This window comes from Lacrimispora sp. YZC11, from assembly GCF_057543815.1.
Genome location: NZ_BAAJYQ010000016.1, coordinates 576,716 through 634,386 on the forward strand (window position 1 = coordinate 576,716; position 57,671 = coordinate 634,386).

Below are 57,671 nucleotides of genomic sequence, written 5' to 3' on the forward strand. Positions count from 1 at the left end.
ACTCCTTCTCCTTACGCGTCAATCTCAGCTTCATCCGCATGCTCATAGATAAACTGCCGCCTTGGAGGCACATCGCTTCCCATGAGCATTTCGGTAATTTCCGAAGCCATACGGGCATCTTCGATTTCCACCTGTTTCAGCACCCGCCTTTCAGGGTCCAGAGTGGTTTCCCACAGCTGTTCTGCATCCATTTCTCCAAGTCCCTTATACCGCTGCAGGGTAAATTCTCCCGTATGGGTCCTGCGGTAGCGCTCCAGCTCCTTTTCATCATAAAGGTACTGTTCTTCTCCCCGCTTTGGCACTACCTTAAACAGGGGCGGCATGGCTATAAACACATGGCCGTTATAAATAAGCTCCGGCATAAACCGGTACAAAAAGGTGAGAAGAAGGGTGTCGATATGGCTTCCATCCACATCGGCATCGGTCATAAGAATGATTTTATGATACCGCAGCTTTGAAATATCAAAATCATTGCCGTATCCTTCTGAAAAACCGCAGCCAAAGGTATTGATCATGGTCTTGATCTCTGCATTCGCCAGTACCTTGTCCATAGAGGCCTTCTCCACGTTTAATATCTTACCGCGGATAGGAAGGATGGCCTGATACTGCCTGTTACGGGCCGTTTTTGCGGAACCGCCCGCGGAATCTCCCTCAACGATAAAAATTTCACATTCTTTTGCATCACGGCTTTCGCAGTTTGCCAGCTTTCCATTGCTGTCAAAGGAAAACCTTGACCTGGAAAGCATGTTAGTCTTTGCCTTCTCTTCTGCTTTACGGATCTTTGCAGATTTTTCCGCACAGCCGATCACTGCCTTTAAAACTTCCAGATTCCGGTCAAAATACCGCTGCAGTTCATCTCCTGCCACGGTAAATACCGCCTTTGTGGCATCGGCGCTTGCAAGTTTTGTCTTTGTCTGACCTTCAAAAATAGGATCCGGATGCTTTACTGCCACCACGGCCGTTAAACCGTTTCTCGTATCTGCTCCTGTAAAGTTGGCATCCTTTTCTTTTAAAATCCCCAGCTCTCTTGCATAGTTATTGATCATCTGAGTGAAACGGGTCTTAAATCCAGCCAGGTGGGTTCCCCCTTCCTGGGTGAAAATATTGTTGCAAAAACCCAGGATATTCTCCTCAAAGGTATCCACAAACTGCAGGGAAGCTTCCACTTCAACCTTATCCAGGGTCCCCTTAAAATAAATCGGATCGTGAATTGCATCCTTTCCGGCATTTAACTCCTTTACATAAGCGATGATTCCTTCCGGTTCATGATAAATGACGGTTTCCTCTTCTCCCTGCCTTTTGTTGGCATAGGTGATATGAAGCTCCGGATTCAAATACGCAGTTTCATGAAGGCGGCTTTTTAACCATTCCGCTTTAAAACGGATCCTTTCAAAAATCTCCCCGTCAGGAAGGAAGTTGATCTCCGTTCCTGTCCCTTTTGTCTTTCCTAACGTGGGAAGCAGGCCATCCACCAGTTCTACCGTTGGTATGCCCCGCTCATATTCGTCGTAATGAATCAGACCATTCTTATATACTTTAATTTTCATGTGGGCGGACAGGGCGTTCACAACCGAGGAACCGACTCCATGAAGACCGCCGCTGGTCTTGTAGGCATCATTATCAAATTTACCGCCTGCATGAAGGGTAGACAGCACCACGCGCTCTGCCGATATTCCCTTTTTGTGCATCTCCACCGGAATTCCACGTCCTGCATCCTTTACGGTACAGGACCCATCCGCTTCCAGGGTGACCCATATCTGGCTGCAGTAACCGGCAAGATGCTCGTCCACCGCGTTATCTACAATCTCATAAATCAAATGGTTCAGTCCCTTTGTCCCAACACTTCCTATATACATGCCCGGACGTTTTCGAACCGCCTCAAGGCCTTCCAATACGGTAATACTGTCCGCATTATACTGTGCTTTTGCCATGATACTCCTCCACATCTGGTATTGTCATCTCCCATTATACAATGCCTCTTCCATTTTTGGCAAGTTTCTGGCAGTTTTTTTACTAAATTTATAAAAAAGTATTGAACTTTTCCTACACCCTATGCTATAATATAAAACGTGTCAAATAAGATTAAGCAGATATAGTTCATTGGTAGAACATCAGCTTCCCAAGCTGAGGAGGCGGGTCCGATTCCCGTTATCTGCTTTTTTTCTTTATATTTACGTATAAAAAGGACTTCCAAAAATTTGGAGAGTCCTCTTTTTACGTCTTAACACCACTTATTTTTTTACAGCATTGCTGTAAATATATGGCGTGATGTATAGTTTTGGGGCAAATTCTATATCTTCTTTTTTCGCTTGACTTCTTCGCACTTCCGTGCTATGATTTATTAGTATTTTTAATAAAGTTTTGATTTCGCATATATTTGTAAGTCATTATTCTATTGATGATTTACACATATATGCGATATTTTTGTTTTATGAAAATACAATAACTTTAAGGAGGTATCTTTCATGTATAAAGGTACAGTGAAATGGTTTAATGCACAAAAAGGATTCGGTTTTATTTGCGATGAAGAGGGTAATGATATATTCGTACACTTCTCAGGTCTTGCTATGGACGGCTACAAGTCTTTAGAAGATGGTCAGTCTGTCGTTTTCGAAACAATCAATGGCAATCGTGGTTTACAAGCTGTTAACGTACACATCGCATAATCTTCTGCCGATTTATTAATCACATCTAACTTATCCATTTTCTTCAAAATACCAAATTGATAAAATGTATATGTACCAAAAATCTGTATATTAAAAAAGCCAGAGCTATGTTTAATAATTGCAGCTAAGTCAGCAGGGTTTATTATTATATTCCTTGCTGGCTCAACCTAAAATAACATTTAAACATATTTTTTTTCTTCAAATATTTGGTTAATAAAGCACACTTATAACGCTATTTTTCTAATTCTCCATATTACTCCCGTATTTGACAAATACATATTTGGCCTTTCTATATCGGCTATTGCCATATCTGATATATACATTGCGCCATCAGGTCCGAAAACAACATCAGTGGGCCTGCTCAAACCGCTTTCTTCAGGAAATCCCGATTTATTTATCGCAAATGTTGATATCTCCCCACTAACAATATTAACTCTCATGATCCTATGGCCTACGCCTGAATGTATATATTCATTAGACTCTTCATATTGGACTCTGCCAAAACATGCAATATAAATATCTCCTATAGGACCAAAATCCGGCGTTTCATTAAAATCAAATCCCATGATAGTAGAACCTGTTGGAAAAACGGCAGTTGGGGCAGGCGGGGCAGATGGAATTGTTTCAAGCAATAATTCTGGTTTTCTACCCCTAATTGGTGTAAATCTAGGCATTGTCACTGGTTCCCCTCCTGAGTAATCTGGCCAGCCATACCACGCGCCTGTTTTAAATAAAAACAATTCATCCAATGCATTGGCAATCGGTCTGCTTCCTCTGGTATCCATACCTTGATTTGATATAATCAGCCGGTCTGAGTTATCAAATTTCATACAAAATGGATTGCGAAGCCCCCATGCAACCAGTTCTATATTAGAGCCATCCAAATTTGCTCTTAAAACACTACCTGAAGCTAAACGTGTGCCCCTTCTAACTTCGTATTGTTGTATATTAGGAACTCCAAAAGGAGAAAAAGATCCGGTAATAGCCGACTCCATAGCTGGTATCATTACATTTTTTGTTTCAAAATTAGCTTGGTTAAGAATTATATAAGAACCTGGATAATCGTGAAAATACGGATGATCAAAAATCCAGTTATTATCTAGTCCTACTACACCAGAATTTGTTGCTGTTCCCTGCCCAAAATAAATTTTCTCATTATTACTAACCTCGACCCGGTTATTACTAAAGTCCCCAAAACTTGGCAATCCCTTTATAATATCTTGTCTCGTTCCATTGGGATTAATTACTGTTACTACTCCTTTATGCGACACATAAATGTATCCATTTTTATAATTTATCCCCGTCAGAGGAACGTTAAAGCCTTCAGCAACCACTTCCATGCCTTCATTACTTATACGTATTACTTGAGGATTCATGGTGACCAGTCCGGAATCAGCAATTAACATATCCCCCTTTTCCGTGAAAACCATACCAATAGGTGCATTTAATCCTTGAGCAAAAATTTCTATTTGATAACCGATAGGTACACTTATTCGATTGGGATCAAGTTTTCTCTGTATATAAGGGACTTGTTGCGCGTATAACTTCTGCAGATAATTATTGGTAGCGAAATTCACCTTTGATCTCCGCTTTTATATTATTTATAATATATGATAAGTTTTTTAACACGGTGACCACTAAGTCTCGGGTTTGATTCGGATTATCACCGAAAGGACAACCCGCTTTTCTTTTGCCTCTTTCAATACTTCATCTGAAATCCTTTATCTTCCAACAGCGGAATTCGTACTGCCTGGAAGCTGTCAATCCTAATGTAACGGTCCTGTCTTAAACTGTCAATCAGGCGGTCTATTTCATCTTCCCGCCCCTGCAGTTCCATTTCCACCCTCCCATCATCTAAGTTTTTCACCCAGCCTGTGAGGCCAAGGCCCCGGGCAAGCTGCTGGGTCCGGAAGCGGAATCCCACCCCTTGTACCCGCCCGCTGACATAAACGTGCTTTCGGATTTTATCCCATTTTTCCATCACGGTCACATACCCCCCTGACATCTTCCGGCGACAGGGTCTCTCCTTTATTTAATAATAACATCTCATCAAAGGCCTTAACCGTCCATGGACAGTTCATGATAGAAAATTAACCCTTAAGAGATAAGATTTCTCTCTTGTAACTTTTCACTAATTATAGCTTTTTATGTAAGCTTTGGCAATCCTTCCATAATTTAAGTTTTTTTTCATGAAGGGGTTGATTTTTTACAGCTTAACTGTTATACTATCAAAGGTTTAGGCCTTATAATAAAAAACCGGATTGCTTCCGTAGCGCAGTTGGTAGCGCAACGCATTCGTAATGCGTGGGTCGGGGGTTCGAGTCCCCCCGGGAGCTTAGCAAAAAGCCTTGATAATTCAAGGCTTTTTTTCTTTCTATAAAACTTTTTTCTTTCTTAAAATCCTATTTTTTCTCAATCCCACCACTTTCCCACTATCTTAATTTTCTTACTTGCCCCAGCTAAATCAGCTTGTGTCCATCTCCTATCACCTAGCCTTGAAGAGAGTAATAACCTTTATATCGAAATAAATCCTAAAATGAGTATACTGCGCTTGCTCTTTTTGCAGTTAGCAGGCTTTATATCTTTTTTACACATAATAAGCATTAATAGGAAGGTTTTTACCAGCTATCCCCGATTTTATGAATCAGTTTGAGTATGCCAAATTATCTATACCCGATGGCAGTTTTAATCTGGCTGATGATTTACCCTATGATAATGAAAGTAGATTTTCAAAGTATTATAAATGTTGGCAAAAATCCAAAAGGGTGTTTGTTACATGGATTACTAACTGGTTTATAAAACCATTTACCATGTATGCAATCGCCTCACTGTTTATCTTTGTAATTTTAAAAGTGTTCATCTCGCCAGATTTGGCAACGGAATATCTGGCAGGCGCGGTACTTTTGGGAACTGCCCCATGTACTGCGATGGTTTTTGTGTGGAGCAGCTTAACGAAAGATAGATGCCCTACCTCTTTTTTATAGAGTGGCAAATATGAATTACACCATTATCTTGAGATAAGGCTGGTACTATTACTATCATATCCTCGTATATTGCTACTTCTAAAACTTGACCTTTTTGGAATACTGTGTGAGACATACACACATCATTTAGATTAATGGACATGCCATTATAATTGATTAGATTGATTGCTTTTAGAGTATTATCTTTATTCATGTGGCTTCCCTTTCTGCCACCCTGCGTAAATATCATAATATGATACAAGCAGATTGCAAAGTACTTTATTAGGCGGGCCCGGAATACCGAAGCCCGCTCTTATCATTAACTATCTTTAATACTCGTTATACTCTTCGTAATCTTCATACTCATCATACTTTTCACGTTCGTCACATTCATTTTCTTTACGTCTGCATTTTCTGCAGCCGTCTTTAAAGCCTCTCCAGTAAGCTTCTTTTAATGCTTTTCCGAACCATTCGCAGTCCTTATCATGATCACGTTTCTTTTCGCATTCGCATTCACGTTTCTTTTCGCATTCACATTCGCGTTTCTTTTCGCATTCACATTCGCGTTTCTTTTCGCATTCACATTCGCGTTTCTTTTCGCATTCACATTCGCGTTTCTTTTCGCATTCACATTCGCGTTTCTTTTCGCATTCACATTCGCGTTTAGGTTCGCACTTTTCAAAACATTTGCATCTACATTTTAAAGTTTCACTACTCATATACTTAGACTCCTTTCATGCTGAACTCACAATATTATATGGGACAGGTAGACAAGGTGTGAATTACGAGAATGGCTATAGATACTCCAAATAGAAAGGCGGGCCGGAGTTCCGGATACCCGCCAAAATTATATCGCCTGCTATTAAAGTTTTTACAGTCTTTTTTTATTAGCAGTCACACCGGTCTCTGTCACACCGGTCTCTGTCACACCGGTCTCTATCACACCTGTCTCTGTCACACCTGTCTCTGTCACACCGATTATCGCAGTCGTTATCAAAATTACATCTGCATCCGAAATTACAACATCTATTAAATCCGCATCCGAAACATCTATTAAACCCGCATCCGAAACATCTATTAAACCCGCATCCAAAATTGCATCCACAACATCTATTAAAGCAGCACATATATTATATACCTCCCTTAGCTAAGATTGTACTATAATGTATGAGCTAAATAGACAAGGCGTGAAATTGAGGATTGCCCTTCTATCATCCAACCAATCCCGGATACTACATCACCCCGTCCTGATTTGTCAATCGAACACATAAACAGAATGTACATAACAGAAAAAGCGAGCCCCAAATACAGGTACCCGCCTTTTACTAATTTATTACATTGGTGTGAGCGTTATGGGTTAAAAATTGACTCCGTCCCTGCGCTCCATTCTGATTGATACCTACAACTCATGCTCCAACTTAAGCCCTGCTACGGGTTAAAGCAATCGTGCATTACACCTCACTGCATTGCGCTAATAGCAATCATGATTTTTACTAATTGATCTTATAGCGCCTCTTTACCCCCTGAAAAAAATTAATCGATATGTGCCACAGCACGAATTTCAATCAGCTGGTCGGGAAACGACATACTTGATACACCCACGAGAGTGCCAGCTGGTCGGTGATCACCCACATACTCCTTAAAAATTTTAATGCATTTTTCAAAATGTTCTTGCGGGTCTATTAGAAAAATCTCAATCTCAGCAATATTTGATTTTGTAGCACCAAATTCTGCAAGCACTCGATCAAGATTCTCTAATGTTTGTTTCGTCTGTACCTCTATATCTCCCTCTCCAACAAATGTGCCTTGCATATCATGGGAGAATTGCCCCGAAATGTATAAGATGCCGTTAACGCAGTAACCTTGGGCAATACCGTGTTCGCCTTCCCATGGAAGGCCGTGATTATAGGTTTTAATACCAGTCATAATTATCGCTCCTTTACTTTAATGTGAGCTTAGTATATACTAAGTTCAAATATAAAAAAAGTACGTACTTTATTGAAAGGTACTATTTGAAAGGATAGTGTAAGTATGGGTATGGCTGATTTTAATGGCATAGTTAAAAATATTCAAGATACCCCTTTTGGTTATACAATGTCAGTGATTGGTGGAAAATGGAAAATGGTTATTATATACCTTTTAGCTGAAAACCAACCAGTTCGTTTTAATGAAATGCATAGACAAATAGGAACTATTACCTTTAAAATATTGAGTTCTCAATTAAAAGAATTGGAAGCGGATGGACTGGTGAAACGGAAAGAGTATCCCCAGATTCCTCCTAAAGTTGAGTATAGTCTAACAGATAGAGCACAAACTTTATTACCCATTTTAGAAGAATTGTGTGATTGGGGAGCGAAAAATCGAAATAGTTGAAATCCAAAAAATAATTTATTTTGCTAATCCCGGATACTGCAGCGCCACATCCTGATCCGGCGTGAGCGTCACCGGCTCCGTGATTACTAATGAATATAAAAATAGGATACAATACTAATCTTAGCAATATTGTATAATAATCATTTACCCCAATGGTATCACAGGCGTTTTTCCGTTCCGCCCATAGTTTAAATTCAGCTTCCGTCTTTTTTTGCCATGCGTCTGCGGCCTCCCCTGACAGCCCCAGGCGTCCTGCATCTATACTGCTTTTCAACTTCAGCCTGCAGCCTATTACGTTGGTACGGTTTATTTTAATGCCGGAGGTTGCAACAGGGGCAGCCGGCGTTCATAACCTCGGTTAAGTACGGCGTTCTGGTATTTCTCTACGGTCTAGCCTCTGCGGAGCTTTCAGGAGATAAAAGGCGGTACTTTTCAGCCCATACAGAAACCGTAAGCCGTTCCGGAGGTTTGAACCGTATTTGGCTGCGTATGAATCCATATCTAATGCAATCAGATTCACAAACTTTTCACCAAAACATACATATCACCTATCTTATTCCCAAATAAATTTCAGTTTTCTTGTTTTAAATTATTGCATTAAAAAACTACCAGCTTAATACTGATAGTTAGTAGTCTTCTTTATATATTTGATTTTGCCGGCTTCGTATTATGCTCATAACAGTGAGCTATGAATATTTGTGTAATAAATCTTTAGGAATATGACAATAGTCATTAGGGCATCTATCTAATCTATCTTGATGTTCATCTGCACTTTTAACGTAATTCATCAGCGGAAGAACTTCCACTACAATTTTGTCCCTATCTGCTCTTTCTGTTATATAATTCTTGGCATCTTCCAAATGTCGAGGCACTTTACTATATACGCCTGTGCGGTATTTTATTCCCACATCATTACCTTGTTTATTCACACTGTAAGGATCTATAATCTCAAAGAAATAATCCATTAGTTGAGGAACAGTTACAATTTCAGGGTCAAATTCTGTTTTTACGCATTCAGCATAACCATCATACTCACCTTCGAGAGTATTTGAATAACCATTTGCTCGTCCTGCTTGAGTATTAATAACACCTTTTAGTGTTTTGATAAATGCTTGTACACCCCATAGACAGCCACCTGCAAAATATATTGTTTCAACCATAGTATTCACCTGTTTTCTTTCGTCAAATATAAATTACGTTCATGAGTAGAATACCACCATACTTACTAACTATCAATATTAATTTTCCAATGTGCAGCAATACTTTAAATACTAATTTGTCTATTTTTTATCTATCTACGATTTCCTTTGCTATATATTTACGATTTTGTATTCTCCCCTTCTGCCACAATGGAAAACTTTTGTTTTCAATAACTGTAAAAATGTGCTATTATAAAACCAAACTATATAAGGAGGCACTATGACACACTATATCATTGTAAAATTTATAGATACAGTTTCTAATAAAGAAGAATTAATCAGCCAAATTAATGATCTGTTTTCACATGCAACTGAGATACCTGGAATCCAACAGATTCAGACATTTTCATCTTGTATTGACAGAGCAAACCGCCATGATTTAATGATAAAAATGGTTTTTGAACCGAACATTCTGAATGTATGGGATTCATCGAAGATTCACCAAAAATGGAAGGATGATTTCGGGAAATATCTTGCAGCCAAGACTATTTTTGATTGCAATTAAAAAGTGTTACGTGATATCATACTCACCGCTGCTGCCATTCTGATTTCAAATAATATGGATGTACAGTCTGTCGCCGGGGTTCTTGGTCATGCCGATCCAACTACAACCCTAAATATCTATTCCTACTTCTTCAAAAGATTAAAAATCGAAAAAGCATTGTAAATTCGAGGTTTTTCCCACTTTTCTACAAATCACAATGCGGAAAAACAATTTTCGTATGCGTGGGTCGGGGGTTCGAGTTCCCCCGGGAGCTTATGAAAAACCTCGTATTTACGAGGTTTTTTCTTCATATAAAGAATTTCCCAGTACCATGCATCTGTAACACTTTAAGATTGAAAGGAGAAATTATGTTACAAATTATTTTACCGTTCGCTTTGGTTTTTTTAGCGGTGATCATATTACTTGGAATCTTAGCAAGCGGATATGTAAAGGCTCCGCCTGACAGGGCTTTCATTATTTCAGGATTGAAGAAAGAGCCAAAGATTTTAATTGGATGCGCCGGAATCAAAATCCCATTTCTTGAAAGATTGGATAAACTTTATCTCGGCCAGATGACGGTGGATATTAAGACAGAACAATCAGTGCCAACAAATGATTTCATCAACGTAAATGTTGACGCTGTTGCAAAAGTAAGGATCGAACCAACGGAAGAAGGAATCAAATTAGCGGCAAAGAACTTCTTAAACAAAAACCAGGATCAGATTACACTTGACTTACAGGATTCCCTTCAGGGTAATATGCGAGAGATTATCGGTACTCTCACTTTAAAGGAAATCAATACTGACAGAGATTCCTTCTCAGATCAGGTTATGGAAAAAGCATCAAAAGATATGAGGAAGCTGGGTATCGAAATTGTATCATGCAATATCCAGAATATAAGCGATGAAAATGGCCTTATTAAGGATCTTGGTGCCGACAATACGGCAAGAATCAAGAAAGATGCTTCTATCGCAAAAGCCCAGGCAGAAAGAGACATTGCAATTGCCCAGGCAGAAGCCGATAAAGCTTCCAATGATGCAAGAGTGCTTGCACAAACAGAAATCTCCCAGAAGAACAATGAACTTGAGATTAGGAAGGCTGAGCTAAAGAAAGAATCTGACACAAAACGTGCAGAAGCTGATGCAGCCTATGAAATTCAGAACCAGGAACAGCAAAAAACAGTTCAGACAGCTACGGTAAATGCCCAGATTGCAAAAACCGAACGAGAGGCGGAACTGAAGAACAAAGAAGTTGCAGTAATGCAGCAGACTTTGGAAGCCGAAATTAATAAGAAAGCCGATGCCGAGCGTTACGCAGTGGAACAGAAAGCTTCCGCTGACTTAGCGAGAAGACAGCGTGAAGCGGAAGCGAAGAAGTATGAGCAGGAAAAAGAGGCAGAAGCAAGGAAAGCCCTGGCTGAAGCAGAAAAATATGCTATGCTCCAGGAAGCCGAAGGTATAATAGCCAAAGGAGAAGCAGAAGCCTCTGCAATCCAGGCGAAAGGTATTGCTGAAGCAGAAGCAATGGAAAAGAAAGCGGATGCAATGACGAAATACGGGCAGGCCGCAATGATGGAAATGATTGTGCAGGCATTGCCTGAGATGGCAAAAGCAATTGCAGAACCATTGGCTGCCATCGATAAGGTTACCATCATTGACAGCGGGAATGGTGATGCAGGCGTAACTTCCATGGGGGGCTATGTACCAGCTGTCTTAGCCAAGACGATTGAAGCTGTAAAAGAAACAACCGGCTTAGATATCACAGAAATCATGAAGGCAAATACATATGATGCCAAGGTAACAAGAAATGTAAATATTACTGGAATTCCTGACAATACAGATATAAATGATCCGGCAAAAGCAGTAACTATTGCAAACATAACTAAGGAAATTGCAAAAAGCAACGAAAACGAGTAAAAACAGGAATTAAAAAACCACTCTTGTACTTCAATTTGTACAGACCCCCAAAAGTCAGATTTTCAGGTCTAACTTTTAGGGGTCACCACATTTTGACAGTTACAGGGTGGTTCTTTTCTATCTTCTAATCTTATTTTCATTATATATCCGAACTTTTTTCTTTTTTTGACTTGTACATCTTTTCATCCGCCCTGCGTATAAGCTCCTCCGCAGTCACAGGAATGTCTCTCATGGTTTCTATGCCAAAAGAAATAGAAAGAGGTCCCCCTTTTACAACCTGTTTTACCGTCATTTTTTCAATTTCCTTTTGTATACGGTCAACAGTTGTACGTGCACAGTCTTCATCGGCACCGTTTAAGCAAAGAAGGAACTCATCTCCTCCGTATCTTGCCGCCCAGACATCCTCAGGATAAATATTTTGGGAAATGACTTCTCCGGCCGCCTTGATCGCCATATCACCTGCCTCATGCCCATAAAGGTCATTAATTGATTTGAAGTTATCAAGATCGATAAAGCATACGGACAAAGGCCTATGCTTTAACAAGGCATCAATAATATCAACCGGAAGGCGCTCATCCACAAAACGCCTGTTATAAAGGGAAGTAAGCGGATCTCTCACTGCCGCATCATTAAGCTCTTTTATAAAGCGGGAAAAAATTTCACCCTCATTATAATCTCCGTTTCCGACAAGCATTGTATCTGTTGCGTTTTTTAACAGTTCCAGCACCGCAGGACTGGCGGCGTTTTCAATGGGAACAGCTGTCACAAGAAGAACGTCATCCTTGCTCTTTTCCATTTTTACAAAGCTTTTGTTTTCGTTATAAGCTCTTATAGAAATACAGTTGTCACATATTCTGTTGTTCTCCCAATAATGATAGCATACATCCGGTGTTTCAATCAAAGATGACTGCCGGTAGTCCAGTACCCTTTTGTGAAGGGGATCCACCAAACGTACTACGTCATACATCTTATAAAAAAAATCCAATTTGTCCTTTATCTCATCCAGCGAAATATAATCCATATTAACCCCGTCATACTTATAAATTCCGTATGTAATTTATAAGTGGCAATATTGTTTCTATATTTATAAAGTCAACGTTTTTTCCGTAACTTGCAAGCATCTCTTCATCTTCATCGGTCAAAGAATCCCGATCCTTTTTTGCTGTCATCTTGCAGACAAGAGCCATCATTGTCCGATGTAATGGGCTGAGTTTTGAATAATCCATGGCCCCGCGTAAATGGAATACTTTAATTTTTTCCTGCATTTCTTCCGTAAGCACCTTATTCAGGCCCTTTTTTATATTTTCCGTATTAACCGTATTGGAAGGATCAGCCAGTCCGCAGGTAAAAAGTACCAGATTCTTATGGGAGAAACTGGAGAAGTTCTTTGTCAATAACTTAATTCCGTTGACACCTCCGGCATACAGGCCGCCGCCCAAAATGATGGTATCATATGGTTCTAAATTGCTTGCTTTTATGTCCTTTCCATTAAACAGATCACAGGATAATTCCTTTGCGATCCATTTCGCATATTTTCTGGTCGCTCCATATTTTGATTGATATACTACAACAATTTTCTTCATACCAGGTTCCTCCTATATTATCTATCTATAACAGACCTACGTGTTCCAAACCGTTTTATACAATCAATCAAAAAATAACAGCGTCCATTCTCCATAACTGTTCCACTTAACGCAAAAAACCCCAGGCTGCTCCTGAAGGTTTTTATTATGACCTATCCGAGAATCGAACTCGGGTTTCCGCCGTGAGAGGGCGGCGTCTTGACCGCTTGACCAATAGGCCATATGCAAATATTATTGATACAGAATCGAGGCGACAAGATTCGAACTTGCGACCTCTGCGTCCCGAACGCAGCGCTCTACCAAACTGAGCCACGCCTCGATTACGTTAGGTAGTATAATACATATTTCGGCGTATGTCAACCTTATTTTCAAAATTTTTTTATTTTTTTTAAATTCTGGAAAAATTACCAAAAAATTCTGTTACTGACTCGTCCGGAAAAGCCCGGGCCGCAAGGGATTGTCATTCCCCCCTTGTCAGCCCAGATCAAACAAGGACAGCTGGTTGGATTCCGGAAGCTCAAAAAGAAGTCCCAAGTCCCCCATTAAGTCACACACGGTTTTGCTGACCTTTGTCCTGTTTCTGAAATCTTCTCTTGACAGGTAGGCTCCATCTTTCACCGAATCCACGACGGCATCAGCCGCCTTTTCACCCAGACCGTCAATGCTGCTTAAGGACGGCATCAGCTTGCCGTCAATGATCTGGAAATGCCTTGCCTTTGCCCGGTAAATATCTATGGGCATAAAGTCATACCCTCTGGCATACATCTCCTGTACGATCCTCATATCCCTTAAGGTGTCCTGCTCTTTTTTGGAAAGAGTGTCGAACCGCTTCTTATAGTCATTTAAATAATGCTCCAACTTATCCCGCCCCTGGCACATCAGCTCATAGCTGAAGCCATTGGCCCGAATGCTGAAAAAGGAGGCATAATAAGCCAAAGGATAAAACACCTTGCAATAGGCAATACGCCAGGCCATCATAACATAGGCGGCAGCATGGGCCTTCGGGAACATGTACTTGATTTTTTTACAGGACCAGATATACCAGTCCGGAACTCCGTGGGCAATCATCTCCTCCTCCCACTCCGTCTTTAACCCCTTTCCCTTTCGTACGCTCTCCATAATGGAAAAGGAAAGGCCCTCTTCCATTCCCATTGATATTAAATAGACCATGATATCGTCACGGGTACAGATTGCCGTCTGAATGGTGGCTTTCCCTTCCTGGATCAGGGCCTGGGCATTACCAAGCCATACATCCGTACCATGGGCAAGACCGGCAATACGCACCAGATCAGAGAAATACTTAGGCTGTGTATCAATTAACATCTGCATGGCAAAGTCCGTACCAAACTCAGGAACGCCGAGAGCTCCAAGCTTGCAGCCTCCGATATCCTCAGGGGTAATCCCTAAGGCCGAGGTATTCTGGAACAAAGACATGACCTCCTTGCTGTCCAGGGGAATATCCTTTACCGGATCAAATCCAATCAGATCCTGAAGCATACGGATCATGGTAGGATCGTCGTGCCCCAGAATATCAAGCTTCAGCAGGTTGTGGTCAATGGAATGGTAGTCAAAATGGGTGGTTACCGTCATGGTATTCATATCGTTAGCAGGCCGCTGTACCGGAGTAAAGGAATAGATCTCCTCTCCATGAGGAAGTACGATGATTCCTCCAGGGTGCTGCCCGGTGGTTCTTCTGACCCCAACACAGCCCTGTACGATCCGGCTGATCTCACAATTTCGTTTTCTTACCCCATGCTCTTCATAATAATTTTTCACATAACCAAAGGCAGTCTTCTCTGCCATGGTACCAATGGTTCCTGCCCGGAACGTCTGGCCCTTGCCGAAGATGACTTCTGTATAGTCATGAGCCTTACTCTGATATTCACCGGAGAAGTTTAAGTCAATATCCGGTTCCTTATCACCCTTAAAGCCCAGGAAGGTCTCAAAAGGAATATCAAATCCGTCTTTTGCCAAGGGGCGCCCGCACACCGGGCAAACCTTGTCCGGCATATCACATCCCGCCATACCGGAAAACTTTTTCACTTCTTCTGAATCAAAATCATAATAGTGACAGGAGGTACAATAATAATGAGGGCTCAAGGAGTTTACCTCTGTAATACCTGACAGATATGCTACAAAGGAAGAACCGACAGAGCCTCGGGATCCCACCAGATACCCATCCTCATTGGATTTCCAAACCAGCTTCTGAGCGATGATATACATAACTGCAAATCCATTGGATATGATGGAATGAAGCTCTCTCTCCAACCGCTCCGTAACGATTGACGGAAGGTTTTCTCCATAGATGGAATAAGCCCTGTCATAACAGATTTTTCTTAAATCTTCATCGGAATTCTCAATGACAGGAGCACATTTATCCGGGCGCACCGGAGAAATCATTTCGCACATGTCGGCAATTTTTCTTGTGTTTTTTATTACCACTTCTTCCGCCTTATTGGGCCCCAGGTATTCAAATTCTTTTAACATTTCCTCTGTGGTCCGCAAATACAAAGGCGCCTGTTCGTCGGAATCCTTAAAGCCCTGGCCAGTCATAATGATCCTTCGGTAAACCTCATCCTCCGGGTCCAGGAAATGAACATCACAGGTGGCGCAGACCGGTTTGCCGAACTGTTCTCCAAGCGTTACGATCTTTTTGTTGATATCAATCAGATCCTGTTCCGATTTTACCGTACTTTTCTCATCCCTGAGCATAAATGCATTGTTTCCCAAAGGCTGTATTTCCAGATAGTCATAAAAACTGACCAGCTTTGCCACCTCCGCATCGGAAACGCCGCGAAGGAGGGCCTGATACAGTTCCCCGGCTTCGCAGGCAGAGCCTACGATCAGTCCCTCTCTGTACTTGTTCAGCACGCTTTTGGGGATCCTGGGCCTTCTGGCATAATAATCTATGTGGGAGTAAGAGATCAAACGATATAGATTAACCCTGCCCACATCATTGGCAGCCAGTATGATCACATGATAGGTAGGAAGCTTTTTAATCATATCCGCCGTCATGGTGCTTAATCCGTTTAGCTCATTAAGGGTCTCCACCCCCCGCTCCCGGATCATTTTCACAAATGCCACGAATATTTCAGCCGTACATCCGGCATCGTCTACCGCTCTGTGATGGTTCTCTAAGGAAATATTCAGTGCCTTTGCAACCGTATCCAGCTTATAGCGGTTAAGGTTGGGAAGGAGAAGCCTTGCAAGCGCCACCGTGTCTAAGACTGTAGGATCAAAGGCCAGATCAAGCCTTGCCGCATTATGGGCGATAAAACCCACGTCAAAGGAAGCATTATGCGCTACCAGGACTGAATCCCCGCAAAACTCCAGAAACTGAGGCAGTATTTCATTGATTTTGGGATAAGGAAGAACCATATTGTCATTGATGCCTGTAAGCTGCTCGATCTCAAAGGGAATGGGTACGTCCGGATTTACAAAGGTACTGAACTTATCCGTAAAAACCCCGTTTATTACCTTTACCGCTCCGATTTCAATGATCCGGTTCTTAGAAGAGCTGAAGCCTGTTGTCTCAATGTCAAATACAACATAGGAATCCGACAAGCCCTGGTTTCTGGAATTTTCCACAAGCTGCTTTAAATCATCTACCAGATACCCTTCCACGCCATAGATCATCTTAAAGTTATCTCCCTTTTCCAGGGCATGATTGGCATCTGGGAAGGACTGGACACATCCGTGGTCTGTTATGGCAATGGCAGGCATTCCCCACCGCTTTGCCCGTTTCACGATATCCTTTACCTCTGATACGCCATCCATATCGCTCATTTTCGTATGGCAATGAAGCTCCACCCGCTTTTCAAGGCTGTTATCCACCCGCTTCCCGGTAAAATCCTCGGATTTCTTGATTCCAACCACTGACCCAAGAGTCAGCTCTCCATCAAATTTATCAATGGTGGTAACACCCTTGATCCGTATAAAGCTTCCCTGAACCACTGCTGCTTTTAAATCCTCAATCTGCTCTTCCCTGGCGAACATCTTCACTGTGATCGTATCTGTAAAATCCGTCACATCAAAGATCATAATGGTCTTCTGGCTTCTCAGTTCTCTGCTGTCCACAGTTAAAATCTTACCTCTGACAACCACTTCACCGATTTCGCCGTCAATTTTTTCTATCTCAATGGTCTCCCCGTCAAAGTCACGGCCATATAATACATCCGGATTATCCGATCGGCGCCCGTAGGAGCCGCCGCCCTTTTTATAATCCTTCCACTCCTTTTTCCCGGTATCTGAATCGCCTGTCTTTACAGCTTCCTTCTTCCCTCCCATACGCAGCGAGGGCGCAGACGTCTGGGGAGCCTGGTCCGATGGGGCTAAAGCCGAATATCCTGCCGTCAGGGCATCTAAGGATATGCCGTCTGCCATGGAGGGACCGGCAGTTCCCTCGCTGTTTCCGGTACCATACTCATCCCGGTCTTCACCGCTCCTTGCGGCAAAGGAGGTCCGGCTTACAATTTCCGCTACCTCACGCTGCATCTGAAGCTCTTTTTGCTTTGCCAGCTCATTTTCTTTGGGTGCCACATACTCATACTGGATCTCTACCGGCATACCGCATCGTTCATGGAAAATCTTTTCCAGAACTCTTTTTAAGTCCCCGGCTTTTTCGTGGGTAACAATGGTATCCTCTACCGTCATCTTAAGGAGATCTGGTTCAGGAAACTGGAATTCGGCTTTACGGAACATGTTGTATTCTATAATGCTGTAATTTTTAAGTTCCACTAAAAGACTCTCCCTGTAGGCCTTTAACAGCTTCCCTGGCGTGTACTGGCCTGATAAGCGGAACCGCTCTATAATTTTTATGGTAATCCGCTTGGAAGGAAACAGCTGGTCTTTAATTCCCTTCTCAAGACCGTAAATATTATGTTTATGTATGAGTCTCGGACTCATTAAGTAAATACGAATAGAGCTTCTATCCCTGCCCAAAGTGACTTTCTCCACTTCCACCAGATTTAAAAGCTCCCGTAATTCCTCTGTAATATGTAAACTTGGAAAAACCTCCAAAAATTTTTTTGACATACTATCACCTATTGCATTTTCATTAGCTCTTCTTTTAGGGCATGAAGCAGCTCATCTTCCGGAACCTTGCGGATAATCTCTCCTTTTTTCATCAAGAGGCCTTCGCCAATTCCTCCCGCAATACCTAAATCCGCTTCCCTGGCTTCTCCCGGTCCATTTACCACGCAGCCCATAACAGCTACCTTAATATCAAGATGGTCAAATTCTGATACCATTTTCTCCACCTGGTTTGCCAAAGAGATCAGATCAATTCTGGTCCTTCCGCAGGTCGGGCAGGATACTACTTCAACACCGCCTTTTCTCAAACCCAGTGTCTTTAAAATCAGCTTTGCGGTCTTCACTTCCTCTACCGGATCACCTGTGAGGGAAACGCGGACGGTATCCCCGATTCCTTCATGCAGAATGATTCCAAGGCCCACGGAGGATTTGACTGTCCCGGAAGCAAGAGTACCTGCTTCGGTTATTCCCACATGAAGGGGATAATCCGACTGCCTGGCAATCAGTTCATGAGCTTTGATGCACATGAGCACATTGGAAGATTTAATGCTGATGACAAGATTTTCATATCCCAGTTCTTCAATCATCCGGACCTTATCAAGAGCGCTTTCCACAATACCTTCTGCAGTTACCCCACCGTATCTTTCAATCAGATTCTTTTCAAGGGAACCGCTGTTTACGCCAACCCGGATGGGAATATCAAATTCCCTGGCCTTTTCCACCACTGCCCTGACCCGTTCCGCTGATCCGATATTCCCCGGATTAATCCGGATTTTATCTGCTCCGGATTCTATGGAAGCGATGGCCAGCCGGTAATCAAAGTGAATGTCAGCTACCAGAGGAATTGCAATCTGTTTTTTTATCTGCTTTAAGGCTGCCGCAGCCTCCATGTCCGGCACCGCAACCCGGATAATATCGCAGCCAGCCTCTGTCAGGGCTTTGATCTGACCCACCGTTGATTCCACATCCTGTGTTTTCGTATTACACATGGACTGGATCAGGACAGGATTTCCGCCGCCGATTACCCGGTCTCCGATGCGGATTACTCTTGTTTTCTCTCTGCTCATACGTTCCTCCATTCTGTGCATGCCTTTTCCCATACTGCCAATCCCAGGCACGCCCAAAACCGGAAGCAACCCGCCTCGTGAGTTTCATCCGGTTATTATGGCAGCCGCCAGATGAACATAGAAGTATGTTCGTCTGGCTCGTTACTTGATTAAATATGGCTTACTCACGTAAACCTGCTGATATCGTTAAACACTACAAAAATCATTAGGGCCATAAGAGCCGCCATGCTGATCAAATTTACCAGGCCCTCCTTCTCCGGATCCATGCGCTTGCCTCTGATGGCTTCAATGATCAGAAACAAAAGCCTCCCTCCGTCAAGGGCTGGGATGGGAAGAAGATTCATAACACCTAAGTTTGCACTCAGCAGGATACACATGCTGATCACATTCATTAGCGCCGCTACAACGCTGACCGTAAGACCGGCCTTAACAGAATCATCAATCATGACAACAATGCCCACCGGACCGCTTAAATCATTGACGCTTGCCTTCCCGGTAAAGAGCATGCCAAGGCTTTTTACTGTCAGCTTTACATCGTATTCCATTTCCATGTATCCATATTTTACAAGTTCGCCAAAAGAGACCGCCTTCTTATTTTCAGGTGCGATGATAATGCCGATTAAATATTTTCCGCTTGCCTCCGAAAGCTGGGGAGTAACGGAAGCGGATTGGATACTTACATTGCCGGTAGAGGGATCCATCCTGGAAAATTCCACAAGATTCATCTTCTCCTCAGGTTTTAAAAGCTTATAAAGAATGTAATCCCGATACATGGATACATTTTCCCCATTGATCCGGAGAAGCTTATCTCCCGGACGGATTCCTGCCTCATAAGCAGGTGAATTTTCGGTTACCTCTTTTATATAGGTAGTATCATATCCGTTCATCCCTACAAGAAGCACCGCTAAGAAAAAGGCTAAAATAAAATTAAATATGGGGCCAGCCGCAATCACTGACATCCGGGCCGGAATGGATTTGTTCTGGAACGCCCGCTCATCGGGATCTTCCTCATCTTCCCCAAGCATCATACAGGAACCGCCCAAAGGCAGCGCCTTAATGGAATAAATGGTCTCACCTCTTTTAAAACGGACCAGCCTTGGCCCCATGCCGATCGAAAACTCAACCACCGCGATTCCGTTCATTTTTGCGAATAAAAAATGCCCTAATTCATGAATTAAAACGATCAGTCCAAAAACCAGTATCGCTACGATAACGCTGGACAATTTACCACCTGCTTTCTATATATTCATAAGCTGCAGCCTCTGCTTCAAGAATTTCCTCTATTGTGGGATTCTCTTTTACAGTATGCCCGTTCATAGCTCCCTCTATCATATCAGTTATAGCTGGATATGTAATTTCTCTATTTAAAAATTTGGCAACTGCCCGTTCATTGGCAGCATTGAAAACCGTTGGAAGTGTTCCACCTTTTTTTCCGGCAAAATATGCCAATTTTAAACCGGGAAAATTTACCATATCAGGTTTTTCAAACGTTATTTGACCAATGGTCCAGAAATCCAGACGGTCGCCAGAAAGAAATCTCCTCTCCGGATAGAAAAGCGCATACTGTATCGGGAGCTTCATATCCGGAGTACCAAGCTGTGCCATAACTCCCCCATCCTCAAACTCAACCATGGAATGAATCACGCTCTTAGGCTGGATCACCACTTCTACCTGATCCATTTCCACGCCAAAGAGCCACTTTGCTTCCATCACTTCAAGGCCCTTATTTACCATGGTGGAGGAATCAATGGTAATCTTCCTGCCCATAGACCAGTTGGGATGATTCAAAGCATCCTCCACCTGCACAGACTCCATCTCTTTTCTGGTTTTTCCCCGGAAAGGACCGCCGGACGCCGTTAGAAGGATCTTATGGATCGCCTTTTTATCTTCTCCATTTAAGCACTGAAAAATGGCACTGTGCTCGCTGTCCACAGGAAGAATCCGTACTCCCCGTTCCTTTGCCAAAGGTATAATGATGTGCCCGGCAGTTACAAGGGTTTCCTTGTTGGCAAGAGCAATGTCCTTTCCAGCCTCAATGGCTGCAATGGTAGGACGGATTCCTATCATTCCCACAATGGCAGTGACCACAATGTCTGCAGAGCATTCTGTTGCAGCTTCAATAAGGCCCTCCATTCCGGAAACTATTCGGACCGGCAGATCCTTTACCGATGCCGCCAGCTCCCTGGCCTTATCTTCTCTCCACACGCACGCCATCTTTGGATGAAATTTTCTGATCTGCTCCTCTAACAGGCGGATATTGCTGCCTGCCGCCAAAGCAGTCACTTCTATGTCCTTTTGATTTTCAGCCACCTCCAGAGTTTGTTTTCCGATGGATCCCGTTGAACCCAGGATTGCTATCTTCCTCATCTTATGCCGCTTACTCCTTTTCTTTTCCAATTTACTGTCATTCTTTCCAGGTAAAAATCACACCTTGTAAGGTGTTTCCAAAATTTAAACCAAATGATCCTTTAACGTAAAAATGTCACCGCAAAATAAATGGCAGGTGCCGTAAAGAGCATGCTGTCAAAACGGTCCAGAATTCCCCCATGGCCTGGAATCAATTTTCCATAATCCTTTACCTGATGATTGCGTTTTATTGCAGATGCAGCCAGATCCCCAATCTGGGAGATTACCGCCCCAATGGCACAGGCCAGTCCGCAGGCCGCCTGGGGATTGCGTATCTCCGTCATGGACCCTCCAAAAACAGATGCATAAAGAAATCCCAAAAGAGCTGCACCGGCTACTCCGCCGATTGCCCCTTCTATGGATTTCTTAGGGCTGAGTACAGGCGCCAGCCTGTGCTTTCCCATAAGCATTCCCACGCAATAAGCACAGGTATCACACCCCCAGGAGCTTAAAAATACCAGCCACACCAGATATTTCCCATCTGCCATGGTCCGGACCTGATAAAGATAGGACAGCATGACAGCAACATAAAACACTCCAAAAAAGGCCACCGTTACCTCATCCATCTGATACTTTGGAAAGGCAAACACATAAATACTCATAAGGATCATCAAAAAAGCAATAAACATGAGCATCTTAAACTGCTCTCCATGAAACCACAGCAACCCATAATAGGACAGGGCCGTTAAATATCCCATAAATCCCAATGGATTTTTCTGTATCTTCATCACACGATACAACTCAAACAAACCAATCATGGAAATGGAAATGGTTGTGGCAAAAAGCAAGACTCCCCCGCTTCCAACTGTAAAAAGAGCAATTATAACGAGAATGACTCCACTTATCAGCCTGGTTGTAAACATGGCGTTTCCTCCCTCCGAATCACTTCACTCCCCCAAATCTTCGTTCCCTACTATTGTACGCTGCAATTGCCCGTTTCATTTCTTCCATATTAAAATCAGGCCAATAGCAATCCGTGACATAGAGTTCCGTATAGGCCAGCTGCCACAGCAGGTAGTTGGAAAGCCTCAGCTCCCCGCTGGTGCGAATGAGAAGGTCCGGGTCAGGAATTTCCTCTGTGTCCAGGTAAGAAGAAAAAACTTCTTCCGTCATATCCTCCGGCAAAAGCTTTCCATCTGCCGAATCCTTCATGATCTTCCTGACAGCCCGGACAATTTCATCACGGCCGCCGTAATTAACCGCAATGATAAAGGTCAGACCTGTATTGTCTTTCGTTTCTTCCACCAGCTTACCAATTCCCGCTACAATATCCTGGTCAAACCGTCCCCTGTCACCGATCATCTTTACACGCACATTATTGGCTTTGGCGACCTTTAAAAGCCTGACCATATAAAAGCGGAACAGCTGCATTAAGGCACCCACTTCATCTGAGGTACGTTTCCAGTTTTCCGTTGAAAAGCCGTAAACCGTCAGATACTTAATTCCAAGCCTTGCTGCATCCTCTACCGTTCTTTCTACCGTCACGCATCCTTCCTTGTGGCCCACGCTTCTTGGAAGCCCCCGCTTTTTTGCCCATCTGCCATTGCCATCCAATATTATAGCCACATGCTCCGGAATCACCATATTCCCATTCATCTTGTCCATATAATGCCGCTCCTTTTAAAACACAAAACAGGACAGGCAAAATGCCTGCCCCTGTTCAAAATTTTTATACAGTAAGAAGATCCTTTGACTTTTCTTCAATCATTTTGTCTACTTGGGCGATCATCTTGTCTGTCAGCTTCTGAATCTTGTCTTCAGCCTCTGCCTGTTCATCCTCAGATATTTCCTCTGCCTTTAACTGCTTTTTAAATAAGTCATTGGCATCCCGGCGGATGTTACGGATAGCAACCTTTGCTGCCTCTCCCTTTTTCTTTACATCCTTAACCAGATCCTTTCTGCGTTCTTCAGTGAGCTCCGGAAATACAAGGCGGATCACATTGCCGTCATTGGTCGGATTAATTCCCAGATCAGAGGTGAGAATTGCCTTTTCAATTGCCTTTAACAGGCTCTTCTCCCATGGCTGGATCACAATCATGCGGGCTTCCGGAATGGAAATGTTGCCGACCTGCTGGATGGGGGTAGGCGTTCCATAATAATCCACTTTGATTTTATCCAGTACATGCGGATTGGCACGTCCTGCGCGGATTGTCATATAGTCATTCTCCAGCGCTTTTAATGTCTTGTTCATCTTGTCTTCGTAAACCTTTAAACTCTCCTGCATATCGTCCTCCTGGTTTATGCGGTCACTATGGTACCGTTTATTTTTCCTTGCATTGCATTGGCAATGCCATTTTTTTCATTTAAGCTGAATACCGCAAGGGGCATCTTATTTTCCATACACATGATGGAAGCTGTTAAATCAATGACACCAAGCTGCTTCTCGATGACCTCCTGAATGGAAATCTCATCATATTTAACAGCATTGGGATTTGTCTTCGGATCGCTGTCATATACACCGTCAATGGACTTTGCCAGTAAAATACAATCCGCATCCATTTCAATGGCGCGAAGCGCAATCCCTGTATCGGTTGAAAAATAAGGATGGCCTGTTCCTCCGGCAAAAAATACAACTTTGCCTTCTGCAAAATACCGGTTAGCCCTATCCTTGGAAAAAAGCTCTGTCATGGAACCGCATTCAAATGGGGTCAGCATCTGAGTACTCATCCCGGCATTACGGAAAATCTCGGAAACATAAATGCAGTTCATTATTGTAGCAAGCATGCCGATCTGATCCGCCTTGGGACGGTCAATGGCATCGCTGGTTCTGCCTCTCCAGAAGTTACCTCCGCCAATGACAATGCCTAACTGGACACCTGCCTCCACGGATATTTTAACCTGCCGTGCAACCTCCTTAACAGTAGCTTCGTCAAAGCCCGTCTTATTCGCACCGGCAAGAGCTTCGCCACTGAGTTTTAATAATACACGTCTTGGGTTCATAGCATTAACTCTCCTGTACTTTTGTATTGTCTTAGGAGATTATAGCATACTTTCGGATGGTTGGAAAGAGGAAGTTTGCAGGCAGGGAACAAAGACCGGGCAAAAACAAAACACCCGGGAAATAATTCCCGGGTGTTTTATAAAAAATTCAGACGATCCTTACTGTTCCATGGTAGCGTACTGGAAGAACCAGTATCCGTATGGAGAATACCATGAGCCTTTTAACTTAGGATCCTGTAACCATGGCTGGTTGTAATAAGCAACCGGAGCTATGGCGGAATCCTCTAAAATCATGTTCTCTGCTTCGTGCAGCAATGCATAGTGCTTTGCAACATCAGGAGTGGAGTTTGCTTCATCAAGTTTCTTATCAACTTCAGGATTGTTGTACTTACCATCGTTATTACCGCTGGTGGACTTAAACAAGTTCAGCATATTGGAGGGGTCGTCATAGTCATATAACCAGCCATTACGTGCGATCTGGAAATCTCCTGCACGGCGGGTAGGTGTAAAGGTAGACCATTCAACGATCTTAATGTCCATATTAATTCCCAGTGCTTCCTTCCAGCAGCTCTGTAAATACTCAGCTATTGGTTTATGGAACAACTGGTCATTGGTCATGTATTCAATGGTTGGGAATCCCTGACCATCCGGATATCCTGCTTTAGCAAGAAGCTCTTTTGCCTTTGTAATATCAGCGTCATGATCGGCAACATTAAAGAAATCGCCGCCATTATTCTTACGAGTCACTTCTTCAAAGGAAGAACCATTTTCTACATCAGAGATGCCAGGGCCTACGAAATTCGTTGCCGGGGTGTAAATTCCCTGCATAACCGTATTGGCAACATAGTCACGGTCAATCGCAAGACTAAGAGCCTTACGTACATCCGGGTTGTTAAACGGTTCCTTCTGGGTCTGGAAGCTTATATAATATGTACCCATGGTAGATCCAATCTGGAAATCCTCGGTATTTCTCAGACTTGGGATTTCTTCCGTAGGAAGGGTTTTGATCATGGAAACTTCACCTGCCTGGTATGCACTGTAAGCTGCGTTGGCATCTTCCATCAGGACAAATTTCAAGGTATTTAAAGTAACTTTGCTTGCATTCCAGTAATTTTCATTCTTACCAAAGGTAATGTGAGAACCTGGTACCCATTCAATCATCTTTAAAGGACCATTGCTTACATAGGTTTCCGGCTTTAAGGTCCACTGGTCACCATTTGCTTCAATCGTAGCCTTCTGTACCGGAACCATGGAGGCATGAGTAATCAGCTTTGAAAAATATACGCAGGGAACTGCCAGCTCAACCACAAAGGTCTTATCATCAGGAGCCGAAACTGCCAATGCATCCAGATTGCCTGCTGCTGCTTCTTCATATCCCTTTACATAGCCCAGCATATCTCCTGCATACGGAGCTGCCGTATTGGGATCAGCTAGCCTTTTCCAGGAATATACAAAATCCTCGCCTGTCAGGGGTGTGCCATCACTCCACTTCAATCCATCGCGAAGATGGAAGGTATAGGTAAGGCCATCCTCAGATACATCAAAAGATTCAGCCTGACCGCCCACTATCTTGTTCTCTGGATCAACGATCATCAGAGGCTCAAACGCATGAACAATTATATTCGCACCATCTGCGGCGCTGTTCATTGCCGGATCAACGGTTTCGGGATTTGGACCAACCTGTACAGCAAGATCAAGTGCTGTGGAAGTTCCATTCGCGGGAGCTGCAGTTTCGCCGCCGGCTGCCGCAGTTGTAGTTGTGTCAGAGCCTGCTTTTGTGCCAGCAGTATTATTTCCGCCGCATGCGGAAAGAATCATACCGGAGGCCATAACAGCAGCCAACACAAGTGACATTTTTTTCATAGATCGTCCTCCTAATAAAAATCATATTCTATCAACGCAATAACGCTTTAACCAGCTACTGCGGCGACTTATTCTTTAGCATAACATAAAAACAGAAAAATAGCAATGGGAAAATGGTTTATCAAATAATATTACACAAAAATAAAAATACCCAGGAATATTTCCTGGGTATTTTTAATAAACAATCTTTCTTATTCCATAGTAGCAAACTGGAAGAACCAGTATCCATATGGGGAATACCATGTTCCCTTTAACTTTGTATCCTGTAACCAGAATTCATTCCGATAATTAAGGGGTGCAATGGCAGCATCGTTAAGGATCATGTTTTCCGCCTCATGAAGCTTTGCATAATGTTCTGTAACATCAGCTGTAGAGTTGGCTTCATTGAGCAGCTTGTCAAGATCCGGATTATTGTACATAGCATTGTTATTTCCGCTTGTAGACATCATTAAGTTCAGCAGATTGGAAGGATCATCATAATCAAGGCTCCATGCATCACGCGCAATCTGATAATCACCTGCGCGGCGGGTAGGTGTAAAGGTAGCCCACTCGACGATCTTAATGTCCACTTTAATGCCAAGGGCTTCTTTCCAGCAGCTCTGTAAATATTCTGCAACCGGTTTGTTATAACCTGCATCATTGGTCATATACTCAACGATCGGGAATCCCTTTCCGTCAGGATATCCGGCTTTTGCAAGAAGCTCTTTTGCCTTTGCAACATCTGATTCATAATTTTCAACGTTAAAGAAGTCGCCGCCGTTATTCTTCCGTGTTACATCTTCAAAGAAGGTTCCGCCTTCCGCATCAGAAACACCGCGGGGAACAAAGTTTGCCGCAGGAGCACCAATACCCTGCATAACCGTATTGGCCAGATAATCACGGTCAATCGCAAGGCTTAAGGCTTTACGAACATCCGGATTGTTAAATGGCTCTTTCTGGTTTTGGAAATCTATATAGGAAATACCCATGCCTGGTTCTACATGGAACTCTTCTTTGCCCTTAAGCGCCGGAATCTCCTCTGTAGGCACATCCTTAATCATGGACACTTCGCCTGTCTGATAAGCGCTGTAAGCCGCATTGGCGTCTTCCATCAGGACGAATTTCAAAGTATTTAAAGTAATCTTATCTGCATTCCAGTAATTTTCATTTTTAGCGAAAGTAATATGAGAGCCTGGAACCCAATCGATCATCTTTAAAGGTCCATTGGAAATATAAGTCTCAGGCTTTAAACTCCACTGTTCCCCATTTGCCTCTACGGATGCCTGCTGTACAGGAACCATGGATGCATGGGTAACAAGCTTTGAAAAATATACGCAGGGAGCGGATAATTCCACTACAAGGGTCTTGTCATCGGAAGCAGAAACACCAAGTGCATCCAGGTTTCCGGCTGCAGCCTCTTCATAGCCCTTTACAAAGCCAAGCATATCTGCTGCATAAGGAGCTGCTGTATTAGGATCTGCCAGTCTCTTCCAGGAGTACACAAAATCATTGGCTGTCAAAGGAGTTCCGTCACTCCATTTGAGACCATCACGAAGGTGGAACGTATAGGTCATACCATCCTCGGATACATCATAAGACTCCGCCTGACCAGGCACAATTTTGTTTTCTGAATCCACAATCATCAAAGTTTCAAAAGCATGTACGATTACGTTAGCACCATCAGCCGCACTATTTAAAGCGGGATCAATGGTTTCCGGATCCGGGCCAACCTGAACTGCAAGGTCAAGGCCTCCTGATGTTCCTCCTGGGGCAGTTGTCTCCCCGTTTGCCGAGGCAGTGGTGCCGCCTGCAGATGGACCAGCCGATTTATTCCCGCCGCAAGCAGTAAGAATCATGCCGGTTGCCATAACAGCAGCCAATACAAGTGACATTTTTTTCATAAATTCCCTCCTATAGAATATATTTATCGGCACAGCAACACGTTATCCGCTTGTTGTGCCGATTTGTTTTCAGCATAGCATAAAAACCATAAAATGGCAATGAAAATCAGTTCACCTTGTCCAAATGGTGGCATGCAGCATAATGACCGGTAGAAACCTCTCTCCACTCCGGCTCCTGGACAGCGCAAAGCTCATCTGCATAAGGGCACCGAGTGCGGAAACGGCAGCCGGATGGCGGATTTACCGGGCTTGGCACATCCCCTTCCAAGACAATTCTCTTGGATTTACGGCTGGTTTCCGGGTCTGCAATAGGAATAGCAGAAATCAGGCTCTTGGTATATGGGTGCACACTGTGGAAGGTCAGTTCATAGCTGTCTGCAAGCTCTACCATTTTTCCTAAGTACATAACGCCGATCCGGTTGGAAATATGCTTTACAATCGAAAGGTCATGGGCAATAAAGAGGTAGGTCAGTCCCATTTCTTCCTGAAGCTGTTCAAACATATTGACAACCTGTGCCTGAATGGAAACATCCAGCGCCGATACCGGCTCGTCACAGACGATAAACTGAGGGTTCACAGCCAGAGCACGGGCGATGCCCACACGCTGACGCTGGCCGCCGGAAAATTCATGAGGATAACGGTTTGCATGCTCTGAATTAAGACCTACGGTAGACAGTACGGAAATAATCTGTTCAGAACGATCCTTTTTATTGGAAGCCAGATGATGGATGTCAATCGCTTCGCCGATAATATCCCCAACAGTCATACGGGGATCCAGGCTTGCATAGGGATCCTGGAACACGATCTGCATTTTCTGGCGGTAAGGGAGCATATTTACCTTGGTAATATCTTCTCCGTCAAAGTATATCTTTCCGGCGGTAGGCTCATAAAGCCGGAGCAGAGTACGGCCTGTGGTAGTTTTTCCGCAGCCGGATTCTCCAACCAGTCCCAGAGTTTCACCCTTTTTAATTCCAAAGGAAACGTCATCTACTGCCTTTACGACTTTTTTCTCAAATAACTTGCCTCCGGCAACAGGGAAATACTGCTGTAAATTTTTCACTTCTACAAGATATTTATCTTCCATCATGCATCTCCCTTCTGCGTCTGCTCATACTCCTGTTTCTGAAGCAGCCAGCAGGCACTATAATGAATATCAGATATATCCGTATATGGCGGCATTTCACGCAGACAAATCTTCATGCAGGCTCTGCATCTGGGCGCAAAAGGACAGCCAGCCGGCGGATTCAGCATATCAACAGGGCTTCCTTCAATGGGAACCAGCTTGTTGTGTTCTTTTTCCGTAAGCTTTGGAATGCTTCGGATCAAACCTTTGGTATATTCATGGCTTGGATTATAGAAAATATCATTTGTATTACCATATTCCACTACTTTTCCTGCATACATAACTGCTATGCGGTCGCACATGTTAGCAACAACACCCAAGTCATGAGTGATCATGATGATCGCCATTCCAAGCTTTTCTTTCAATTCCATCATCAATTCCAGAATCTGTGCCTGAATGGTTACATCCAGAGCAGTAGTCGGCTCATCTGCGATCAGAAGCTTTGGCTCGCATGCAAGGGCAATGGCAATCATGACACGCTGACGCATACCACCAGACAGCTCGTGAGGATACTGCTTTAAACGCTTATCCGGCTCATTGATCCCCACCAGGGTCAAAAGCTCTCTTGCTCTTTCATTTGCCTGCTGATTATTCTTATTTGTATGAAGCATGACCACTTCAGTGATCTGGTTTCCAATGGTGTAAACCGGATTTAAGCTGGTCATGGGATCCTGGAAAATAATAGAAATTTCATTTCCGCGAATCTTTCTCATTTCCTTCTCTGTCATCTTCTCAATCTGGTGGCCGTTAAACTGAAGGGATCCGCCAATCAAGCGTCCAGGATAAGCGGTAAGGCCCATAAGGCTATAGGCTGTTACAGACTTACCGGAACCGGACTCGCCAACAATGCCCAAAACCTCTCCCTCACGGAGATGAAGGGATACATCATTAAGAGCCTTAACTTCTCCTGCGGGGGTAAAGAAGGACAGACGTTCATTTTCAATATTAACCAAATATTCACTCATCACATCTCTCCTCCTTAATCTTTCAGTTTTGGATCGAATGCGTCACGCAGACCATCGCCCAACAAATTGAAACTTAAAATAATAATAGAAATCGCAAAAGCCGGTGCAAACAAACGGTGAGGATAGCTTTGCAGACCATTTAATGCAGCACTTGCAAGGCTTCCCAATGAAGGCATGGGCGCAGCAACGCCAAGGCCAAGGAAGCTTAGAAAGCTTTCCGTAAAAATTGAGGACGGAATCTGCAGCGTAGTCGTAACAATCAAAGTACCAATACAGTTTGTAAGCAGATGCTTCTTAATGATATGGCCGCTGGAGGCGCCAAGTGCCCTTGCAGCAGTTACATATTCCTGTTCCTTTAATATCAGGATCTGGCTTCGCACGATACGCGCCATCCCCACCCAATAAAGCAGAGCAAATACAACGAAAATACTGATCAGGTTAACGCCGATGACCTGTATCCACTGAAAACCGGCCTTTTGAGACAAGGCTTTTAGAGGTTGGTCAAAAGCAACCGAGAGCAATACGATAATCAGAATATCCGGCACTGTATAAATCATGTCCACAATACGCATCATGATCATATCCACCCAGCCTCCGAAGAAGCCTGCGATGGAACCATAAATGGATCCGATGAGCAAAATGATACAGGAAGCAATCAGGCCGACCATCAGGGATACACGGCTTCCCATCATGACACGGACCGCATAATCACGTCCCAGGTTATCTGTTCCTAGAATATGGGGAAATACATTCTCTCCTGCATCCATGGCAGTCAGTTCCTTTTGGGAATACTGCATGGGAGCAAGATTTTCGCTTCCGCGGATCTGTTGCTCATAGCTATATGGGTAGAACTGCGGAACAATAAAGGACAATACAAACACAATAATGATCACAGCAATGCTGATCATCGAAATCTTGTTCTTTTTAAGGCGCCTGATTCCATCCTTCCAAAATCCAACGCTCTTGCGCATGACAGTAAGGCTTTCTTTTTCTGCATCACTTGCCGGGAGAAAGTCTTCTACATTAAGCTGTAATGATAATTTATTCTTTGGCATTTCTTTCTCCTTTCCCTTACTTCAGATTAATTCGTGGATCGATGAATTTATAAGCAACGTCGACCAGCACATTCATGATAACCATTAAAGTAGCGAGGAAAATCGTAGTACCCATGATAAGAGGATAATCACGTCCTGTAATGGAACCAATGAATTCAGATCCCAGGCCCGGAATCGTAAATATCTTTTCAACAATAAAGCTTCCTGTTACGGTGTAGGCTAAAAGCGGACCTAAATATGTAACAACCGGAAGTATGGCATTACGAAGTGCATGCTTAAAGATGCTGACCGTCTGGGAAAGCCCTTTCGCACGTGCTGTTCTCATGTAATCCTGTCCCATAACATCCAACATGGAAGAACGCATCAGACGTGCGATATAAGAGGACGGATAAAATGACAGAGCAATTACGGGCATGATGTAGTTTTTCCACGATGCCAGTCCAAACGTGGGAAGAAGCCCCAGCTTCAAGCTCAAAACATACATTAAAATAGTACATACCACAAAGCTTGGTACCGCGATACCGCAAGTACTGAAGATAATAATAATATTATCAACAGTGGTTCCGCGCTTGAATGCAGCAATACTGCCTAATGGAACACCAACAATAACAGCAGTCAGTATAGCCATCCCGCCGATTCTTGCAGATACAGGAAACTTAGTTTCAATGATCATATTTACCGTACGGCCACGCTGTTTTACGCTCAATCCCAAATTGCCGTGAAGTAAATCCTTCATATAGGTCGCATACTGTTCGCTTAATGGTTTATCCAGGCCGTACTTTTCATTAAGGGCCGCCTGGGCCTGTGGACTGATAGCCTTCTCCGACATGAAGGGGCCGCCTGGCACCATATTCATGACAAAGAAAGTAACCGATGCAACAGCAAAGATGGTTACAATCGCCATAGCGATACGCTTTAAAATATATTTAGCCACTTTCCTCAACTCCTTTGGTATAGTGATGTTCGTTAATATGGAAACATCTGTCAATGGTAAACGGACACTGTCTTAATAGAAAAATCCCATGGATACCCATGGGATTCCCCCCAGAATCCTGTTACAAGATTACTGCATCTGCTTTGCAACCTCTTCTGCAAAGTTATCTTCCTTTTTTTCAAGGCCTTCACCAGTCTCAAAGCGTACGAACTTCTTCACATCTACCTTACCGCCGACTTCCTTAGAAACCTGCTCCAAGTACTTGCCAACTGTTAAATCTCCATCTTTTACATAAGCCTGGTCAACAAGACAGAATTCTTTTAATTCTTTGTTTAAACGGCCTGCGATCATCTTCTCAAGAATGTTATCCGGTTTATCCGGGTTCTCATTCTTAGCCTGTACCTTTAAGATTTCTGTCTCATGATCAATGAATTCCTGAGGAATCTCATCTCTCTTCACATATTTTGGTGTTAATGCAGCGATCTGCATAGCAATATTCTTTAAAGCTTCCTTTACAGTATCATTAACCACTTCTGCATCAGCTTCAATCAAAACACCGATTCTTCCGCCGCCATGGATGTAATCAACAACCGCACCGTCAGTAGCGATCTTTTCAAATCTTCTGATGTTCATGTTTTCCCCGATCACTGCGATCTGGCTGGACAGTGCCTGAGCAACTGTTAAGGAATTGTCATTTATCCAAGCCTCTGCAAGGAATGTATCAACATCTTTTGCCTGGGAAGCAAGTGCCTGAGCTGCAACATCAGCAACATACCCCTGGAACTGAGCGTTTTTTGCAACAAAGTCTGTCTCGCTGTTTACTTCAACGATTGCTGCAGACTTTCCGTCTTCGGCCACAACAGTGGTAACGATACCCTCTGCCGCAATTCTTCCTGCCTTCTTAGAAGCAGCTGCAAGTCCTTTTTCTCTTAAGAACTCCACTGCTTTTTCCATATCACCATCTGTTTCTGCAAGTGCCTTCTTGCAATCCATCATGCCCGCGCCGGTCATCTCTCTTAATTCTTTTACCATTCCAGCTGTAACTGCTGCCATTTGTTTTCCCTCCATCAATTGATTCATTTCTTCTTCGATAATATCAAAGGTCGTTTTATTCACAGGAACCATTTTCCAGTATAAAAAAAGCTTCGACCCGCTTCTCAAAGCAGGTCGAAGCATCTAATCGCCTGAATAATTAAGCTTCTACAGTCTCTTCTGTTTCCTGAGCTGCTTCTGCTTCCTCCGCTACTGCTTCGCCCTGGTTTGCCTCGATCACTGCGTCTGCCATTTTGGATACAATCAACTTAACGGCTCTTATCGCATCATCATTACCTGGAATCACGAAATCAAGTTCTTCAGGATCACAGTTTGTATCAGCGATACCAATTAACGGAATTCTCAATGTATGAGCTTCCTGAACGCAGATTCTTTCTTTCTTAGGATCTACAACAAAAATCGCATCCGGAATCTTCTTCATGTCCTTGATTCCGCCCAAATTCTTCTCTAACTTCTCCCACTCTTTCTTAAGAGCAATAACTTCTTTCTTTGGAAGAACATCAAATGTACCGTCCTGGGACATAGTCTCGATCTGCTTTAATCTTGCAACTCTGGACTGGATTGTCTTAAAGTTTGTAAGCATACCGCCAAGCCATCTCTCATTAACAAAATACATTCCGCAACGCTCTGCCTCAGATTTGATGGCATCCTGAGCCTGCTTCTTTGTTCCTACGAAAAGGATCTTGCCGCCTTCTGCAGCAATATCGGATACTGCCTTGTAAGCATCATCTACCTTTACAACAGACTTCTGCAGATCAATAATGTAGATGCCGTTTCTCTCTGTGTAAATGTATGGAGCCATCTTAGGGTTCCATCTTCTTGTCTGATGACCGAAGTGTACGCCAGCTTCTAAAAGCTGCTTCATTGAAATAACACTCATATTACTACCTCCATTTGGTTTTACTTCCGCCCGCTTCTTATGCTTCCGGGGAGACCGGTATCCGGCACCTTCCTCTGGAATCCGCAGACGTGTTTTTTTATCAGCTTAGCCAGTATAGCATATCTTGCTACGCGATGCAAGTATTTTTTTATATTTAGTGTTCAATTCAAACACGTGATGCCATATTTTGTGTTTTTATGAATCAACTGGATGTGCAGGCATATCCGGCTGATTCACAAATTTAAGATTGAACGTTTTTTCATTCAACTAATATAAAAAAAGAGCAGTTTCTCTCCGCTCCTTTTTCATACTATATAGGGTTTTACATATCTTTTATTTCCCGGCGCTCCGCCGCACTTTTAATGGTTCCGGCTTTAATGGTTTTCAGTTCATCAAACACCACATCATTCAATACCTTGATATAAGTTCCCTTCATGCCGGAAGATCTGGATTCAATCACTCCAGCACTTTCAAATTTACGAAGGGCGTTAACAATGACGGAACGGGTGATCCCTACACGGTCAGCAATCTTGCTGGCCACCAGGATTCCCTCATTGCCATCCAGTTCCTCAAAAATATGGGTAATGGCCTCTAATTCAGAAAAAGATAAGGTACTGATTGCGGATTTGACAATCTGCACTTTTCTGGTTTCCTCTGCATTCTCCTCATTAACGGAACGCATCATTTCCAGCCCTACCACCGTAGTGCCGTATTCACTTAAAATGATGTCGTCTATATCATATTGGGAATCGGATTTATAAATAAACAGGGTTCCAAGCCTTTCCCCTGCAATGTCAATAGGTGTGATAATTGCCTGGTATTTTCTGATATCGTCACCAGTGAAACCCAGCGTTTCCAGATTAACGTTCTCCTTCGTTGATAAAATGCTTAGCAAACGCTCATTTAACATGGTATCAACATAACCGCCAACCTGGTCCGCGATCAGCTCCTGAATTTCCTCGATGTCCGGTGTCAGGCCTATGCCCAGCACCTTTCCCTTCTTGCTGATCACAAGAATATTCGAATTCAGGATCTCGGTCAGCACTTCACAGATATCGTTAAATACTACCTTATGCGAATTATTGTTATGCAATAATTTGTTAATTTTTCTAGTTTTGTCCAACAACTGTACGCTCATAGCCGAAAACCTCCTTAAGAATTTATGTGAAAAACTAAAATACACCTCTAATGATTAAATATTAACATTATTATTTTCAAATAACAATAGTTTTTTGAAGATTTTCGATTTTCTTAATAATTATTCTTTTTCCTGTTTGTCAGTGCTATATCCGCATTGCTCGTTTGAGCAAAGTAATTTGTTTCCTTTTTCAACCATGTAAGCGCCGCACTTGGGACAAGACTGGGTGGAAGGCTTCTGCCATGACATGAAATCACATTCAGGATTTGCCTCACAACCGTAATATATTCTACCCTTTTTGGTTTTCTTTATTACTACTTCTTTTCCGCATTTCGGACAAGGTACGCCAACCTTTTCCAGATAAGGCTTTGTATTCTTGCATTCCGGAAATCCGGGGCAAGCCAGGAATTTACCATGAGGGCCGTACTTTATGACCATATTCCGGCCGCATAGCTCGCAGATCTCATCTGTTACTTCATCGGCGATGGTCACGGATTCTAATTCCACAAGGGCTTTGTCTACCGCTTCTTTTAAATCCGGATAGAAGTTTTTCACAACGGTCTTCCACTGGACGGAACCATCTCCCACTTTATCAAGAAGGTATTCTAAGTTGGCAGTGAAAGTAATATCCACGATGCTTGGAAAGCTTTGCTTCATCATTCTGTTGACCACTTCGCCCAGCTCCGTCACATAGAGATTTTTATTTTCTTTTGCCACATAACGTCTGGCGATGATCGTTGTAATGGTAGGGGCATAAGTACTTGGGCGCCCGATGCCCTGTTCTTCCATGCCTTTTACAAGGGAGGCCTCCGTAAAGTGAGCCGGCGGCTGGGTGAAATGCTGTCCGCTCTCAAGTTTATCCAGTTTAAGAATGCTGCCTTTTACCAGATTACCCAGCAATACATTGTTGCCTTCCTTTTCATCTTCCTGCACATATACGGACATAAAACCGTCAAAGGACAGTTTGGAAGCGGAAAGTGTGAAAATATAGTTTCCGGCTCCTACTCTGACTGAAGTGGTCTCATAAATGGCTGGCTGCATTCTGCTGGCTGTAAAACGTTTCCATATCAGCTGGTAAAGCCTGAATAAATCCCGCTGCAGGGATTCCTTTACTATAACCGGAGTCAGTGTGATATCAGTAGGACGGATTGCCTCGTGGGCATCCTGGATCTTTGCATTGCTTTTTTTCGCCTGTTCCCCAATTGCCACATACTGACTGCCGTACTGCTTTCCAATATATTCTCTTGCAGCAATATCTGCTTCCTCCGCGATTCTGGTGGAATCGGTTCGCAGATAGGTGATAAGTCCCACGGTCCCATGTCCTGTGACCTCCACACCTTCATATAGCTGCTGAGCCAGACGCATGGTTTTCTGGGTTGAAAAATTAAGTACCTTAGATGCTTCCTGCTGAAGGGTACTGGTAGTAAATGGTATAGGGGCTTTCTTAACTCTTTCCCCATTTTTTACTTCCTCTACCTGATAAGTCTGCTTTTCAAGACCTTTCAGTATCTCATCCAGTTCTTCCTTTTTTCCAATGGCAATTTTGCCGCCTTTATTACCGTAAAATTTCGCCGTCAGAGGCTTTTTGCTTCCTTCCTGCTTTAAAACGGCTTCTAAGTTCCAGTATTCTTCCGGAATAAATGCATTGATCTCTTCCTCCCGGTCGCAGATCAGACGCAATGCCACTGACTGGACCCTTCCGGCGCTTAAGCCTCTCTTTACCTTTGCCCAAAGAAGGGGACTGATCATATATCCAACCATACGGTCCAAAACCCTTCTGGCCTGCTGGGCATCCACCAGATCCATATCAATTGCTCTTGGGGACTTTAAGGAAGCCTTTATCGCATTCTTCGTAATCTCATTAAAGCTGATACGGAACACCTGCTTATCCTTCAGTTCATCCAGCTTTAAAGCCTTCATCAGATGCCAGGATATCGCTTCTCCCTCCCGGTCAGGGTCAGTCGCAAGATAAATCTTGTCAGCCTTCTTCACTTCTTTCCTAAGTTTGGCCAGGATATCGCCTTTTCCTCTGATTGTTATATATTTAGGATCAAATTCATGCTCCACATCAATTCCCATTTGGCTTTTCGGGAGATCCCTCACATGTCCGTTAGAGGCATCCACTTCATAATTCGCTCCCAGGAATTTTTTTATCGTTTTTACCTTTGCGGGTGATTCCACAATTACTAAACAGTTCGCCATACCAAACTCCTCGCCTATAGTTTCTTACCATAATATTGATGAGATGTCTGCACTACACAGCCTTTCAGCTCTAATTCTAATAGTACGCTCATACAATCGCCGGCAGACAATCCACTTAAAGATATAATCTTATCCAGATTCATCGGATGCAAATCTAGGCAACTATACACCATTTTTTCTTTTTTGACAAGTCCGTTCTTATCTTTTTCATGAACTCTTAATATATTACCACTCTGTAAATTAAAATATTCCAGCACAGAATCAGGACCTAACAAAATTCCGGCACCTTCGGAAATAAGCCGGTTACACCCCGTGCTTAAGGGATCTGTCACCCTTCCGGGAAGGGCAAATATTTCTTTTCCCTGATCAAGTCCCAGGTTTGCAGTGATCAGGGAACCGCTTTTTTCCCGGGCCTCAATCACTAGAATCCCATCCGACAACCCGCTGATGATCCGGTTTCTCATGGGGAAATTACAGGGCTTCGGCGCTTCGTCCGGCATAAACTCCGTAAGGATTCCTCCCTGAACCGCCATCCTTTCATATAATCCATAATTTTCCCTGGGATAGCAGATATTGATCCCGCAGCCTAAAACACCATACGTATCCCCGCCGGCATCCAGCGCACCCTGATGCCCTGCTCCGTCAATTCCCCATGCCAGTCCGCTTATGATCTGGATTCCTGCACCTGAAAGCTCCCTGGCCAGGTAAGAGGCCATTTGTTTTCCGTAATTGGTACAGTTTCTGGCTCCGATTATGGAAACTGCCGGCCTCACATCTTCAGGCAGCTTTCCCTTATAAAAAATACCCATAGGGCAGCCATAAATTGCAAGAAGCCGTTTCGGATATTCTTTGTCATAAGGTGTAACAAAATGAATTCCTCTATTTTCCAATTGCGCCAGTTCTGATCTGCAGGCGTCTTTTTTTCTTTTCATCTCCTCAAAAAGGAAAGCTTCTGTCTGTTTTAAATGCCCTGACTGTTCCAATTCTTTTCCTTCTATATTATATATTCCTTTATAGCTTCCAATGTAATCATAAAGCTTTTTTATTTTTACCGCTCCCAGCGCCGGAACATGGCAAAGCCAGTATAAATACTCCCGTTCCTCATGACCGTCCATAAATTCCTCCCCAATATTTTCCTTCCATGCTGCGCAGCCCCACCGCCTCCGCCAGATGATTTTTTCTTATCCGTTCAGAACCTTCTAAATCTGCTATCGTCCTGGATACCTTTAGTATCTTTTCATAACCTCTCACACTAAGTCCCAGATTTTCGTAAACCTTTCTTAAAAACTCCTGCTCCTCTTTTCCAAGACCGCAGGACACCTCAATCAGGGCCTTATTCATGGAACTGTTAAAGTATATCCCGCGGCCTTCAAACCGCTTTTTTTGAATCTTTCTCGCTTTCTCAACCCGTTTCCGTATGGATGCAGAGGATTCACCGCCTCTTCTTTCCTGCAGTTCTTCGTATGTGACCGCTCCGGATTCCGTGCAGATATCGATCCGGTCCAGCAGCGGTTTTGATATCCTGCTTAAATATTTGTGAACCTGCAGTTCAGAACATCGGCACCTTTTACGGTCCGGGAAAAAACCACAGGGACAGGGATTCATAGCTGCCGCCATCATAAATTCCGCTGGAAATTCATATGCGCCGAACATTCTGGAAACAGTTATTTTCCTCTCCTCAAGAGGCTGTCTTAGAAGCTCTATGGTATTTCTTTGAAATTCGGGTAATTCATCCAGAAACAGAACGCCTCCGGATGCCAGGGAGATCTCGCCAGGTTTTGGTATCCGTCCTCCACCGGCCAGAGCCGTTGGACTAATGGTATGATGAGGGCTTCGAAAGGGCCGTTTTGCCACCAAGGGCTCTTCCTGAGAGAGCAGCCCGCAAACGCTGTATATCTTTGATATTTCCACAGCCTCCTCCATCGACAGGGACGGCATGATCGTTGGAATCCGTTTGGCCAGCATGGTCTTTCCGGTCCCCGCAGGTCCGATATAAAGAATGTTGTGCATACCTGCCACCGCCACCTCTGTAGCCCGTCTTAAGAGGAATTGGCCTCCAATCTCTGAAAAATCAACGTCATAAGTCTGCTTCTTTCCCATCTCCCTGTCTTTTCCATGGCAGCCTGCTATTTGTCTTTCCGGACAGTTTAACTGTTCCGTTAAGTCTTTTAAATGATCCACTCCAATAATTTCCATCCCTTCTATTACTAAGCCTTCCCTGACGTTCTCACTGGGAAGAAAACACTGAGTCTTTCCGTCCTTTTTTGCAGCCGCAGTAATGGATAGAGCTCCCCTTACTGGTTTAATCTCTCCGTCTAACCCCAATTCTCCGGAAATCACGCAATTGCGCAAAGAAGCAGGCTCAACCATGCCGGAAGCAGCCAAAATAGCCACCGCAATGGGCAGATCAAAAGCAGTCCCCTCCTTGCGGATATCGGCAGGGGACAGATTAATAGTAACTTTTCTTGCAGGCAGCCGAAACCCGGAATTTCTTAACGCCGTTCTAACACGGTCCTGAGCTTCCTTCACCTCAGAGGAGAGATAACCAACCATGGAAAAACCCGGAAGTCCATCACTGACATCCGCCTCCACCAGAATAGGGACTCCTTCTACTCCCTTAATTCCCACACTATGAACTTTACTGTACAAAAAAACGCCTCTCCTTTCATTATTCAGTTTCATAAACAATAAGCCTGGAAAACATGCAGAAACGCATATGGAATGTTCCTGAACAGGAACCTGCTTTTATGATAACCGAAAATAAAGAAAAAGGCAATGTTTTTCTCTGTTTTGCCTGAAACCGGAAAGGATCAGGAATCCTTTAAGCCATGGGAAAATTCAGGCATATAGGCCCGGTAACGGAGCGGCATATGATTACGCTGGCAAACTGGATTTGTTCTTTCTTTAATGGAAATACTTTTTCTGAATCGCTGGAAAAGAGCCTCATACTCGTCTTCATCCGAAGCTTTTTTCATTCGCTCCTCCCACTCCGGCGAAATTATATCCACCAAAAACCAGGCTCGAAATGCCGGATGCAAAACTGCCTTTTTCCTGTTTTCATCATATATAACCCAATTTTCTCCTGACAGGCGGTCCATAAAATGAGGAGCCAGTAGAACGAGCACATCATTCTTTGGTCCGATCCGGCTCAACAAAAGATCTCCCTCCATCTCCACAAAGCGCACAAAACCCGTGAGCAGATGCGTCTCATTATCAATATTACGGCACATTTGAAAAATATCGTATACCTCCTGGACCTGGAGCATATGAACAACTTTTGCGCCTAAATGAAAGCCGTAAATTAAAAAACGGTATATTTTATCCCCTCGGTCCCTTTCCTTGCTTAACGCAGATTTGTATACAGCAATATAGGCTTCCTCCGATATCTTCCCCCTGATTGCCTGTACTACCTTGTCTGCATTCTGGGCGTTGACCGGAACCTCCTCATACTGGCAGAACAGCTCCATGGTGTCCTCATCTCCCATAAGTCCCAGCTTCACATTCTCATGTCCCTTTCTGCTGGTCCAAGCCGTATATACACCGCTGAAAATGCCTTCCACGCTGTTCTCGCACAAATAGACTGTCTTCATAGCCGGACTCCTCCCAAATCTGCCAAAGCGGGTACATTCATGTCATCAAACATAGAAAGCTGGCGGAAGGTCCCCGATGATCCGATGTCCCATACCTTCCTCTGCTCTTCACCTACAAGGTGACTAGAAATATAGTCTTCCTCAATTTTAACCGGATACATCATCCTGCCGGAACAGGTAATAAAATAAAGCGCACGCTTTAATACAACACCAATCTTCTTTAAGGCGTCGAAATCAAGAGGCCCATTCCTCCTGGCCGCAATGATACGTTTTACAGACTTCACGCCCATTCCCGGAACCCTCAGAAGGGTATAATAATCTGCCCTATTCACTTCCACCGGAAATAATTCCAGGTGACGCAAGGCCCAGTCACACTTTGGGTCCAGAAGTACATTAAAATTAGGGCGGTTTTCGGAAAGCAGCTCACCCGCCTGAAATCCATAAAAACGCATGAGCCAGTCCGCCTGGTACAACCGGTGTTCCCGCAAAAGCGGAGGTCCCCCTGGCAGGGCCGGCAGACTGCTGTCCTGATTGACAGGTACAAATGCCGAATAAAAAACCCTTTTTAAATCATAATTCTGATAAAGCGCCTCTGCCACCATCATCATCTGAAAATCATTTTCCCCAGTAGCTCCCACGATCATCTGAGTGCTCTGGCCCGCAGGTACAAAGGAGGGAACCTTTTTATATTCCATCAGCTCGTAACGATTTGCCGCGATTCCTTTCTGAATCTGCTTCATGGGCGTTAGAATCTTGCTCCTGCTTTTACCGGGGGCCAGCTTCTTAAGCCCGTCGGCAGTAGGAAGCTCCAGGTTGATGCTCATACGATCCGCCAGAAATCCTGTTTTTTCAATCAAAACCGGATCTGCACCTGGGATTGCTTTTACATGGATATAACCGTGAAAATGGTATTCCTCACGAAGCTTTTTAAGGGTCTGGTAAATTAAGTCCATGGTATAATCCGCACTGTGAAGAACTCCAGAGCTGAGAAACAGCCCTTCAATGTAATTACGTCGGTAGAACTGGATCGTCAGCTGGCATACCTCCTCAGGGGTAAACGCAGTTCTTACCACATCGTTGGAGCATCGGTTGATGCAGTATTTGCAGTCATAGATGCACTGGTTAGTAAACAATATTTTCAAAAGGGAAATACACCTGCCGTCTGCGGAAAAACTATGGCAGATTCCGGCTGCCGTCGTATTCCCAAGAGTCCCTGCTTTTCCCTTCCGGTCCACTCCGCTGGAAGTACAGGCAACATCATATTTTGCGGCATCTGATAAAATTTCAAGCTTTTCCTGAACACTCAATTCTTCCTGAATCAGCATTTTTACACCTCGAACACATGTTCTTTTTCTTTATTGTAGCATAGACAAACCTTTTTTTCAAGCATTTTCGAATGTATGTTCTGAAATTTGATAATTTAGCACAATCAGGCTCATGAAATCTTTTAATACAACATGAGAATTGGAAACTCTTTTATATTAAAATATATTTATACAAAAGCAGCTGAAAAAGAGAGGGAATCACAATCCCACTCTTTTTCAGCTGCCTTTTAGTAAACCCGAAATCCTTCTATTTTGAATCTCTTCCGCATTCCAGATGGTCCTTCTTCCGGTTCCAGTGCACATCCTGGAAATTCCGGTATTCCGCCGACCGACTGATAGAATCTAAACGGGTCCTGTTATACCATTATTTAAAAACAGAAGTTACGGATCTCCAGATATATTTGAAAATATTTCCGATGCGGTGGAAAATATTACCGTCAGGATAAAAGTCCTCATCCACATTTATGTCATCGCTGTCCTGCTTATCTTTTATTTCTTCGGTACGCAGAATCATCTGAATACTCCTGGGAGACGGATTTTTTGCCGATGTCATGGACACCGGTGAGGCTTCCAGATCAATATTTAAAATGGTCGTGTCATCCATCGTATATTCATCCCATTTGTCATCAATCATCCCCTTGATGGTATTTTTTGCGTTTCTCAATACTTCTGTCTGATCCAGCCCATTTCCCGCCTCATCTAATGTACCGGCCAGGCCGTTTAAGGTCTTTTCCGTGCTGATGTTTAAGGAATCGCCAACCACCTTCATCTGGTTTTCAAGGGAACGGAAAAATACATTCATGGAATCAATGCCTCTGGAGGCGCTGTCTGTCATTTTTCCAACATCATTCAGGGTCGAGATCATTTCATCATGATGGCGGTTTAATATACCATTTAATTCATCGGTGGAGCTGATCAGGTCGTCGGCTGTATCGCAGATATTCCCTGTTGCGGTGGCTATGTCAATTACTCCGTCTATCGTTCCGTTTATAGGGCCTCTTAAAGAATAAAGGTCTGTAATCAGCATCTCGGTCATCCCAAGCATTTTTCCCAAATCTCCTGTCAGTCCCGCGCCGCTGTCTACAACCTTGGGAAGAAGCGAAGCCAATGGAGCGGCCGCTTCCATCGCACCCCTGGATCCATTGCTTGGGGTGGCCTTACCACCGGTTCCTAATGCAGATGACAGATAGCTGGTGAGGGCATTGATTTCCGGTATGGAGTACCCTTTCTCATTAAACAAGTAGGAAGATATCTCGTCTTCATCCATCAGCCCTTCATCCTGGATCTCCTGGATTAAATCCTGTAAGTCCTCATCCTTAATCCCTGCCGCCGACGTACTGAGGGTATTGTTGAGTGCTGCCAGCTTTGGAAGCGCCTGCCCAAGAAAAGCAAGCTCATTTGCCAGCTGCTGCTGTTCCGTTGTCAGGGTATTTAAGCGTCCTTCTATTTTTTTAACCTGCGCCAAAAAAGCCTGGGATTTTAAATCCGTCTGATTATTCTTCGCCATTTTTCGCAGCTCTTCCACTTCATCTCTTAAGTACCGGACGCTGTCCTGCAGATCACCTAAATCCGGTGACAGGTCATCAAGGATCCCAACCATATGATTTGTCTGGGTTCTGATCTCGTTTAAAGCAGTTCCGGCATTCTGTGTGTGGTTGTAAAAGGGCCGCAGAGTCTGGGATAAGTTGTCAAGAGCCGCCAGAGCTTCGTCTGCATTCTCATACACCTTGCCCTTGGAAGCGGCAAATATCTCCCTGGTCTTATCAAGTCCCCTGAGACCATCCGCCGTATCTGCAATGCCTTTTTGCATATTCCCCATGGTGTCCAAAACCACATCCAGGCTGTCGCTGATGGCATCCGCCGAATCTTCCATGGTTTCCTTGGCATCTCTTAAATCCGCGACCTTATCAAGCTGGCTCACTGTCAAAGGGACCATGGCAAAGACAATACCTGAAAATTTAAAATCATCGGAACCGATGCGGATGGAATAATGGCCTTCTTCCCCAGGCAGTTCAAAGAAAACAACCATATTTAAATTACCAACGGACTGTATCTGGGCTCCCTCCGCCTCCAGGCTTAAGTTTTTATCCATATCCACAACCGTACTGGCCATTAAAGCTATGTTATTCCGGTAGTATTCGGAAACTCCTTTATTTGGGACAAGATCTACATTGACCTCAATAAGCCCCTTTTCACCAGCCAGTTCTTCTGCCTTTTTTTCTACCCCGTTTAAACGGTAACTCACTTTAATATCCCAGGGAAGCTGGGATTTCTCTGTCTTTGTCCGGCCTTCAAAATAAAACCGGGTTCCCGTTTCTTCCGGAGAAAAGGTGATGGATCCGTCTTCTCCTATCACAGGTTCCGAATGGTCCGTTAAGTTCATTACCTTATCGTAAACTCCGTAATCCACTAAACTGCCGTTTCCATTCATTAAGTAATTCTTTACAATACTGCTTTCTTTTATATCCCCATAAGGGTCCATGGTAACATAAAGAGTTTCATCATACTGGGGTACATCAGGCGCAGCCAGAGCCGGCAATACAGACTCAAGGGATACTATGGCAGCCAGGCCCATACTCAGGATTCTATTATACTTTTTCATGGTCATTTTCTCCTTTTACTTTCACTTTTCCATATCTTAAACGCCGTTTTTCCTTTCTCATTGCCGAACGGAGCTGCTGCTTCTGGATCTGCTTATCAAAGGTGCTAAGCAAGGCAGGGAGAAGGGAAAGCACCAAAACCATGCTTAAGAGCGCTCCCCTTCCCACAAGGCGTCCCACCTGGGAAATAGCCTGTATGGACGACGTAAAAAACAAAAGATAACCTACAACCGTAAGAATACCGCCTGACGTCAGGATGGAAAGGGTACTTTTTGAAATGGCAGCCATGGCAGAGTCCGTGTTATTCATGGTTTTTCTGAAGCCCAAATAATTATTGGTCATCAGGATGGAGTAATCAATCGTAGCTCCAAGCTGCAGGCAGCTTACAATGATGTATCCGATATATACCAAGCTCTCTCCCAACACATAGGGCAGCGTCATGTTTAAATAAATGGCCACTTCAATCGGTATAATAACAAGGACCGGAACCAGAACAGACTGGAAGGTAGCAAAAACAACCAGGGCCACTCCTGCTAAAGACAACAGGGAAACCTTATTATAGTCATCGGTCAATATGTCACGGATATCAATGGTCGTTGGGGTCATGCCTATCACATAAGCATCTTCCGGATAATATTCCCTGATCACTCGTTCCAGCTCTTGACTGCATTCAAAGGCGTACGGGCTCTCCTGAACCGTGTTTATGGAAATCAAAAGTCTGGCGTACCGCTCACTCCGGAGCTGTTCACTCACTTTTTCCGGAAGAAAGCTTTCCGGGATACCCTTGGGAATAGTCCCTGCCATGGACATTGCATAATTTACAAAATCCAGGTCCTCCAAGGCGTCCGTCAGCTGCCGTTCGGTAACAACAGAGCCATTGGGAACAATTCCGATAATCATGTTTGATTTTCCGAACTCCTCATTGATGGCCCTGGTATCCTCATATACTCTGGTTCCCGGTCCGGCTCCAATGGCATCATCCCCGTAATAGAAAACGTTCATATTCTGTCCGAAATAACAGGGAACCGCCAGAAAAATAGCAACGATAAAAACAGGTTTCCGGATTCGATTCATCAATTTTGCAAACGGGTCAAAGGAAGGAAGAAACGGTTTATGGGCTGTTTTTTCAATCTTGTCATTAAAGTGCAGGATCAAAGTCGGCATAAGGAAAAGTACGGTAGCCAGACTGCAGAGGATCCCCTTGGTCAGCACAAATCCCACATCCTTGCCGATGGTAAAACGCATGAATGCAATCACAAGAAATCCCACAATGGTGGTAGCCCCGCTCGCCAAGATGGAACTGCAGGATTCCTTTACTGCCAATTCCATGGCTTCGTGTATCTCAATGCCGGTATTCTTAATTGCCGTAAAAGTATGTAAAAGGAAAATGGAATAATCCATGGACACTGCCAATTGTAAAATGGCTGCAGTGGAAAAGGTAAAAAATGATATGGATCCAAACATCAGGTTGGATCCCATATTCATGACGATGGCCACTATCATGACAAAAATAAACAAAAACGGCTCCATCCAGGATGTTGTGGTAAGGGTTAAGATCACCCAGATGATTACCAGCGCCATTCCAATAGCCATGGTTATCTCTTTTGTTATGGACTCTTCCCGCTCTTTACTGGATACGGCGCTTCCTGCAAAATAACCTCTGTCTTTTCCCACAATTTCATAAATCCCGTCTACCGCTTTCCGGGTCACCTGACTATCATCGCCGTTTTCAAATATTACGTCCATCAGGGCATACCCGTCACGGTAATAATCTTCCATAGAAAACGCATCCACAGACATCATATCGGTAATCCCCTGGCTCACAAAGGATGCTCCCATATAGGCATTCGTGGTAAGATCCGGACCTATGACCAGATCCACCCCTTCCAGATCCGATATCTGCTGTCTTATTTTTTTAGCTTCCGGAAGGCTTACATCCTCTACCATAATCCGGGCCATACCAGGATACCCAAACTCATCCTCCATTACATCAAGGGCCTGTTTTGTCTGGGCAAACTGCGGCAGGTATTTGCTTAAATCGTAATTGACCTTTACAAAAGGAAAACAGATTGCACAGATGATGGCCGTAAGAAAGAAAAAAATCTCTATTTCCTTTCCCTTGAACACAATAATATGTACCATTCTATCAAATAAACTTTTGTCTTTTTTCATAGTTTCCTCCATTACCCATCCTTATTCTTTTAACAGATCCTTAATTGACTTTTGAACACGTGTACATTATAATACTCTTGTAAATAAGTTTCAATAATCAATGAATGAAGAAAAATCCATTAATAATCAAAAGATCTTTCTTCATGCAATTCTCAACACTCTTTGATATAGTGTTCATGATTTTCAGAGATTCAGGCTCTGAAATAAGAAGCAAGCCAAGAAACACAATTGGAGGAATCATATGGAAACTCAAAAACAGGACCGCCGCATCCGTAAAACGCAGAAGCTATTAAAGGAAAGCCTTCTTGAACTCATGGAAAAAAAGAATTTTAAGAATATTTCCGTGAAAGACATCACGGAACTGGCAGATTTAAACCGGGGTACTTTTTATCTTCACTATGCCGATACCTACAGTCTGTTACAGGAGATGGAATCCGAAGTCTTAAATGATTTTCAGGATATGGTAAGCAACTGCCGCTATGCCTTTAAAAAGGGGTCGCTCCTGCCCGTTGTCATACCAATCATTCATTATATTGAGGAGAACAAAAAGATATGTAAAATCCTTTTTGAGAACAGCTCCTCCAATGATTTCGTAAACCACTTCCATACCCTTGTTTTAAATAACGGCATAGAAATCATTAGGGAGCAGTATCCGGCTGCCAGAGAAGTGACCTTAAACTATTACCTCGAATTTATCACCTATGGACTGACCGGTGTCTTAAAGCAATGGCTTGATACAGATATGCAGCTTCCAAAGGAAGAGGTGGCCGAATTCGTGGATAAGATGATCATGGGAACTGCAAAAAAGCTTCTTGCGGTTTAAACAAATCATTTTTTATCCGAAATCCTTATTTTTCGCCTGGAATCAACCGATATATGGTTAGCGATGCCATACAGCCATTTAGCTGTATTTTGCATCAATAATTACACAAGGATGATCTTATGCTAAAACTTAAAAAATCCAAGAAAGACAAGATTTCCAAGACAAAGCCCCAAAAAGGGAAGGCAGGAAAAATCAAACTAAATAAAGCGAAACCATCCAAAGCTACAAAAGACAAAAGAAAAGGTCTCTTGCCTAAAAACAGAAGAGTTCTCGTTTTGATGGCTGCCGCTCTGCTGATCGTTATTATGGGATCCGTTCAGGCCATTATTCTGCTCACTTCCCAAAAGAAGGATATGTCAGAAGAAAAGGCAGAAGAAGCGCCGACCTACTACTTTTCTAAAGACGAAGATATATCTTCGGTTACTGAAATTGTGGGTGATCGCGATTTTGAAAGGCAGGAAGCTTCTGAAGCCAGCCTTGAAACAGAAACGAAAGAGACCGATGACCAGACAGAAAAACCTAAGGAATCTTCTGCCGACGCTTCCTCTCAATCATCCAGCCTGGAGGCGTGCTACAAGTACTTCCATGTGGAAGATACCTCTGCTGATATAAAAAGCTACATGGATTATCTGGAGGAAAAAAGGAATTTCATAAACGTAACGGATAAATCCCCGCAGTCAGAGTCCGGACAGCCTTCCGCAGAAGAGACCCCTAAGAGCAGCTCAGAGATCTATCAGCTTGCCGGGCCCTCTAAAGATTCCACTTCCTATCTTTCCATTACCCTGGAATCTGAAGCGGATAGCTATACCGTAACCACCAGTAAGGAAAACCAGCCCTGGAGCACCTATTTTAAGGACCAGTGGGACCAGCAAAAAAAAATAATCGCGGATTTTGAAAAACAGCCAAAAGCAACCACTACCATTGAACAGGCAGTGGATTCCGTCCGGGCCCAGGGCCAGGAAAAGCTTGGCCTGCCGGAAGCGATTGACTCTTATGAATATATTGCAGCACCTGGAATATCGAAAATAGACGGAAATAATTATTATACGGTCAGGACCTACAAACGCCAGCCTGACGATACTCTGATTTATGTTGCCACCTATTTATTTGACTATAATACCAGCAGTGTAGCCTTCCAATACGATGAAGTAACAGGAAAGGCGACTCCGCTGAGTTGATTTCACACGAGAAAGACGGACAGTCCCACGGACCTGTTCCGTCTTTTCCTATTTTCCTTTTTATGCTATAGTAATCATATAAAAAATAGAAGGAGATGTTGTTATGGAATTTTTACAATTAGTAAAAGAACGTTACTCCGTAAGAAAATTCAGCGTCCGGAAGGTAGAAAAAGAAAAATTGGATTTGATCCTGGAAGCCGGAAGGGTCGCTCCCACTGCTGTGAATTTTCAGCCTCAGCGGATCCTTGTTATTGACAGCGAGGATAATCTTGCTAAATTAAAATCCTGTACTCCTTATCATTTTCATGCTCCACTGGCTCTGTTGGTATGTTATGATTCCTCTGTGAGTTGGAAAAGGTCTTACGACAATAAGGATATGGGAGATGTTGACGCCAGCATAGTCGCCACACAGATGATGCTTGAAGCGGCAGACTTGGGATTAGGCAGTACCTGGGTAGGTCATTTTGACCCTGTATGCATCCGGACGGCCTTCGATATACCGGAACATTTGATTCCCGTTGCCCTGCTTCCTATAGGCTATCCCAGGGAAGACTGCACTCCCCACCCCTTTCACGAAAAGCGGTTTGATCCAGAACATACCGTTTTCTTCAACTCCTTTAGCGGCATTGGATCTCCCAAAGAACGGTAACCTTTCATGAAGCCCCATATGAATGCATAAGATAAATATATACTGCATTTAAAACAGCAGGGCGGGGGCTTTATCATGAATAAAATATTAGATAACGAATATTATGACTTAATCATCAGCAATACTTTAGTTCCCGGTTTTGATACCGGAGATAACATAACGGTTCTGAATGATGAATATTCCATGATGCATATATGGAAAAACAATATGGACGCCTGTGACTTAGGCCGGTATCCTTATGATAATTTTCCCTCTCTTTTTACACTTACTTCTAAAGTGAGCATTGAAAAATCAGGTATTACCAATGTCCGGAGGCATCCCGATTTAAGCCTGATGGGGCTGGGAGTGGCCATCGGCATCATAGATACCGGCATCGATTACCAGCATCCTGCATTCAGAAATCATGACGGCACCACCCGCATTCTTTCCATATGGGACCAGACCGAACAGAGCGGCATGCCCCCCAAAGACTTTAGTTTCGGTTCAGAATACGGCAAAAACCACATTAATGCCGCGCTTAAATCAACCGATCCCTTATCCATTGTACCTACCTTTGACAGCAATGGGCACGGTACGGCAATAGCCAGCGTTATTGCCGGTACTCCCGATGAAGAACACTCCTTTACCGGCGTTGCTCCCCAAACCGAGCTTATCGTAGTAAAATTAAAGGAAGCGAAGCAAAATTTAAAAAAGCTGTTTTTTGCTCCGGAAAATGCCCTGTGCTATCAGGAATCAGATCTTATTCTGGGAATCCGTTACATTCTCTCCGTTTCCGAAAAAACAGCCCTTCCTCTTGTCATATGCATTGCAATGGGAAGCAGCCAGGGGGGGCATGACGGACTTGGCGTTATCAGCGCTTACTTAGACCAAATCGTACAATTGCCCAAAACCAACGTATCAGTGGCCGCAGGGAATGAAGGATACCACCGCAGACATTATTTCCATCGTTTAGAGGCGGCGCCTTTCTGCAGTGGCTTTAACTTAAAAATAGGGAGAAACGACAAAAAATTCACAATGGAAATCTGGCCTTTCCCTCCCGGAAAAGTAACCATTGAAATTTTCTCGCCTAACCGGGAAATCGTACAAAGCATATCCCCTTCCGCCGGTGTCTGTCAAAAATTCAGCCTTCCCTTTGGCCAAACTACCATCTGGATCAATAATATCCTCCTGGAAGGATCTACCGGGGATCAGGTTATTTTAGTACGCTTTGACAATCCAATTCCAGGAATCTGGTATTTCCAGCTCACGAGCACAGAGAACGAGCCTTTTTCCTTCCATTCCTGGCTCCCTTCAGGAAATTTAATTTCAAACGAGACATATTTCTACCACTCAGACCCGAACACCACCATTACAGCCCCGGGAAATACCAGAAATGCCCTGACAGTTACCGCCTATAACCAGTTCGATGACAGCATTCTGGCAGAATCAGGAAGAGGTTATTCTAGATTCGGCGAGATCGTTCCCGATATTGCCGCTCCCGGATACCGGATTCCCTGTGCGATCCCAGGAAAACAATATGGAAGCATAACAGGCAGCGGCGCAGCCGCAGCACACGCGGCCGGAGCCTCTGCCATGGTCATGGAATGGGGTTACTGCAAAGGCAACCATACCACCGTCACAGGTCTCCAGATCAACCATATGATCATGCGTGGGGCACAGAGAAACGGCGCCTTTACGTATCCCAATAATATCTGGGGATATGGCCAGATAGACGTTTACAAACTGTTTCAAAGGATATCTGTGATCTGATGAACACATGAAATCAAAATGAAAGAATGAGTTTTAGCTGCCTGCCTCCTGGTTGGCAGCTTTTCTTTTATAATATACTGCTGCCCCAATGCCGCCCATACAGGCAATCCAGGCAAGCAGCAGATATCCTTTTAATATTCCAGCCCTGGAAGCCAGCGCCCCTGTAAAGATTGGAAAGGTTGTCATGCCCAACGCATATATAGCCTGGTACAGTCCCATTGCCGTAGATTTACTGCCGGCAGGAATTTCCTGCATTGCTTCTGAGGTTGCAAAAGAAAACAAAATTCCGGTGGACATCCCCGGTAATATTTGCAGCAGCAAAATCACAGGTACGCTTCCTGCGGCCGGAACCAGGATACAATACAAAGCCACAACGGCAAATACCAGCGGAATCCAGAACCTTGGGCCTTTGCGGCTGCAGGTGCCGGAAGCTGCAAAAGCTGCAAACCCTACGGATGATATCATATAGATCACAGAGGATATCCCCACAATCCAGTCTGTTGCTCCCAGTGATTTTAATATCTGGTTTGTAAATGACATAGCAGTCGTCAGCTGGATTCCCTGCTGAATCAGGGCAATGACAGAGAACATCCACAGATGTCTGATTTTACAAACAGAAAGCAGTTCCCTTGTCTTATGTATGCCGGGTTTCACATCCCTTTCTTTGATCCCAGCAGAAAGAAGAAAAGCCAACAGGCCTGCGCAGACGCTTAACAGACAGATTCCAGCCATGCCGATGCGGTGATAGGTAATTGTGCTGCAGAGAAAACCAAGAAGCATTCCAAAATTATTGAACAGCACAATCCGGCTGGTGGCTGCCTGCTGATCCCTGGCAGAAAAATGATTGGTGTAGAACACCATAAAAGAAATCCACATGGCGGAAGCCAGCCCGGAGAAAAAATTGGCAGCCAGAAAACCGGCGCCATTGCACCAAAATACCCGGAAAACAGATGCAGTCCCGGAGGCGATCGCTCCTGCCATAATAAAATATTTATGCCTGCCAACGGAATCCGCACAAAGCCCTATGGGAAACCTTAACAGCAACTGGGAAATTCCATATGCCCCGACAACCATACCGGTAAAAGCACTGCTTGCTCCGCTGGCAGTCAAAAAAGTCGTCTGGTACGGAATGTATACATATTGTGCAAACCAGAACAGCGATACCATGGCAAGATAATGGATTTCCTGTTTGCGTGAAAACGTAAGCTGGTTCAATGTCTGTTCTTTCATGTTTTCTTCCTTTGAGCGTATTCCTCTAAAATCCTGTGAATGTGGACGGCTAAGTACATTTCTTCCTGTCTGGACAGTTTCGAATCAAACTTTTCTTTAATAAAAACGCCGATTTTTTTCACACATTCATATTCCTTTGGACAGCTCTCAAGCACATGAGTGTAAAAGGAGTCTTCATAATCATATAAATCCTGACTGCCGTTTACAAGCCTTTGTGCAAAGAGACGCAGATGAGTCACAAAACGGGTGTAGCCGATTCCGTCCTCATCGTAAAGAATGGAAAAGTTATACTTTACAATATCCAAAATGCCCTTGACAGTCTCAAATATCTTCTGGTTATCCATGCTGTCAGAGCTATTCGTCTGTGCATTGATGAAATGAAAGGCAATATTCCCTGCCTCGTCTTCAGGCAGTTCCACCTGCAGCCGCTCCCTCACAAGCTGCAGGGCATATATGCCAACCTGATATTCCTTTGGATTGAAACGCTTTAAAGTCTGCGTGTAAAAATTCTGTATTAAAATCCCCTCATTGTTCCTTTTTACAGCAAAAGATAAATGGTCCGTAAGTCCCAGATAAATATGCTCCATCAGTACCATTCCATAGGTGTCAATGGCATAATCAATAACCTGTTTGGCCAGTTCAAAATAAGTACTGTCTATTTCGGAGGCAAGCCGGATGATATTCTTTGATATAGACCGGTCCTTTAAGACAAATACTTTTTCAATGTCTTCGCTTTTTAAATGATGCCCAATGGACTTATTAAATCCGATTCCCTTGCCCATCAGGATCACTTCCCTGCCGCTGTCATCAAGTGCCAGCAGCAGGGAATTATTCATTACTTTTACAACCCTCATAACCCAACCCCATTTCTGTTATTCTCACGAAAGCAGTGAGCCAAGGTCAATACTCAGAGTTCGTTTCCATTGGTTTCAATCACTCGCCTGTACCAGAAATAACTGTCCTTTTTGATGCGGCGCATATCCTTTAAGTCATGGTCCTCCCGATTGACATAGACAAAACCATACCGCTTCCGGAAGCCCTCATGGGAACTGAGAAGATCCATAAACGACCAGGGAGAATATCCCATAACAGAAACCCCGTCTTCGATTGCCTGGCTTATCGCCTGGATGTGTGCCCTTAAATAGCTGATCCGGTACTCATCATGGACTTTGCCGTCTTCTGTCAGGGTATCGGCTGCTCCCAGGCCATTTTCCGTAACAATGAGAGGAAGGTGGTATTTCTGATAATAACTGTTTAATACGGTCCGAAGGCCCAGCGGGTCGATCTGGGCTCCATATTCGCTGGAAGCCAGATGTTCATTTTTCATATGATGAAAATAACCATACTGGTCAAAATCCACTTCATTGATGGGGAACGCCCTCTCTCCTGCCGGATGCTCCTCATCTGCAGGAAGGTACCGGACACACAGGGTCCGGTAATAATTCAGGGCAATAAAATCCATCCCCTGGTCTTTTAAAATTTCCTCATCTTCCGGTTCCATAACCGGCACGATATTCCTTTCCTCCAGATAACGCATGTAATATCCTGGATAACGGCCGTAGTAATGCATATCCAGGCAGTAATCCGTCTTAAACCAGTCATTCATTCTGGCCGCCCATACATCCTCCGGTCTGTTGCTTTCCGGATAGGTGCAGGTGGATGATACCGCAGGACCAATCTTTCCATTTGGTATAATGGAGTGGCAGGCTTTCACTGCCAGTGCATGAGCCAGGAACATGTGATAGTCCATCTGGGCTCTCTGGCGGTCGGCTTCCCATGCATCGTCCGTGGTGATGTTCACACGTTCGTTTACCCTCACCATAAGATTCTGCTCGTTGTGGACCTGCCAGTAAACGGCTCTGTCTCCAAAGGCTTTAAAGCATATGTTTGCATAACGCTCAAAGGCCTTTACACATTCTCTGGATTCCCAGCCATTATATTTTTCAACAAGGGCAAAGGGAAGGTCAAAGTGATATAAGGTGATGAAAGGCTGTATGCCCTGTTCCAGCAGAAGGTCAATGATCTTATTATAGAAATCAATCCCTGCCTGATTTATTTCCCCATCTCCATCAGGTATGATTCTGGCCCAGGAAATAGAGAACCGGTAAATCTGCATACCAAGTTCCTTCATCAACCGGATATCCTCCTCCCAATAATGGTAAAAATCACTGGCAGCTTTGCTGTCGGCCTGTATATCCGAACGCTTAAAGGAGTTTACATCGGCAACTGTAAGGCCTTTTCCGCCTTCATCCCAGCCGCCTTCTATCTGGAATGCCGAAGAGGAGGCTCCCCACAAAAAGTTTTTTGGAAAATTTGCTTTCGTTACTTCCATATCCACATTTCCTTTACTGATTATTTTTGATTGCGATCACCGGCTTTTCAAGAGAAGCTCCGGTTCCAATAAGTCCTGTTACCTCGTGGAAGGCAGCGGTATTGCTGATAATGATCGGAACAACCGTATCATATCCTTCCTTCTTTAAGGCATCTAAGTCAAAAGAGAGCAGCTTGGTCCCCTTTTTGACATGGGCGCCTTCTTCCACATATTTTTTAAAATGCTTTCCTTCCAACTGGACCGTATTGATTCCTACGTGAATAATCATTTCAGCTCCGCTGTCCAGCATAAGCCCCAGAGCATGAAGCGTTGGATAAACCAGGGTCACGGTACAGTCTTCCGGAGCGGCAACTTCACCTTTTTCCGGGATAATGGCAATTCCGTTCCCCAATGCCATGGAAGAAAAAACCTCATCGTTTACCGATGTCATGGGAACAGCCGTACCTTCCACCGGTGAGCTGATCAATATATCTGCTTTGGAAGTAATTTCTGAAACGTCCTGAAATTCAGCGGATCCTTCCTCTGTTTTCCGGGTAGAAGCTCCGGCTGGTCCGGAAGCTTGTCCGCCTTTTCCAGTAATATCATCAAAACCAAATAGGAAGGTAAGTCCCATTGCGCCAAAGAAGGATACTGCAACACCGATCAGATAATAAATAAAGGTTTTCATACCAAAAGCCGCATAGGTTGCAAAGGTTAGCACCCCATTATTGGCAAAGGAATCGCCGTACACGCCTCCCACACCCATGATAGCACCACCGATGGCACCGCATATAATGGCATAGATCATGGGCCTTTTTAGCCGCAGGTTGCAGCCGTAAATGGCAGGCTCCGTAATGCCACACACAGATGCAGATATGGCTGCAGAAGCTGCAACTGTTTTTAAATCCTTGCTTTTCGTCTTTAACATAACACCGAGGGCTGCACCGCCCTGGGAGAAGTTTGCCGCGCCGGCAAAAGCCAGTAAGTTTTGGTGGCCGAACTGTGCCACATCATTGATACCAATTGGAAGCAGGGCTCTGTGTGCTCCGAAAATAACAAATACACACCACATGCCGCCTACAAAAGCGCCGCACAGGGCAGGGCTTAAATTCATCATCCCAGTGTAGATAAAGTTAATGCCGTTACCAATGTAAATGCCGATAGGACCAAATACCATAAAGGTTGCAGGGATCATAACCAGGAGGGATATGCCCGGAACCAGTATGATCTTCAATACTTCAGGAATTATCTTTTCTAAAAACTTCTGTATATATGCAAGAATAAATACTCCGATAATAATCGGAATCACTGATGACGCATAGCTTGCCTTGGTAATGGCAATGCCGAACATGCTAACAGCCTCTTTCCCGGTCATCAGGGAAACAACCGCCGGGTAGCACATGGTACCGCCAAGTGCCATGGCAATAAATTCATTTGCCTTAAATACCTTTGCACTGGTATAGGCAAGAATAATTGGCATGAAATAAAACAATGCGTCTGTTGCAGCCATAATGAGAATATACGTCTGGTTGACCGTGATATCCATTCCATGATTGGAGGCCGTAATTCTTGCAATGGTCAAAAGACCTTTTAAAAGACCGGAGGCCGCAATCGCCGGAACCATGGGGGTGAACATGGAGGAAATGGCAATCAGAATCCTGTTCCAAAAAGAACCTTTTTCTTCGCTGCCGACTGCTGAGTTTTCCTCTAATGATACCATGGGAAGGATCGCTTCGTAAACCTTTGTGACCTTTGTTCCAAGCACGACCTGGAACTGTCCGCCGCTTTCCACTACGGAAATAACACCTTCCAGATGCTCAATTACTTCTTTGTTTGCCTTCTTTGAATCTCTTAACTCAAACCTTAATCTGGTAAAACAATGGGTGAGTCCCCTTATGTTATCGGAACCGCCGACGTTTGCTATGATGTCTTTGGCTATTTGATTATAATTCATTTTCCAAACCCCTTTCAAGTGTTTTAATATCTCATCATCCGGCCGGAATGACAAAATAAAAAAGACCCGACCAAGCTATGGGAATCATAAGACCATAAAATAATAAGTCTTATAACTTTTCGCTCAATCCGATCTTGCCTGCATTACCAGTAACACGTCTTCCTGTTTTGCTATTCAGTTGTACTCAACTAGACACAATATAACACCGTTTGCAAATTGATGCAACCGATTTTAAGATTTTCTGCATTTTACCCAATTTTTCAACAGTAAAATCGTCTATTTTTCACAAAAATACAGCAGGCTCTTCTGGTTAAGGAGCAGACAGTTTTTCTTTGCCTGCTCCCATTTTCCCTAGAACTTCCCTTTATT

The 57,671-nt window shown here is 43.8% G+C and carries 47 protein-coding genes, 4 tRNA genes and 1 pseudogene (1 of these 52 cut by a window edge); 11 read left to right on the top strand and 41 right to left on the bottom strand.

The genetic code is table 11. The features are described 5' to 3' along the window. Positions 1-11: 11 nt before the first annotated feature. Complete coding sequence (locus AC27IJ_RS17985) at positions 12-1,931, bottom strand: DNA gyrase/topoisomerase IV subunit B (protein ID WP_312444195.1); 1,920 nt, start codon at positions 1,929-1,931, stop codon at positions 12-14. A 155-nt stretch (positions 1,932-2,086) separates the two neighbouring features. Between AC27IJ_RS17985 and AC27IJ_RS17990 the strand changes: the two genes are divergently transcribed. Continuing rightward, positions 2,087-2,157, top strand: a tRNA-Gly gene (locus AC27IJ_RS17990). A gap of 308 nt (positions 2,158-2,465) precedes the next feature. Further along, complete coding sequence (locus AC27IJ_RS17995) at positions 2,466-2,666, top strand: cold-shock protein (RefSeq protein WP_312444196.1); 201 nt, start codon at positions 2,466-2,468, stop codon at positions 2,664-2,666. A 224-nt stretch (positions 2,667-2,890) separates the two neighbouring features. Here the strand turns inward: AC27IJ_RS17995 and AC27IJ_RS18000 are convergent, their stop codons facing one another. After that, a complete protein-coding gene (locus AC27IJ_RS18000) occupies positions 2,891-4,243 on the bottom strand; it encodes a PQQ-dependent sugar dehydrogenase (RefSeq protein WP_487150045.1) in 1,353 nt (450 codons plus the stop codon). Positions 4,244-4,365: 122 nt separating this feature from the next. Further along, on the bottom strand, positions 4,366-4,647 hold the full coding sequence (locus tag AC27IJ_RS18005; protein WP_312444376.1) for an acylphosphatase: 282 nt from the start codon (positions 4,645-4,647) through the stop codon (positions 4,366-4,368). A 282-nt stretch (positions 4,648-4,929) separates the two neighbouring features. Here AC27IJ_RS18005 and AC27IJ_RS18010 point away from each other — a divergent pair. Both AC27IJ_RS18010 and AC27IJ_RS18015 read left to right on the top strand, forming a co-directional pair. Continuing rightward, positions 4,930-5,002 (top strand) — tRNA-Thr (locus tag AC27IJ_RS18010). Positions 5,003-5,305: 303 nt separating this feature from the next. Continuing rightward, positions 5,306-5,650 (top strand): arsenic resistance protein, encoded by a 345-nt coding sequence (locus AC27IJ_RS18015; RefSeq protein WP_331655707.1) that lies wholly within the window; start codon positions 5,306-5,308, stop codon positions 5,648-5,650. Positions 5,651-5,958: 308 nt separating this feature from the next. On the opposite strand, the gene AC27IJ_RS18020 is transcribed toward AC27IJ_RS18015, so the two are convergent. The 3 genes from AC27IJ_RS18020 to AC27IJ_RS18030 form a co-directional block, all read right to left on the bottom strand. Next, positions 5,959-6,348 carry a hypothetical protein gene (locus AC27IJ_RS18020; protein WP_487150047.1) on the bottom strand — a complete coding sequence of 130 codons (390 nt, stop codon included), beginning with the start codon at positions 6,346-6,348 and terminating at the stop codon, positions 5,959-5,961. Positions 6,349-6,500: 152 nt separating this feature from the next. Beyond that, positions 6,501-6,722 (bottom strand): hypothetical protein, encoded by a 222-nt coding sequence (locus AC27IJ_RS18025; protein ID WP_312444207.1) that lies wholly within the window; start codon positions 6,720-6,722, stop codon positions 6,501-6,503. Positions 6,723-7,162: 440 nt separating this feature from the next. Then, entirely contained in the window at positions 7,163-7,555 is a 393-nt protein-coding gene (locus AC27IJ_RS18030; protein WP_312444209.1) for a RidA family protein, read from the bottom strand. A gap of 105 nt (positions 7,556-7,660) precedes the next feature. Here AC27IJ_RS18030 and AC27IJ_RS18035 point away from each other — a divergent pair, with 105 nt between their 5' ends. Beyond that, complete coding sequence (locus AC27IJ_RS18035; RefSeq protein WP_312444212.1) at positions 7,661-8,002, top strand: winged helix-turn-helix transcriptional regulator; 342 nt, start codon at positions 7,661-7,663, stop codon at positions 8,000-8,002. Here AC27IJ_RS18035 and AC27IJ_RS18040 read toward each other — a convergent pair. Continuing rightward, positions 7,908-8,324 (bottom strand): annotated as a pseudogene (locus AC27IJ_RS18040) (phage portal protein); the annotation flags it as partial. The gene AC27IJ_RS18035 and the pseudogene AC27IJ_RS18040 overlap by 95 nt on opposite strands. Positions 8,325-8,688: 364 nt before the next feature. After that, positions 8,689-9,162 (bottom strand): peptide-methionine (S)-S-oxide reductase, encoded by a 474-nt coding sequence (locus AC27IJ_RS18045; RefSeq protein WP_312444216.1) that lies wholly within the window; start codon positions 9,160-9,162, stop codon positions 8,689-8,691. Between the two features lie 259 nt (positions 9,163-9,421). Between AC27IJ_RS18045 and AC27IJ_RS18050 the strand changes: the two genes are divergently transcribed. Together AC27IJ_RS18050 and AC27IJ_RS18055 are read left to right on the top strand one after the other, a co-directional pair. Beyond that, positions 9,422-9,706 carry a hypothetical protein gene (locus tag AC27IJ_RS18050; protein WP_312444219.1) on the top strand — a complete coding sequence of 95 codons (285 nt, stop codon included), beginning with the start codon at positions 9,422-9,424 and terminating at the stop codon, positions 9,704-9,706. Positions 9,707-10,053: 347 nt separating this feature from the next. After that, positions 10,054-11,601 carry an SPFH domain-containing protein gene (locus tag AC27IJ_RS18055; protein ID WP_312444222.1) on the top strand — a complete coding sequence of 516 codons (1,548 nt, stop codon included), beginning with the start codon at positions 10,054-10,056 and terminating at the stop codon, positions 11,599-11,601. A gap of 139 nt (positions 11,602-11,740) precedes the next feature. On the opposite strand, the gene AC27IJ_RS18060 is transcribed toward AC27IJ_RS18055, so the two are convergent. From AC27IJ_RS18060 to AC27IJ_RS18195, 28 genes are all read right to left on the bottom strand, one after another. Beyond that, positions 11,741-12,622, bottom strand: coding sequence for a GGDEF domain-containing protein (locus AC27IJ_RS18060; protein WP_312444225.1), 882 nt, complete (start codon positions 12,620-12,622; stop codon positions 11,741-11,743). Positions 12,623-12,638: 16 nt separating this feature from the next. Next, positions 12,639-13,184, bottom strand: a complete 546-nt coding sequence (locus AC27IJ_RS18065; protein ID WP_312504108.1) for a flavodoxin domain-containing protein — start codon at positions 13,182-13,184, stop codon at positions 12,639-12,641. Between the two features lie 148 nt (positions 13,185-13,332). Then, positions 13,333-13,404: transfer RNA gene (locus tag AC27IJ_RS18070), tRNA-Glu, on the bottom strand. 25 nt (positions 13,405-13,429) lie between these two features. Beyond that, positions 13,430-13,503: transfer RNA gene (locus AC27IJ_RS18075), tRNA-Pro, on the bottom strand. Positions 13,504-13,658: 155 nt separating this feature from the next. Next, positions 13,659-18,218: a PolC-type DNA polymerase III gene (locus AC27IJ_RS18080; protein WP_487150052.1), complete on the bottom strand. Its 4,560-nt coding sequence runs from the start codon at positions 18,216-18,218 to the stop codon at positions 13,659-13,661. An 8-nt stretch (positions 18,219-18,226) separates the two neighbouring features. Then, positions 18,227-19,294 (bottom strand): flavodoxin-dependent (E)-4-hydroxy-3-methylbut-2-enyl-diphosphate synthase, encoded by a 1,068-nt coding sequence (gene ispG, locus AC27IJ_RS18085; protein WP_313257372.1) that lies wholly within the window; start codon positions 19,292-19,294, stop codon positions 18,227-18,229. 152 nt (positions 19,295-19,446) lie between these two features. Next, on the bottom strand, positions 19,447-20,505 hold the full coding sequence (rseP, locus tag AC27IJ_RS18090) for an RIP metalloprotease RseP (protein WP_312444235.1): 1,059 nt from the start codon (positions 20,503-20,505) through the stop codon (positions 19,447-19,449). Position 20,506: 1 nt separating this feature from the next. Then, positions 20,507-21,649, bottom strand: coding sequence for a 1-deoxy-D-xylulose-5-phosphate reductoisomerase (locus tag AC27IJ_RS18095; RefSeq protein WP_312504106.1), 1,143 nt, complete (start codon positions 21,647-21,649; stop codon positions 20,507-20,509). A 101-nt stretch (positions 21,650-21,750) separates the two neighbouring features. Further along, the gene (locus AC27IJ_RS18100) at positions 21,751-22,551 is read right to left on the bottom strand and encodes a phosphatidate cytidylyltransferase (protein WP_312444240.1); all 801 of its coding nucleotides are present in this window, start codon (positions 22,549-22,551) and stop codon (positions 21,751-21,753) included. A 19-nt stretch (positions 22,552-22,570) separates the two neighbouring features. Beyond that, positions 22,571-23,293, bottom strand: a complete 723-nt coding sequence (uppS, locus tag AC27IJ_RS18105) for an undecaprenyl pyrophosphate synthase (RefSeq protein ID WP_313257359.1) — start codon at positions 23,291-23,293, stop codon at positions 22,571-22,573. Between the two features lie 64 nt (positions 23,294-23,357). Then, positions 23,358-23,912 (bottom strand): ribosome recycling factor, encoded by a 555-nt coding sequence (gene frr, locus AC27IJ_RS18110; RefSeq protein WP_312444245.1) that lies wholly within the window; start codon positions 23,910-23,912, stop codon positions 23,358-23,360. 14 nt (positions 23,913-23,926) lie between these two features. Further along, a complete protein-coding gene (pyrH, locus tag AC27IJ_RS18115; RefSeq protein WP_487150056.1) occupies positions 23,927-24,628 on the bottom strand; it encodes a UMP kinase in 702 nt (233 codons plus the stop codon). 159 nt (positions 24,629-24,787) lie between these two features. Continuing rightward, positions 24,788-26,491, bottom strand: a complete 1,704-nt coding sequence (locus tag AC27IJ_RS18120) for a peptide ABC transporter substrate-binding protein (protein ID WP_312444249.1) — start codon at positions 26,489-26,491, stop codon at positions 24,788-24,790. A 191-nt stretch (positions 26,492-26,682) separates the two neighbouring features. Then, on the bottom strand, positions 26,683-28,371 hold the full coding sequence (locus tag AC27IJ_RS18125) for a peptide ABC transporter substrate-binding protein (RefSeq protein WP_312444250.1): 1,689 nt from the start codon (positions 28,369-28,371) through the stop codon (positions 26,683-26,685). A 106-nt stretch (positions 28,372-28,477) separates the two neighbouring features. Next, the gene (locus AC27IJ_RS18130) at positions 28,478-29,455 is read right to left on the bottom strand and encodes an ABC transporter ATP-binding protein (protein ID WP_334308378.1); all 978 of its coding nucleotides are present in this window, start codon (positions 29,453-29,455) and stop codon (positions 28,478-28,480) included. After that, positions 29,455-30,459: an ABC transporter ATP-binding protein gene (locus tag AC27IJ_RS18135; protein WP_312444252.1), complete on the bottom strand. Its 1,005-nt coding sequence runs from the start codon at positions 30,457-30,459 to the stop codon at positions 29,455-29,457. The genes AC27IJ_RS18130 and AC27IJ_RS18135 overlap by 1 nt, the downstream gene beginning before the upstream one ends. A gap of 14 nt (positions 30,460-30,473) precedes the next feature. After that, entirely contained in the window at positions 30,474-31,514 is a 1,041-nt protein-coding gene (locus tag AC27IJ_RS18140) for an ABC transporter permease (protein ID WP_312444253.1), read from the bottom strand. A 16-nt stretch (positions 31,515-31,530) separates the two neighbouring features. Then, the gene (locus tag AC27IJ_RS18145; protein WP_312444254.1) at positions 31,531-32,448 is read right to left on the bottom strand and encodes an ABC transporter permease; all 918 of its coding nucleotides are present in this window, start codon (positions 32,446-32,448) and stop codon (positions 31,531-31,533) included. A gap of 129 nt (positions 32,449-32,577) precedes the next feature. Further along, positions 32,578-33,501 (bottom strand): translation elongation factor Ts, encoded by a 924-nt coding sequence (gene tsf / locus AC27IJ_RS18150; protein ID WP_313257373.1) that lies wholly within the window; start codon positions 33,499-33,501, stop codon positions 32,578-32,580. A gap of 139 nt (positions 33,502-33,640) precedes the next feature. Next, entirely contained in the window at positions 33,641-34,381 is a 741-nt protein-coding gene (rpsB, locus tag AC27IJ_RS18155) for a 30S ribosomal protein S2 (RefSeq protein WP_312444255.1), read from the bottom strand. A 322-nt stretch (positions 34,382-34,703) separates the two neighbouring features. Then, positions 34,704-35,519, bottom strand: a complete 816-nt coding sequence (gene codY / locus AC27IJ_RS18160; RefSeq protein WP_312444257.1) for a GTP-sensing pleiotropic transcriptional regulator CodY — start codon at positions 35,517-35,519, stop codon at positions 34,704-34,706. Positions 35,520-35,639: 120 nt separating this feature from the next. After that, positions 35,640-37,721, bottom strand: coding sequence for a type I DNA topoisomerase (gene topA, locus AC27IJ_RS18165; RefSeq protein ID WP_487150060.1), 2,082 nt, complete (start codon positions 37,719-37,721; stop codon positions 35,640-35,642). Between the two features lie 14 nt (positions 37,722-37,735). Next, positions 37,736-38,836 (bottom strand): DNA-processing protein DprA, encoded by a 1,101-nt coding sequence (gene dprA / locus AC27IJ_RS18170; protein WP_312504100.1) that lies wholly within the window; start codon positions 38,834-38,836, stop codon positions 37,736-37,738. Then, positions 38,823-40,370, bottom strand: a complete 1,548-nt coding sequence (locus AC27IJ_RS18175; RefSeq protein ID WP_312444263.1) for a YifB family Mg chelatase-like AAA ATPase — start codon at positions 40,368-40,370, stop codon at positions 38,823-38,825. Before AC27IJ_RS18175 ends, dprA begins: the two co-directional genes overlap by 14 nt. Positions 40,371-40,531: 161 nt before the next feature. Further along, positions 40,532-41,311 carry a TIGR03915 family putative DNA repair protein gene (locus AC27IJ_RS18180; RefSeq protein WP_312444266.1) on the bottom strand — a complete coding sequence of 260 codons (780 nt, stop codon included), beginning with the start codon at positions 41,309-41,311 and terminating at the stop codon, positions 40,532-40,534. Continuing rightward, positions 41,308-42,636 (bottom strand): putative DNA modification/repair radical SAM protein, encoded by a 1,329-nt coding sequence (locus AC27IJ_RS18185; protein ID WP_312504095.1) that lies wholly within the window; start codon positions 42,634-42,636, stop codon positions 41,308-41,310. The genes AC27IJ_RS18180 and AC27IJ_RS18185 overlap by 4 nt, the downstream gene beginning before the upstream one ends. 364 nt (positions 42,637-43,000) lie before the next feature. Beyond that, complete coding sequence (locus AC27IJ_RS18190; RefSeq protein WP_312504093.1) at positions 43,001-45,238, bottom strand: hypothetical protein; 2,238 nt, start codon at positions 45,236-45,238, stop codon at positions 43,001-43,003. Then, on the bottom strand, positions 45,225-47,408 hold the full coding sequence (locus AC27IJ_RS18195; RefSeq protein WP_312444275.1) for an efflux RND transporter permease subunit: 2,184 nt from the start codon (positions 47,406-47,408) through the stop codon (positions 45,225-45,227). The genes AC27IJ_RS18190 and AC27IJ_RS18195 overlap by 14 nt, the downstream gene beginning before the upstream one ends. Positions 47,409-47,649: 241 nt before the next feature. Between AC27IJ_RS18195 and AC27IJ_RS18200 the strand changes: the two genes are divergently transcribed. From AC27IJ_RS18200 to AC27IJ_RS18215, 4 genes are all read left to right on the top strand, one after another. Beyond that, entirely contained in the window at positions 47,650-48,231 is a 582-nt protein-coding gene (locus AC27IJ_RS18200) for a TetR/AcrR family transcriptional regulator (protein ID WP_312444278.1), read from the top strand. A 119-nt stretch (positions 48,232-48,350) separates the two neighbouring features. Continuing rightward, positions 48,351-49,409, top strand: coding sequence for a hypothetical protein (locus AC27IJ_RS18205; protein ID WP_487150065.1), 1,059 nt, complete (start codon positions 48,351-48,353; stop codon positions 49,407-49,409). A 103-nt stretch (positions 49,410-49,512) separates the two neighbouring features. Then, on the top strand, positions 49,513-50,058 hold the full coding sequence (locus AC27IJ_RS18210) for a nitroreductase family protein (RefSeq protein ID WP_487150066.1): 546 nt from the start codon (positions 49,513-49,515) through the stop codon (positions 50,056-50,058). Between the two features lie 75 nt (positions 50,059-50,133). After that, positions 50,134-51,807, top strand: a complete 1,674-nt coding sequence (locus AC27IJ_RS18215; RefSeq protein WP_312444286.1) for a S8 family peptidase — start codon at positions 50,134-50,136, stop codon at positions 51,805-51,807. Between the two features lie 33 nt (positions 51,808-51,840). Here AC27IJ_RS18215 and AC27IJ_RS18220 read toward each other — a convergent pair whose 3' ends face one another. The 5 genes from AC27IJ_RS18220 to mngB form a co-directional block, all read right to left on the bottom strand. Further along, the gene (locus AC27IJ_RS18220) at positions 51,841-53,037 is read right to left on the bottom strand and encodes an MFS transporter (protein WP_487150069.1); all 1,197 of its coding nucleotides are present in this window, start codon (positions 53,035-53,037) and stop codon (positions 51,841-51,843) included. After that, a complete protein-coding gene (locus tag AC27IJ_RS18225; protein ID WP_312444292.1) occupies positions 53,034-53,891 on the bottom strand; it encodes a PRD domain-containing protein in 858 nt (285 codons plus the stop codon). Before AC27IJ_RS18225 ends, AC27IJ_RS18220 begins: the two co-directional genes overlap by 4 nt. A 53-nt stretch (positions 53,892-53,944) precedes the next feature. Further along, positions 53,945-55,369: a glycoside hydrolase family 1 protein gene (locus tag AC27IJ_RS18230; RefSeq protein WP_487150071.1), complete on the bottom strand. Its 1,425-nt coding sequence runs from the start codon at positions 55,367-55,369 to the stop codon at positions 53,945-53,947. Between the two features lie 13 nt (positions 55,370-55,382). Then, positions 55,383-57,302, bottom strand: a complete 1,920-nt coding sequence (locus AC27IJ_RS18235; RefSeq protein ID WP_487150073.1) for a beta-glucoside-specific PTS transporter subunit IIABC — start codon at positions 57,300-57,302, stop codon at positions 55,383-55,385. 351 nt (positions 57,303-57,653) lie between these two features. Continuing rightward, positions 57,654-57,671: the end of a mannosylglycerate hydrolase gene (gene mngB / locus AC27IJ_RS18240; protein ID WP_487150075.1), read on the bottom strand. 2,592 nt of this gene lie beyond the right edge of the window; the window shows 18 of its 2,610 coding nt (coding positions 2,593-2,610); its start codon lies beyond the right edge, outside the window; its stop codon occupies positions 57,654-57,656.

Bases quoted from the DNA above. Each gene is read 5' to 3' on its own strand.
- AC27IJ_RS17985 (WP_312444195.1), bottom strand. From the start codon at position 1,931: ATGGCAAAAGCACAGTATAATGCGGACAGTATTACCGTATTGGAAGGC.
- AC27IJ_RS17995 (WP_312444196.1), top strand. From the start codon at position 2,466: ATGTATAAAGGTACAGTGAAATGGTTTAATGCACAAAAAGGATTCGGT.
- AC27IJ_RS18005 (WP_312444376.1), bottom strand. From the start codon at position 4,647: ATGGAAAAATGGGATAAAATCCGAAAGCACGTTTATGTCAGCGGGCGG.
- AC27IJ_RS18015 (WP_331655707.1), top strand. From the start codon at position 5,306: ATGAATCAGTTTGAGTATGCCAAATTATCTATACCCGATGGCAGTTTT.
- AC27IJ_RS18020 (WP_487150047.1), bottom strand. From the start codon at position 6,348: ATGAGTAGTGAAACTTTAAAATGTAGATGCAAATGTTTTGAAAAGTGC.
- AC27IJ_RS18030 (WP_312444209.1), bottom strand. From the start codon at position 7,555: ATGACTGGTATTAAAACCTATAATCACGGCCTTCCATGGGAAGGCGAA.
- AC27IJ_RS18035 (WP_312444212.1), top strand. From the start codon at position 7,661: ATGGGTATGGCTGATTTTAATGGCATAGTTAAAAATATTCAAGATACC.
- AC27IJ_RS18045 (WP_312444216.1), bottom strand. From the start codon at position 9,162: ATGGTTGAAACAATATATTTTGCAGGTGGCTGTCTATGGGGTGTACAA.
- AC27IJ_RS18050 (WP_312444219.1), top strand. From the start codon at position 9,422: ATGACACACTATATCATTGTAAAATTTATAGATACAGTTTCTAATAAA.
- AC27IJ_RS18055 (WP_312444222.1), top strand. From the start codon at position 10,054: ATGTTACAAATTATTTTACCGTTCGCTTTGGTTTTTTTAGCGGTGATC.
- AC27IJ_RS18060 (WP_312444225.1), bottom strand. From the start codon at position 12,622: ATGGATTATATTTCGCTGGATGAGATAAAGGACAAATTGGATTTTTTT.
- AC27IJ_RS18065 (WP_312504108.1), bottom strand. From the start codon at position 13,184: ATGAAGAAAATTGTTGTAGTATATCAATCAAAATATGGAGCGACCAGA.
- AC27IJ_RS18080 (WP_487150052.1), bottom strand. From the start codon at position 18,218: ATGTCAAAAAAATTTTTGGAGGTTTTTCCAAGTTTACATATTACAGAG.
- ispG (WP_313257372.1), bottom strand. From the start codon at position 19,294: ATGGAGGAACGTATGAGCAGAGAGAAAACAAGAGTAATCCGCATCGGA.
- AC27IJ_RS18095 (WP_312504106.1), bottom strand. From the start codon at position 21,649: ATGAGGAAGATAGCAATCCTGGGTTCAACGGGATCCATCGGAAAACAA.
- AC27IJ_RS18100 (WP_312444240.1), bottom strand. From the start codon at position 22,551: ATGTTTACAACCAGGCTGATAAGTGGAGTCATTCTCGTTATAATTGCT.
- uppS (WP_313257359.1), bottom strand. From the start codon at position 23,293: ATGGACAAGATGAATGGGAATATGGTGATTCCGGAGCATGTGGCTATA.
- frr (WP_312444245.1), bottom strand. From the start codon at position 23,912: ATGCAGGAGAGTTTAAAGGTTTACGAAGACAAGATGAACAAGACATTA.
- pyrH (WP_487150056.1), bottom strand. From the start codon at position 24,628: ATGAACCCAAGACGTGTATTATTAAAACTCAGTGGCGAAGCTCTTGCC.
- AC27IJ_RS18120 (WP_312444249.1), bottom strand. From the start codon at position 26,491: ATGAAAAAAATGTCACTTGTGTTGGCTGCTGTTATGGCCTCCGGTATG.
- AC27IJ_RS18125 (WP_312444250.1), bottom strand. From the start codon at position 28,371: ATGAAAAAAATGTCACTTGTATTGGCTGCTGTTATGGCAACCGGCATG.
- AC27IJ_RS18130 (WP_334308378.1), bottom strand. From the start codon at position 29,455: ATGGAAGATAAATATCTTGTAGAAGTGAAAAATTTACAGCAGTATTTC.
- AC27IJ_RS18135 (WP_312444252.1), bottom strand. From the start codon at position 30,459: ATGAGTGAATATTTGGTTAATATTGAAAATGAACGTCTGTCCTTCTTT.
- AC27IJ_RS18140 (WP_312444253.1), bottom strand. From the start codon at position 31,514: ATGCCAAAGAATAAATTATCATTACAGCTTAATGTAGAAGACTTTCTC.
- tsf (WP_313257373.1), bottom strand. From the start codon at position 33,501: ATGGCAGCAGTTACAGCTGGAATGGTAAAAGAATTAAGAGAGATGACC.
- rpsB (WP_312444255.1), bottom strand. From the start codon at position 34,381: ATGAGTGTTATTTCAATGAAGCAGCTTTTAGAAGCTGGCGTACACTTC.
- codY (WP_312444257.1), bottom strand. From the start codon at position 35,519: ATGAGCGTACAGTTGTTGGACAAAACTAGAAAAATTAACAAATTATTG.
- topA (WP_487150060.1), bottom strand. From the start codon at position 37,721: ATGGCGAACTGTTTAGTAATTGTGGAATCACCCGCAAAGGTAAAAACG.
- dprA (WP_312504100.1), bottom strand. From the start codon at position 38,836: ATGGACGGTCATGAGGAACGGGAGTATTTATACTGGCTTTGCCATGTT.
- AC27IJ_RS18180 (WP_312444266.1), bottom strand. From the start codon at position 41,311: ATGAAGACAGTCTATTTGTGCGAGAACAGCGTGGAAGGCATTTTCAGC.
- AC27IJ_RS18185 (WP_312504095.1), bottom strand. From the start codon at position 42,636: ATGCTGATTCAGGAAGAATTGAGTGTTCAGGAAAAGCTTGAAATTTTA.
- AC27IJ_RS18190 (WP_312504093.1), bottom strand. From the start codon at position 45,238: ATGAAAAAGTATAATAGAATCCTGAGTATGGGCCTGGCTGCCATAGTA.
- AC27IJ_RS18195 (WP_312444275.1), bottom strand. From the start codon at position 47,408: ATGAAAAAAGACAAAAGTTTATTTGATAGAATGGTACATATTATTGTG.
- AC27IJ_RS18200 (WP_312444278.1), top strand. From the start codon at position 47,650: ATGGAAACTCAAAAACAGGACCGCCGCATCCGTAAAACGCAGAAGCTA.
- AC27IJ_RS18205 (WP_487150065.1), top strand. From the start codon at position 48,351: ATGCTAAAACTTAAAAAATCCAAGAAAGACAAGATTTCCAAGACAAAG.
- AC27IJ_RS18210 (WP_487150066.1), top strand. From the start codon at position 49,513: ATGGAATTTTTACAATTAGTAAAAGAACGTTACTCCGTAAGAAAATTC.
- AC27IJ_RS18215 (WP_312444286.1), top strand. From the start codon at position 50,134: ATGAATAAAATATTAGATAACGAATATTATGACTTAATCATCAGCAAT.
- AC27IJ_RS18220 (WP_487150069.1), bottom strand. From the start codon at position 53,037: ATGAAAGAACAGACATTGAACCAGCTTACGTTTTCACGCAAACAGGAA.
- AC27IJ_RS18225 (WP_312444292.1), bottom strand. From the start codon at position 53,891: ATGAGGGTTGTAAAAGTAATGAATAATTCCCTGCTGCTGGCACTTGAT.
- AC27IJ_RS18230 (WP_487150071.1), bottom strand. From the start codon at position 55,369: ATGGAAGTAACGAAAGCAAATTTTCCAAAAAACTTTTTGTGGGGAGCC.
- AC27IJ_RS18235 (WP_487150073.1), bottom strand. From the start codon at position 57,302: ATGAATTATAATCAAATAGCCAAAGACATCATAGCAAACGTCGGCGGT.